This window comes from Photobacterium sp. NCIMB 13483, assembly GCF_003025475.1.
Classification (GTDB): Bacteria; Pseudomonadota; Gammaproteobacteria; order Enterobacterales; family Vibrionaceae; genus Photobacterium; species Photobacterium piscicola.
This window is the reverse complement of record NZ_PYLV01000003.1, coordinates 57,672-115,342: the sequence shown is the minus strand read 5'-3', so window position 1 is coordinate 115,342 and position 57,671 is coordinate 57,672. Positions and strand designations below refer to the sequence as shown.

The following is a 57,671-nucleotide window of genomic DNA, read 5'->3' as shown; positions in this document are numbered from 1 at the left end:
CCCAGAATTTGGTACCGATAGCGGCACTACCATTGATGAAACGACTCAACAAGGGCAACTCATCCATGGCGATGTGCCACTCGATGTTGGTTCTGATGCTATTCAGCACATTGATTTTAATGCCGATCAGCCGAGTTTAAATACAATCACCAGTAATGGTGAGGCAACAACATTTACAGTTTCAGGTAATGTTCTGACTGTTATTGATAGTGATAATAAACCTGTGATGGTGGTGACTATCGCAATAGATGGTTCGTACACCGTTGAAGTCACAGGCCCGATAGATCAATCAGCGAGTGATGTTGTTAATCTGAACTTGGGTGTGACGGCCACTGATAACGATGGTGATACCACTAACGGTCAAGTGGTGATTGATATTACCGATGGCGAAGACGCGGGTGGTAATGAGCACGGTGAAATCACCATTACTGAAGGTGATTTAACCCCACAAGGTAGCGAACAAGGCTATCCAGTCTCGGGTAACACTACGGTTGTGATTGAAGCGGGTGCTGACCGTTTAGATCCAAGTAAAGTAACCATCGATCCAAAACAATTAACCACGTTAATTAGCGAATTAGAATCAGAGTTAACCACGGGCAATAATGAAGCAATTAGCTTTCATTATGATGCTGCAACAGGCGTATTAATTGGTAGCACGGCGGTAGGTGAGCTGGTTGTAACGGTATCATTGGATGCGGTACAAGCAGCTAATGGTCACGATATCGATGTAAAAGTGACTATCACTCAAGAAAAACCATTAAATCATACCGACAGTGGTGTGGATGGTTTAGTCGATAGCATTAACGATCAGATCACCATTGATGTGCCGATTCAGGCGCAAGACACTGATGGTGATTGGTTACAAAAGCCTGCCAATGTTGATATCACGATTAAAGACGGTGCAAACCCAGAATTTGGTACCGATAGCGGCACCACCATTGATGAAACGACTCAACAAGGGCAACTCATCCATGGCGATGTGCCGCTTGATATTGGCTCTGATGCTATTCACCACATTGATTTCAATGCCGACCAACCGAGTGTAAATACAATCACCAGTAACGGTGAAACAACAACATTTACGGTTTCAGGTAATGTTCTTACTGTTGTTGATAGTGATAATAAGCCAGTAATGGTGGTGACTATCGCAACGGATGGTTCGTACACCGTTGAAGTCACAGGCCCGATTGATCAATCAGCGAATGATGTTGTTAATCTGAACTTGGGTGTGACGGCCACTGATAACGATGGCGATACCACTAACGGTCAAGTGGTGATTGATATTACCGATGGCGCAGACGCGGGTGGTAATGAGCACGGTGAAATCGCCATTACTGAAGGTGATTTAACCCCACAAGGTAGCGAACAAGGCTATCCGGTTTCAGGTGATACGACGGTTGTGATTGAGGCGGGTGCAGACCGTCTTGATCCAAGTAAAGTGACTATCGATCCAAAACAATTAACCACGTTAATTAGCGAATTAGAATCAGAGTTAACCACGGGCAATAATGAAGCGATCAGCTTCCATTATGATGCTGCAACAGGCGTATTAATTGGCAGTACCGCAAGGGGTGAGCCAGTTGTGACGGTGTCATTGGATGCGGTACAAGCAGCTAATGGTCACGATATCGATGTAAAAGTGACCATCATTCAAGAAAAACCATTAAATCACACCGACAGTGGTGTGGATGGTTTAGTCGATAGCATTAACGATCAGATCACCATTGATGTGCCGATTCAGGCGCAAGACACTGATGGTGATTGGTTACAAAAGCCTGCCAATGTTGATATCACGATTAAAGACGGTGCAAACCCAGAATTTGGTACCGATAGCGGCATCACCATTGATGAAACTACTCAACAAGGGCAAGTTATTCATGGCGATGTGCCGCTTGATGTTGGCTCTGATGCTATTCACCACATTGATTTTAATGCCGATCAGCCGAGTTTAAATATAATCACCAGTAATGGTGAGGTAACAACATTTACAGTTTCAGGTAATGTTCTGACTGTTGTTGATAGTGATAATAAACCTGTGATGGTGGTGACTATCGCAATAGATGGTTCGTACACCGTTGAAGTCACAGGCCCGATAGATCAATCAGCGAGTGATGTTGTTAATCTGAACTTGGGTGTGACAGCCACTGATAACGATGGTGATACCACCAACGGTCAAGTGGTGATTGATATTACCGATGGCGCAGACGCGGGTGGTAATGAGCACGGTGAAATCACCATTACTGAAGGTGATTTAACCCCACAAGGTAGCGAACAAGGCTATCCTGTTTCGGGGAACACGACGGTTGTGATTGAGGCGGGTGCAGACCGTCTTGACCCAAGTAAAGTGACCATCGATCCAAAACAATTAACCACGTTAATTAGCGAATTAGAATTAGAGTTAACCACGGGCAATAATGAAGCAATTAGCTTTCATTATGATGCTGCAACAGGCGTATTAATTGGTAGTACCGCAACGGGTGAGCCAGTTGTGACGGTGTCATTGGATGCGGTACAAGCAGCTAATGGTCACGATATCGATGTAAAAGTGACCCTCACTCAAGAAAAACCGTTGAACCATGTAGATAATGGCAACCAAGGTTTAGTTGATAGCGTTAATGATCAGATCACCATTGATGTACCTATTCAGGCGCAAGACACTGATGGCGATTGGTTACAAAAGCCTGCCAATGTTGATATCACTATCAAGGATGGCGCTAACCCCGAATTTGGTACTGATACGGGTACCCGCATTGATGAAACCACCCAAAATGGTCAGGTTATTACAGGTGATGTGCCACTTGATGTTGGCTCCGATGCTATTCACCACATTGATTTCAATGCCGACCAACCAAGTCTTCAAGGTATTACTAGTAACGGTGAGGTGACAAGCTTTAGCGTGAATGGCAACGTATTAATGGTTGTTGATAGTGATAATAAACCGGTGATGGTGGTGACTATCGCAATAGATGGTTCGTACACCGTTGAAGTCACAGGCCCGATAGATCAATCAGCGAGTGATGTTGTTAATCTGAACTTGGGTGTGACGGCCACTGATAACGATGGTGATACCACTAACGGTCAAGTGGTGATTGATATTACCGATGGCGAAGACGCTGGTGGTAATGAGCACGGTGAAATCACCATTACTGAAGGTGATTTAACCCCACAAGGTAGCGAACAAGGCTATCCAGTCTCGGGTAACACTACGGTTGTGATTGAAGCGGGTGCTGACCGTTTAGATCCAAGTAAAGTAACCATCGATCCAAAACAATTAACCACGTTAATTAGCGAATTAGAATCAGAGTTAACCACGGGCAATAATGAAGCAATTACCTTTCATTATGATGCTGCAACAGGCGTATTAATTGGTAGCACGGCGGTAGGTGAGCTGGTTGTAACGGTATCATTGGATGCGGTACAAGCAGCTAATGGTCACGATATCGATGTAAAAGTGACTATCACTCAAGAAAAACCATTAAATCATACCGACAGTGGTGTGGATGGTTTAGTCGATAGCATTAACGATCAGATCACCATTGATGTGCCGATTCAGGCGCAAGACACTGATGGTGATTGGTTACAAAAGCCTGCCAATGTTGATATCACGATTAAAGACGGTGCAAACCCAGAATTTGGTACCGATAGCGGCATCACCATTGATGAAACTACTCAACAAGGGCAAGTTATTCATGGCGATGTGCCGCTTGATGTTGGCTCTGATGCTATTCACCACATTGATTTTAATGCCGATCAGCCGAGTTTAAATATAATCACCAGTAATGGTGAGGTAACAACATTTACAGTTTCAGGTAATGTTCTGACTGTTGTTGATAGTGATAATAAGCCAGTGATGGTGGTGACTATCGCAACGGATGGTTCGTACACCGTTGAAGTCACAGGCCCGATTGATCAATCAGCGAGTGATGTTGTTAATCTGAACTTGGGTGTGACGGCCACTGATAACGATGGCGATACCACCAACAGTCAAGTGGTGATTGATATCACCGATGGCGCAGATGCGGGGGGTAATGAGCACGGTGACATCACCATTACTGAAGGCGATTTAACCCCTCAAACTGGTGAGCAAGGCTATCCTGTTTCAGGCTCTACGACAGTAGTAATTGAAGCCGGGGCTGACCGTTTAGATCCCACCAAGGTCACTATCGATCCAAAACAATTAACCACATTAATTAGCGAATTAGAATCCGAGTTAACCACGGGTAATAATGAAGCGATCAGCTTCCATTATGATGCTGCAACAGGCGTATTAATCGGTAGCACTGCCGCAGGAGAGCCAGTTGTGACGGTATCATTGGATGCGGTACAAGCGGCTAATGGTCATGATATCGATGTCAAAGTGACCATCACTCAAGAAAAACCATTAAATCATACCGACAGTGGTGTGGATGGTTTAGTCGATAGCACCAACGATCAGATCACCATTGATGTGCCGATTCAGGCGCAAGATACTGATGGCGACTGGTTACAAAATCCTGCCAATGTTGATATCACTATCAAGGATGGCGCCAACCCAGAATTTGGTACCGATAGCGGCACCACTATTGATGAAACGACTCAGCAAGGGCAAGTCATCCATGGCGATGTGCCGCTTGATGTTGGCTCTGATGCTATTCAACACATTGATTTCAATGCCGACCAACCAAGTCTTCAAGGTATGACTAGTAACGGTGAGGCGACGAGCTTCAGCGTGAATGGCAACGTACTAACGGTTGTTGATAGTAATAATAAGCCAGTGATGGTGGTGACTATCGCAACGGATGGTTCGTACACCGTTGAAGTCACTGGCCCGATTGATCAATCAACGAGTGATGTTGTTAATCTGAACTTGGGTGTGACGGCCACCGATAACGACGGCGATACCACTAACGGTCAAGTGGTGATTGATATTACCGATGGCGCAGACGCGGGGGGTAATGAACACGGTGACATCACCATCACTGAAGGTGATTTAACCCCACAAGGCAGCGAACAAGGCTATCCGGTTTCAGGCTCTACGACAGTAGTGATTGAAGCGGGGGCTGACCGTCTTGATCCAAGTAAAGTGACCATCGATCCAAAACAATTAACCACGTTAATTAGCGAATTAGAGTCAGAGTTAACCACGGGTAATAATGAAGCGATCAGCTTCCATTATGACGCTGCAACAGGTGTATTAATCGGTAGCACTGCGGCAGATGAGCCAGTTGTGACGGTGTCATTGGATGCGGTGCAAGCGGTGAATGGTCATGATATCGATGTAAAAGTGACCATCACTCAAGAAAAATCATTAAATCACACCGACAGTGGTGTGGATGGTTTAGTGGATAGCATTAACGATCAGATCACCATTGATGTACCTATTCAAGCGCAAGACACTGATGGCGATTGGTTACAAAAGCCTGCCAATGTTGATATCACTATCAAGGATGGTGCTAACCCAGAATTTGGTACCGATAGTGGCACCACCATTGATGAAACGACTCAACAAGGGCAAGTCATCCATGGCGATGTGCCGCTTGATGTTGGCTCTGATGCTATCCATCACATTGATTTTAATGCTGACCAACCGAGTTTAAATACAATCACCAGTAACGGTGAAGCAACAACATTTACGGTTTCAGGTAATGTTCTGACTGTTATTGATAGTGATAATAAGCCAGTGATGGTGGTGACTATCGGAACGGATGGTTCGTACACCGTTGAAGTCACAGGCCCGATTGATCAAAACGATGCTGATATTGCCAACATTAACCTAGGCGTGACGGCGACCGATAACGATGGTGATACCACCAACGATCAAGTGGTGATTGATATTACCGATGGCGCTGACGCGGGGGGTAATGAGCACGGTGACATCACCATTACTGAAGGCGATTTAACCCCTCAAACTGGTGAGCAAGGCTATCCTGTTTCGGGGAACACGACGGTTGTGATTGAGGCGGGGGTAGATCGTCTTGACCCAAGTAAAGTGACCATCGATCCAAAACAATTAACCACGTTAATTAGCGAATTAGAATCCGAGTTAACCACGGACAATCATGAAGCGATCAGCTTCCATTATGATGCTGCAACGGGCGTATTAATCGGTAACACGGTGACAGGTGAGCCGGTTGTGACGGTGTCGTTGGATGCGGTACAAGCAGCGAATGGTCACGATATCGATGTGAAAGTGACCATCATTCAAGAAAAACCATTAAATCATGTAGATAATGGCAACCAAGGTTTAGTTGATAGCATCAACGATCAGATCACCATTGATGTGCCGATTCAGGCGCAAGACACTGATGGCGACTGGTTACAAAAGCCTGCCAATGTTGATATCACTATCAAGGATGGCGCTAACCCAGAATTTGGTACCGATAGCGGCACCACCATTGATGAAACGACTCAACAAGGGCAACTCATCCATGGCGATGTGCCGCTTGATATTGGCTCTGATGCTATTCACCACATTGATTTCAATGCCGACCAACCGAGTGTAAATACAATCACCAGTAACGGTGAAGCAACAACATTTACGGTTTCAGGTAATGTTCTTACTGTTGTTGATAGTGATAATAAGCCAGTAATTGTGGTGACTATCGCAACGGATGGTTCGTACACCGTTGAAGTCACAGGCCCGATTGATCAATCAGCGAATGATGTTGTTAATCTGAACTTGGGTGTGACGGCCACTGATAACGATGGTGATACCACTAACGGTCAAGTGGTGATTGATATTACCGATGGCGCAGACGCGGGAGGTAATGAGTACGGTGACATCACCATTACTGAAGGTGATTTAACCCCACAAGGTAGCGAACAAGGCTATCCAGTCTCGGGTAACACGACGATTGTGATTGAAGCGGGTGCTGACCGTTTAGATCCAAGTAAAGTAACCATCGATCCAAAACAATTAACCACGTTAATTAGCGAATTAGAATCAGAGTTAACCACGGGCAATAATGAAGCAATAAGTTTCCATTATGACGCTGCAACGGGCGTATTAATCGGTAACACGGCGGCAGGTGAGCCTGTTGTGACGGTGTCATTGGATGCGGTACAAGCGGCGAATGGTCACGATATCGATGTAAAAGTGACTATCACTCAAGAAAAACCGTTGAACCATGTAGATAATGACAACCAAGGTTTAGTTGATAGTATCAACGATCAGATCACCATTGATGTGCCGATTCAGGCGCAAGACACTGATGGCGACTGGTTACAAAAGCCTGCCAATGTTGATATCACGATTAAAGACGGCGCTAACCCAGAATTTGGTACCGATAGCGGCACCACCATTGATGAAACGACTCAACAAGGGCAACTCATCCATGGCGATGTGCCGCTTGATATTGGCTCTGATGCTATCCATCACATTGATTTCAATGCCGACCAACCGAGTGTAAATACAATCACTAGTAACGGTGAAGCAACAATATTTACGGTTTCAGGTAATGTTCTTACTGTTGTTGATAGTGATAATAAGCCAGTAATGGTGGTGACTATCGCAACGGATGGTTCGTACACCGTTGAAGTCACAGGCCCGATTGATCAATCAGCGAATGATGTTGTTAATCTGAACTTGGGTGTGACGGCCACTGATAACGATGGCGATACCACTAACGGTCAAGTGGTGATTGATATTACCGATGGCGCAGACGCGGGTGGTAATGAGCACGGTGACATCGCCATTACTGAAGGTGATTTAACCCCACAAGGTAGCGAACAAGGCTATCCAGTCTCGGGTAACACGACGATTGTGATTGAAGCGGGTGCTGACCGTTTAGATCCAAGTAAAGTAACCATCGATCCAAAACAATTAACCACGTTAATTGGCGAATTAGAATCAGAGTTAACCACGGGCAATAATGAAGCGATCAGCTTCCATTATGATGCTGCAACAGGCGTATTAATTGGTAGCACTGCCGCAGGTGAGTCAGTTATGACGGTGTCATTGGATGCGGTACAAGCGGCGAATGGTCACGATATCGATGTAAAAGTGACTATCACTCAAGAAAAACCGTTGAATCATGTAGATAATGGCAACCAAGGTTTAGTTGATAGCATCAACGATCAGATCACCATTGATGTACCTATTCAGGCGCAAGATACTGATGGCGACTGGTTACAAAAGCCTGCCAATGTTGATATCACGATTAAAGACGGTGCAAACCCAGAATTTGGTATTGATAGCGGTACCACTATTGTCGAAACCGAAACAGGGACAACAGCCAATGGTAAAATAGCGCTTGATGTTGGCTCTGATAATATCGCTCATATTGATTTTCAGATATCTCAACCATCACTAGATGGCATTCTATCGAATAATCAGGCCACTCGTTATGTTGTTGATGGTAACGAAATTCATGTCGTCATTGATGGTGGTACTAATGATGGTGAAGCGGTACTGACTATTACTATTGGTAATGATGGCCATTATATCGTTGAACAACATCAACCTATTGAACAAAATAATGCAGCAGGTGACAGTGTCAATATTGAGCTTAGTGTTGTTGCAACTGATGATGATGGTGATATTAGCAATACGGGTCAATTAGCGATCCATATTAAGGATGGTCTAAACCCAACAGGTGAAGGCGTTCAAGCCAATATTACTATTACAGAAGGGGATTTAGAAAACCCTCGCCCAGGAAAAGATTACCCTGTTGTTGGCTCCGGACAATTCACTGTTGATGCAACTGATGATGCCTTAGTCGCTAATTCGTTAACAATTACTGATAGTGTTAAGTCGACATTGTTAACCGAATTAAATGGCCTTACATCAGATGGTGAAACGTTAAGTTTTAATGTTGAGATTGGAGCGAATGGCGTCATTACCATAACGGGTGTAACCGCAACAGGTGGGCATGAGGCGGTATTGATTACGATGACACCATCATCATTAGCAAATGGTGATGTCAGTGTTGATACGACCATTCAACAATCATTACCGTTAGATCACTTACTCGCGAATGGTACATTTGTTGATGTTAGAGGCGGTAAGATTACTATTAATGTGCCTGTTCAAATGCAGGATACTGATGGTGATGCGTTAGAAAAACCTGTTGATGTAAACATTACAATTAAAGATGGTCAAAAACCGTCATTTGGACAAGATACTTCAGCAACCTTAGATGAAGGTACATCAGGTCAGGCAACAGGCTCTGGCTCAATTAATGTTGATACTGGAAGCGACCAAATAGAAAAAGTTTATTTTGGAAGTGAACAAGTATCATTAAATGGTTTAACCAGTAATGGTCATGTCACGATTTATCATGTAAGTGCTGACGGTACAAGTGTGATTGTTGTACTGCAAAGTGATCCGTCTCAGATTGTGATGGAAGTGAGTATTGATATTGACGGCCACTATACGGTTACCCAACAACAACCGATAGATCAAGTTGATGACGCGGTTGCTGACAATGAAATCATCAAGCTAGACGTCTATGCGCAAGATCATGATGGTGATGTTAGTAAGCCAGGCCAAATCACGATCAATATTCATGATGGTGAAAATGCTACAGGTGGTGAGACTGGCTCAATTACTATTACTGAAGGTGATTTAACGCCAACTGCTGATCAGCAAGGGTACCCAGTTTCAGGTGATGTTGATATTGTCGTAACGGCAGGGGTTGACCGACTTGATCCAACAACAGCAACCATAGATAACAGTAAACTTACATCATTGATTAATGAACTACAGTCAGAGCTAACGGCAGATAGTGCGCCAGTAAGCTTTGTTTATGATCATGCTAGCGGTGTTTTAACAGGTACTGCTAATGGTCAAATTGTGCTTACCGTTACAGTGACTGCGATACAAGCGGCAAACGGTCATGATGCTGATATTAAGGTATCTATTACTCAACATTCTCCGCTTGATCATAATGGTAGTGATAATGGTGGGTGGGTAAATGTTGATGGTGATAAGATCGTTATCGATGTTCCAGTTCAAGTTAAAGATACTGATGGTGACCTACTTACTCATGATGTTAATGCTCAAATTACTATTGAAGATGGCGCTGGCCCAGAGATCACTGCCGCACCTGCATTAACGGTTGAGGAAAGTGATTTAGCTTCTGGTTCGACCCCTTCGGGTGATGGTGAGTCTGCTTTTGGCGATATTATTGTTGATTCAGGCAGTGACTATATTTCAACTTATAAAGTTGATGTTAACTCTTTTAATCAACAAAATGACATAACCTCAAATGGAAATAAGATAACGTTATCACAATCAAGTGAAGGTACTTATCAAGGTATTGCTAATGGTAATGTTGTGTTTACTTATTACTTGCTACCAACAGGCCGTTATATCTTCCAGTTGCATGGCACCATCGATCACCCAACCCAAGGTGAAGATCAATTAACCATTGAAATACCTGTTTATGTTATTGATAACGATGGTGACCTGAGCGCGAGTGTTAATATTGATGTCACAATTAAAGATGATATTCCGACTGTTGAAAATGTAGTTTTAATTGCAGTAGAAAGTACGGCAGATCATATCAGTGACACCAATTATGGTTATGTTATTGATCAAACTGGCGCAGATGGAGCCCAAGTTACTTCTGTCACTATTAATGGTGACAAAATTGCGTTGAGTGATGATAACTTGAGTCATGACGGATACCATGAATTTGATGTTTATGATGGTAATCAATTACTAGGCCAGTTATTTATAAAGCCTGACGGTCAAACAATCTTTAGATCAAGTGCTGATCTTACTCATAGCCAAGAAGAAATTATTAAACAAATTGGCTTTGAAGTGACAGATGGAGATGGTGATACAGCTCAAGGTACCATCACTATCGAATTATCAGATCAAGATACTATTCTTCATACTGAGAATAGCATCGGTGAAGAAGACGATGGGCGTCACTCTACAGATCCAACCGATAATGTTGATCCAAGCCGGAGTGGTATTGCAATCAATATGACCATTGATGGTGGAGATAACGATCGTGGTGAACATGTTGGTACGGTAACTATTCAACCGCAAGCACAAGCACATGGTGTGTTTATGTATAACGGACAACCACTTACTGTTAATAGTGATGGTAGCGTTACCTTACCACCTAATGCCTTTACGGTTGATGATACCAACCCACCAGATGTGAAGTTTACCTTACAAGGTGTAACTTTTGTTCCTGATGCTGACTATTCAACTTCTGCCGCTGGAATAAAATTTGATGTAACAGCACAAATTAATACTACTGATGGTGGCAATCATCCGGTAATGAATGGCGAATTTTCTATTAACGTTCAAGGGATTGCTGATACACCTGTTTGGAATGCAAGTTCGGTTGATCATTATGTAACCACTGAAGATCAGAATAACGTTCTGCTTGATGTTGTGGCTGATTTACAAGACATGGATGGTTCAGAAAAGCTATTTTATTTCATTACCGTTCCTGTTGAATATCAAGATAAATGTACCTTAGAAATAGGAGGACAGTTATTAACAGAGACTTCACCAGGCTCTGGTATCTATAAAGTAACTGTAAATCAGATGGCTGCGGTTGAAGTAAATCCAGTCGATAACTTTAGTGGTGATATTAAGTTAACTATTCAAGCGCAAAGTAAAGAAAAGAGTAACTTTGTTGATGGACATCAATTTGCTGATTCGGCTGAAAAAACAGTTGTTATTAATGTTAATCCTGATGCTGATGATGGTGTGCTTAAAGTAACGCGAGTAGAAGCCAATGAAGATCAACGGATTGACTTATCAAGCCATATTAGTTTGGTCTCACTTGACGATAATACTGATAATTCTGAGCATTTATTCTTACAGATATCAGCTTTACCAGAAGGCGCTGTGCTGTATGTTAACGATCAGCTATTGACGCCAAATGCTGATGGGGTATATGAAATTGCATATCAAGATTTGAATGGCTTATCACTTCAGCCACCGTTAGATAGTAATGTTGATTTCAGTATTACTGTTAATGGGGTAGTACGTGATGTCGCACAAGTCACAGATGAAAATGGCAATATAACAACTGAAACCAGTGAAAAAGTGATTGGCCCTCAAACAATTGATGTTGCGTTGACTGGGGTGGTTGATCAGCCTGAAATTGTATCTGAAAACCCAGACTGGACGCCATTGGATGATGGTCGTGATGGTTTACAAACTACAATTAAAGAAGATGGCGAAGCTAAATTTGATTTTAAAGTCGTTTCTGGTGAGCATACTAATGCTGATGGTAATACCGATGGATCTGAAACGCTTAGTGTAATTATTTCAGGCATTCCAGAAGGGACTGAAATTTTTGATGCTGAGGGTAATCTACAGACATTGGTTTATGCTGGAGAGGATATTAACGGCCAGCCAATTTATCAAGTAAACCTCGATTCTTTAACTAATATTGTGATTAAGCCACCACAGAACAGTACTGAAGATATCAGCTTAGATGTCCGTACTGTTGTGACTGAAAATGATGGTGCGAGTGCTGAGTTTAACAGTGAATTGGTTATTCATATCACCCCTGAAATTGATGCTGCTGATTATACAACTGTATCTAAAGGGCTAGAAGATGAAGCAACAAACGTTAACTGGCAGCCTTCTCTTTCTGATACTCAAGAGCATATTACAGGGTTAGTTTTAAGCGGTTTACCTGCTGGTTATCAACTATTTATTGATGGAACACTATTAGCGAATGGTGGAACAGGTAATGTTGAACTTACGCCGCAACAATTACAAACATTACTGGATGGCGGTAAGCTTACGGTAACTGCACCTCATAATTCAGATCAAGATATTCAATTAACCTCGATGGTTACCGTATCTCAAACTGATGTTGATGGCGATAAAGAAACGGTGACAAAACAAGTTACTGGTACGTTAGATATTGATATAAAAGCAGTTGTTGAGCCTGATGGTAATATTGCTGTTGATGACAATGGTACATTTGTTACAACAATTGCGTCTGGTACAAATGGTGTTATTGATTTATCAGACGATGCGGATTCTGACGGTAAGATTGCGTGGGAAAATAATGATACTTCAAGTTCTGAAGTGATCACTCAAATCGTATTAGATCCTATTCCTGAAGGATTTGTGATCATTGGTGGTATTAATAATGGTGATGGTAGCTGGACTGTGCCGCAATCAGCTTTAAGTGGGTTGAAAATTATTGCACCAGAAGGTTATAACGATAAATTAGTCTTGAATATCAATGCGCTTGTTCAAGATATGAGTGATGACGGTGATGTCAGTAGTAAAGTTGACGAGAAAGGTACAATCACACTTGATTTTAGTGCTAATACTGAAAATCATGATGAAAAAGCAGCGGATATTATTGTTGATGAAAACTATATCGTAACGGGTGATGAAGATCATTCTATCGACCTCGGCCAGCAAATGATGGATCACATCGTTAAGGTGAGCACGGCAGATGGTGATCAGGTACATGATGAATTTACATTAGTGATTAATGCTAATGATTTACCTGCGGGGGCATCAATTTCTGGCGCTGAATTTAACCATGTTACTGGTGAGTATGTATTAAAAGTAGCGGTAGGTGCTGATGGTTCAGTTGATTTATCAAGTATCAAATTAAATTTACCAACAGACTATGCTGGTGATTTTAAGTTTAATGTTAAATATGTCACAACAGATACCGATAGTGGCGATTACATAACCAAGAATGACACTATTGCTGTGCAAGTTGCACCACAAGTTGATGGTCCTAAAGATGTAGCAATTACAGTTGTAGAAACTGATGGCTTAAACGCCGATAAGCAGCCGATCTCGACATCAGATGATAAGCAAGAGCAGGTATACGATAATATTGCTTACGAAGATGGCGATATTAAACTCGATCTTTCGATGAGTTTAAAAGATACCGATACATCTGAAACTGACGGTAAAGAAACGATACAGTCAGTAACACTGACATTAGCAAATACTGGTGATGGCGTGTTTATTGATGCTGATGGTAACGTGTTGGGCACATCAATTACGGTAGATCAAAGTCAGCTTGATAATATTCATTTTAAGCCAGCATTAGATCTTAGCGGTAAAGTTGATATTAATGTTAGTACGACTGTAATTGATACGGCTATTTATGATCAAACAACCGGTGCAACAGTAACTGATACGAAATCATTTGATAGTACGGTCAGTTTTGATGTTATTGCTGTGAATGATGAAATTAAATGGCAGGGTATTGATACACCGATTGTTGGTGATGAAGATACCGCTATTTCACTTGCAGGAATTAGTGGTTCTTTAGAAGATGTCGATGGATCAGAGCATATTGTTTCGATGAAATTAGAAAATGTGCCTGATGGCTTCATTATTGAAGGTGCCGTAAATAATGGTGGTGGTGTATGGACAATTACAGCATCAGGTGAAAGTTTTGATTTAAGTGATATTAAAGTACGACCACCACATGATTTCAGCGGTAAAGTTGATATTGATATTGTGGTCTATTCACAAGAGGCTTCATTAGATAAACCCGCGGAAAATCGTGAAACGATCACAATTGAGGTTAATCCAGTCGCCGATAAAGTGGATACTGATGTTGATCCAAATGCAAGCGGTGACGAAAATAGTCCAATTACGCTTGATTTGGGCATTAAAGCTTACGACGATCAAAAAACAATTAATAACCCAGAGGCAAATGTACATGAAAATGGTGCCGAATCATTACAAATCACTATTACTAATGTGCCAGATTCAAGTTCATTTACTCTTCCTGATGGCGTTGCTGGTAGTGCTGAAAAGCAACCAGATGGCTCATGGATTATTAAAGTAACGGGATCTGATCTTGATACCTTAATTTTCCATCCAGGCGACGCCAATAATCAAACAGTTATTGATGGCAATATTTGGAATGGCGACTTAAATCTAGATATCCGTGCGGTGGATAATGGCGTTGTTGGTACGGATAGTGTTGCTGTTGATAAAATTATTCATGTAGAAGTTACGCCAGATAATGATGCTCCAGTAAACCATCTGCCATCAGAACCATTAACGGTTGATGAAGATGCAACTTTAGTCATTAAAGACCTTCAAATTACTGATGTTGATAGTAATGATCATGGTGCCATTATGGACATGACCGTTACGTTAAGTGTTGAACATGGACAACTTGCTATTGCTGCAGGAGTTGATACATCTGGCCTAACGATTACTGATACTGGCGACGGTAAGTTGGTTATTAATGGTGATTTAACTTTAATTAACCAGCTATTAGATCAAGGTATTAACTATACTGGTGACAAAGATTTTAATGGTACTGATAGTCTTACCATGACGACTAACGATAATGGTAATTCAGGCGCAGGTGGTGCATTAACAGACACCGATAGTATTGATATCACAGTAACACCAGTTAACGACGCCCCAATTAACACTGTACCAGCACCATTTGATGTTAATGAAGATGACAACCATATTATTACTGGATTAAGCATTGCCGATGTAGATGCTAAAGAGAGTGGCACTTCAGGCCAAATGACGGTTGAACTCAATGTCGAGCATGGGCAGTTGTCAATCATTGCTGCAGATACTCAAGGGTTAATCATTACCGATAATGGTGATGGCAAGCTCGTGATAAGTGGTGATATTGATAAGATTAATACCTTGTTGGATGGCGGTGTTAAATACACTGGCGATGAAAATTTCAATGGTAGCGATCAGTTAACTATGACAACGTCGGATAACGGTAACGTGGGTAGCGGCGGTACATTAACAGATGTGAGTACTGTTGATATCACAGTAACACCTGTTAACGATGCACCAATAAATACCGTACCTGCACCATTTGATGTAAATGAAGATAGTAGCCATATTATTACTGGATTAAGCATTGCCGATGTTGATGCTAAAGAGAGTGGCACTTCAGGTCAGATGACGGTTGAACTCAATGTTGAGCATGGGCAGTTGTCAATCATTGCTGCAGATACTCAAGGGTTAACAATTACTGATAATGGTGATGGCAAACTCGTGATAAGTGGTGATATTGATAAGATTAATACCTTGTTAAACAGTGGTATTGAATACAGTGGTGATGAAAACTTTAATGGCAGCGATCAGCTAACAATGACAACGTCGGATAACGGTAATGTTGGCAGTGGTGGTACATTAACGGATGTGAGTACAGTTGATATTACTGTTGCAGCGGTAAACGATGCACCAGTTAATGAAGTACCAACGACTATCATGGCGAGTGAAGATACTGCGACGGTTGTAGATGGGCTTAAAGTGACAGATACAGACTTTAATGAGCTTGCCGGCAATAAAGCAATGTCAGTTACTTTAGCTGTGAATCATGGATCATTATCGATTTCTTTACCAGCAGGAAATGGCGTTGAAGTTATTGATGATGGTAGCGGTAATGTAGTACTAAAAGGCTCAATGGCGGACATTAATGTTGTGCTTGACAGCGGTGTAAGTTATACCGCCACTGAAAACTTTAGTGGTAATGATGAACTGACTATTACGACAGCAGACGGTGGTAATACTGGAACTGGTGGTAGTTTATCCACCACAAATAAAGTGAATATTACGGTAACGCCCAAAGCAGATACGCCATCATTAAGTTTAAGTGTTGATCATATTCAAACAGCAGCCATTCAAAGCTCATTAGGGACAATGTTGCCTTTGATTGGTTTAATTGCTGCAGCGGCAGCTGATGCTTCTGAAACACTGACTATCAAACTTAGTGATTTAGGCTCAGCTCAGGTTGTTGATAAAGCTGGCAATGTTATTGGTACCAATTTAGGCAATGGTGATTGGCAAATTACTGCGCAAGATCTGAATGATGTTTATATTAAAGATCTTACCCAAGGCACACACACTATCAGTATTGCTGCAGTATCGACTGAATCTGATGGTTCTCAAGCAATATCACCAGCAGTTAATATTGATGTCGTGGTTGATGACCTAAGTGCAACCAATAATATCATTGGTCAGAATAGTGCGTCGAATCAAGCTAACTTAGTGATTGATAGCACAGCACAAGCCACGCTGTTTGGTGGTGACGGCAATGATATTCTTGTGGGTGGTTTAGCGTCTGATATTTTAGTTGGCGGCCGAGGTGATGATATTCTGTGGGGAGGCGATCTTGATGGCCATGGCGATGGTGTTAAAGATACTTTCTTATGGTCTGAAGCTGATTTTGGTACAGTTAATGCGCCAGTAACTGACACTGTAATGGATTTTGAAGTCGGTATTGATACGATTAACCTTGGTGATGCGCTCGATAGTCAAAATATTCAATCTTTGGATGATCTCAATAATCGGTTGAATATTATTGAGCAACAGGGCAATACTGAAATTCAGATTTTTGATGACCAACATCAAGTAGTGCAAAACATCATATTGAATGGTATTAGCCATAATGATCTCTTTGGTAACAATGCAACTAGTATGTCTAATGAAGATAAATTAGGTTCGTTACTTAATAGCGGCAATCTTGAATTGAGCGATAATTTTGGTAATCAACAGGCCAATACCTTAACTGCTGATAATCAAGGTGAATCATTATTTGGTTTTGATGGTAATGATATTCTAGTTGCAGGGCAAGGTAACGATATTTTAACGGGTGGACATGGTGATGATGTATTTACATGGCATGAAACGTCGCTTTCTACTGTAGCAAATACTGATACCATTGCTGATTTTGAATTAGATAAAGATCAAATCAATATTCATGATTTACTGACTGATGATGAAAATGCTAGTTTAAAGATGGATGATCTATTAAGTCATGTGAGTGCTGATGTAGACAATAAAGGCAATGTTAATCTTGAAGTAAGTAGCCTTGACGGTAAATCACAACACATAGTGTTAGAAAATATTAACCCACAGAATGACTTAGGTTTAGCTGATGGTGCATCTTCTGCTGATATTGTGTCATCCTTATTTAACCATAATGCGTTTCATGTCGATAATAATAATTAACGACTAATTAACTTGAAAAAGCAGCTTTAATTAGCTGCTTTTTTATAAATAAAGAGAAAATAGTGATGAAAAAAGGGCTAATTGGCGGTTTACTATTATTAAGTTCAGGAACTGTATATGCACAGAGCTGTCCTGTTGATGTGCCTAACCCTATTCATATTGATAAAGGCAGTGTCTCTGTTTATGAAGCAGGAAAACCTAAATTATTGATTGATGATAACAATAATTTATTTATTAATGGTCAACAGGTTGATCTTAATGCGATGCAACAAAAAGCATTAACAGTATACAGTGATGATATGCAGACCTATTTACCACAAATGGCAGCATTGGCCCAACAAGGAACCGGGTTAGCTTTAGCTGTATTGAAAGATGTATCAAATAGCTTTGATTCACAAACAGCATTTGCAAAAGTGCAAGCACTCGTTAATCAATTAAGTGAACAAGCACAGCATAAATTTTATAATCAGCAAGGTGAATTTGTGATGCCTGCTGATGTATTTACTAGTATGGATACGACGTGGAAAACTGAATTTGAAAATGCAATGCAACAAGTAACCGTTGAATCGATATCAAGTGTATTAGCAGCACTGGCTGATGAAATGAAAAATGGCGATGTAGATTTTAGCCAGATGCAGACAAAATTTTCACAGTTAAAGACTCAGATCACCGATACTGTGGCTCAGCATAGTGGTGAAATGAAAGTTAAAGCCAATGATTTGTGTGGTTCAATTGAAGGGTTAGCAAAGCAAGAACAACAACTTCAGCAAATAATTCCACAGTTGCAAAATATACCTATGTTTAAAATGTAATTGCGACCAAAGCTTAACCATAATAAAAATAGCACTTAAGGGTGCTATTTTTATTGGGATAAGCACCTACACTTTATAGATAAGATCAAAAAGTAATAGCTGTAAATCATTATTGTATCAATGTATATAAAAGTGTCAGTTCAAGCTAAAGGAGTGCAAAATGTTCAAGTTATTGGTTATTTTTGGATTACTAGCTTTCGCGTATTGGGTTATTCGGTATCTATCTAAATCGCAGCAAAACCAGATAGTAACGGGATTAGTGGCCGTATTAGGCTCTGCTGCGATCATTTTTATTGGATTTGAATTATTTCGTTAGAGCACATCCGTTAATGCAACACCGATACCTAACCGTTGTTGTTTATGATTATAATCAATTAGGTTCTCACCATACCCCGTCGAATATTTAGTATACCCTCGTAACTTACCCCATAGAGGGAAAGTTAGACCAAATTCACCATAACCTTTATGAGTTGCAAAGTTTTGACGTCCAGTAAAACTAAATTCGTAATCCTGCCATTTGTAGACAGCATTGAGTTCATAGTGCCCCATATAATCACTGATATCTGGGTTATCGTCACCTTTAGGCGATAAAGGATCTTCTTTTTTATCTTCAGGTATACGCCACCAAGGACGCAGTGAGAAGACAAAATTTCCTTTTTCAACAATTAAATCGGTGTAAATACGGTTCCAACTACGAGATAACCCTTGAGTTCGACCATTGGATTGGTGTTCGATGCCTAATGTTACCCATGTGCTTGCTTCAAAAGGTGTCCAAGGTGTTGGTGCGAGGTAAAATAATTCAGGGCGATAGTTGGTTTCTCTAAATGGACGTGAAATATCTTCGGCATACACTTGCCAATATGATTTCAATGTAAAAGCGGCAAATAAACCATCATTATGAATAAGTAAGTCATCATAACTTAACGGTGTTTTAAAACTTATTTGAAATTCGGCTTCTGCATTTTTCATTTTCCCCGCCCATTCACTGTTTTTATATGCAGCGTTATTAATGTTGTCTGTCATTACAATAGGAAGAAAATAATTCATACGGTGTGGCGTAATAACAAAACGATTTAAAGCAGTATCTCGCTCATCTTGTAATCGTTGAGCCATAAGAGATGGTGATGATTGTGAAGGGGCTGTAATCGTGACAGGCGCGGCTTTAGCTATATTGTCAGAGCAATGAGAGCGAATGTCACTCAATGTTAGTGTGCCATTTTGTGTTTTCACGGCATTTAGCAGGCAAGCATCATAATCTGGAGATGTACTAGCAATAGCTGTACTTGCTATGAATAATGAAGAAGTAAAGCAAACGGTATAAATGCATCTCACAATGATGGGTTATCCCTAAAAAATGGAAAATAAGACGTTACTAATTCTGTGTGTTTTTTTTGTTTCCATTAGTGTACCTAATAAATCTTCCAAAGGAATAACATTAAGTTAGAAATTTGTAAAACAAAAACGCCGTCTTAAAAAAGACGGCGTTTATTATTAAATCATTAGCGTTTTATATTCAGTGTAAATTAGGCACCTGTACGACTACGTGTTGGCTTTCCATTTGGTCGTTGACCACTAGGTTTGCCATTACGATTTGCTGGGCGGCCACTTGCTTGAGCTGGTTTACCATTGCGATTATTACTCGTATTGGTCGTGTTATTATTGCTGCCACCACGGTTACTGTTAGTGCCTGCTTTAGCCGTACTACCATTACGAGAGCTGTTCGCCTGTGGTTTTCCATTATTAACGGGCTTACCATTACGATTACTCTGAGGGCGTTTACCATCAGTGCGAATATCAGGTTGATTCGGGTTCTTGGTTGCAAAACGTTTAGAACCGTGACGACCTGAACCACGACGTTCAGCTGGTGTCATTTCTGCTTCACTGCCAGCGTCTGGGACTAAACAGTTAGGACGATTACCGATCAGATATTTTTTACCCATGGTAATTAACGCATCACGGATAAGAGGCCAGTTGAGTGGATCGTGGTAACGTAATAGCGCTTTATGAAGGCGGCGTTGACGTTCACCTTTAGCGACAAATAAATCTTCACGGCCTTTGTATTTCACTTTCTTCAACGGGTTTGTTTCTGAGTGGTACATTGCCGTTGCATTACACATTGGTGATGGGTAGAAGTTTTGGACCTGATCACACTGATAATCGTTTTGTTTAAGCCATAACGCTAAGTTCAACATGTCTTCATCAGTTGAACCTGGGTGCGCTGAAATAAAGTAAGGAATAAGGTATTGTTTTTTCCCTGCTTCTTGGCTGTACTGCTCAAACATCGATTTGAAGCGATCATAGGTGCCCATACCAGGCTTCATCATCAGATCAAGTGTACCTTTCTCTGTATGTTCTGGTGCAATTTTAAGGTAGCCACCCACATGGTGAGTTACAAGTTCACGTACATATTCTGGTGATTCTACCGCTAAATCATAACGGACACCTGAAGCTATCATGATCTTTTTAATGCCTTTAACATTGCGAGCATTACGATATAAATCAATTAAATGTTTATGATCAGTGTTTAGTTTTTCACAGATTTTAGGGAAAATACATGATGGTCGGCGACAGTTAGCTTCAGCTTTAGGATCTGAACAACCAAGACGATACATGTTCGCCGTTGGGCCACCTAGATCAGAAATAGTACCAGTAAAGCCAGGGACTTTATCGCGAATTTCTTCTAGTTCATTAAGAATTGATTCTTGAGAACGGTTTTGAATAATACGGCCTTCGTGTTCGGTAATTGAACAGAATGAACAGCCACCAAAGCAGCCGCGCATGATATTAACCGAGGTTTTGATCATGTCATAAGCAGGAATTTTTGCTTTGCCGTAACTTGGATGAGGTACACGAGCGAAAGGTAATCCAAATACAAAGTCCATTTCTTCAGTCGACAATGGAATCGGTGCGCGGTTGATCCATAATTCACGATCAGCGTGTTTTTGAATTAATGCACGTCCAGAGTAGGGGTTAGTTTCTAGGTGCATTACTCGACTAGCATGTGCATATAAAATACGGTCATTTGCTAATTTTTCATATGATGGCAACCGTACTACTGTATTTTCAGCGTCATGGCGTGATGGGCGAACATGAATAACTTGTGGCTGTTTTTCTTTTTCTTCTTTATTAGACGCACATGTTTCTTCGGTAGCGTATGGATTTTGCATTACCATCGGACGGCCAGGTTTTTCAATGCGTGATGAATCAATTTCCTGATAGCGTTCAGGAATATCTTTGATCATTACCGCAGTGCCTGCAATATCAGTTAATGACTTAATATCTTCGCCATTGGCAATACGGTGCGATACTTCAACTAGCGCACGTTCAGCGTTACCAAATAATAAAATATCCGCTTTAGCATCCATTAATACTGAACGACGAACTTTGTCTGACCAGTAATCATAGTGAGCAAGACGACGTAAGCTAGCTTCAATGCCGCCTAAAACGATAGGTGATTCTTTATAAGCTTCACGACAACGTTGAGAATAAACTAATACTGCACGATCGGGACGTTTACCGCCTTCATTATTAGGCGTGTAAGCATCATCTTTACGTAGTTTACGATCAGCGGTATAACGGTTGATCATTGAATCCATGTTGCCAGAGGTTATACCAAAATAAAGATTGGGTTTACCCAGCGCCATAAAGTCATCTTTATTGTCCCATTTAGGTTGGGCAATAATACCAACACGAAAACCTTGAGATTCAAGTAGGCGACCAATCACGGCCATACCAAAGCTAGGATGGTCAACATAGGCATCACCAGTAACAATGATAATGTCACAGCTGTCCCAGCCAAGAGCATCCATCTCTTTTCTAGATGTTGGCAAGAATGGAGCTGTGCCATAGCATTCAGCCCAATACTTAGGATAGCTATCAATAGGTGTTACTTTCGTGTGCATGTTTTGACCTCTATATTTTGAGGCGGGAATTATAGCGGCTCATAAAAAGGCTGGCTAGTGATTATAAATCTTGATGTTAAACAAAGTTTTTAATAAATCTCTATTCTGACGCTTAACTATAGCGGTTTATTGTGTGATAGGTGTCGTTAAAAAATGATTTTATTTGTTATAAATGACGTATTGACGTTAAGGGATATAGTCGTTCAATACGTCATAAATGATGCATTACGCTGATGTTATCGGCGATAGTAAACTACGTACATCTGAGCCGTCAGGGCTTTGATAAACCGCGAGATTAAATTGAGGTAAAATAGCTAATACGTGATCAAAAATATCGGATTGAACCGCTTCATAAAAAGCCCAACGTGTATCATTAACAAAAACATAAATTTGAACGGGTAACCCTTGAGCACTTGGCTCTAATTCGCGTACGAGAAAAGTCATATCTTGGCGAATTTTATTATTTTGTTTTAAGTAAGCTTCTAAATAAGCTCGAAAGACAGTGATGTTGGTTAATTGAAGTGCATGAGCATCACCTGTCACAATTTCTGCGTTTCTTTTTGCGATAAAATCCGCCACATAAGGGATAGTTGATAATTGTTGCTGTTGCTGCTCATCAATGAATTTAATGGTTTCGATATCAATTAAAATTGAACGCTTAATGCGACGTCCACCAGATTCTTGCATCTGACGCCAGTTAATAAATGAATCTTGTACGAGGGCATAAGCAGGAATATTGGTTACGGTATTATCCCAGTTTTTTACTTTAACGGTTGTTAAAGAAACCTCATCAATACTGCCATTTGCACCATATTTATCCATTTGAATCCAATCACCGACCTTGACCATTTGGTTGGCTGATAGCTGAATACCTGCAACAAAACCTAAAATAGTATCGCGGAAGACTAATAACACTAAACCTGTCGCAACACCAAGGCCACTTAAAAAGTAAATTGGTGAGCGATTAGTCAGCACTGAAATCGCAATAATAAACCCGATAAAAAAGATAATGAGTTTTGATAGTTGCACAAAGCTTTTTACCGGTAAATTTCGACTTATTTGATTAATATCTGCCATATCATTAGTGGCATCAAGGAAGGCATAAGTACTTCTTACTAATACAATAATAAGCCATAGACTTAATGTTCTGTCAATAAAACTACTCAGGATCGCATGTTTATCTAAGACCAGCGGTATAACCAGATTGAGCACCATTGCAGGGATGGTTAATGATAGCTTTTCAAAGACTTTGTGCCGCACCATAACGTGCCCCCATGTCGCTTGGGAACGTTTAATAGCGGAACGTAATATCGCGAGTAATCCCCAGCGAACAAAGACATAAGCTAAAAAGGCAACCACACAACAAAGCACCATGAAGATGGCTGTTGAAATGCTGTCTTGTGGTTGAACATTAATCCCAAGCTGTGACATGCCATTGGCAATGTCCAAGCGTATTTTATGACTCAAAATGGAACTCCAAACTCACCTGTGAATAAAAATATACATGGCTCGATATCGTCATTGGTTTGGGAACACAATCGACGGTGAATACGAGTACTTTTTTATAGTGATGTTTATCTTAGCATAATCAGAAAGGTACATTAGTGGTAGAATCTTAGAATACCAAGTCTGTATGTTCGCTTGAACAAGCAGTACGATATTAAAGAGAGTGTGGAGAAAATGGTGGCCAAAAAATATTATGTTGTTTGGAGCGGTCGTGAACCAGGAATTTACAGTGATTGGGTAAGTTGTAAGCAACAAGTGGATAAATTTGCAGGGGCACGATATAAATCATTTCCAACCCAAGCTGAAGCAGTCGCGGCTTTTGGAAAACCTGCACAGATCTCTGGTTCATCACCACAAGTTAAAAAAACATCAGCAAAACGCACCACCGTAAGTAAAGGGTCATTAACCAGTGAACAAGTTCATGCATTAACCGCGGAAATTAAAATTTTCACAGATGGTGGTTGTGATCCTAATCCTGGTAAAGCGGGATCAGGATTGGCGTTATACCGTAATAATCAACTAAGTGAGTTATGGTATGGCCTATATGAGCCAATGGGAACTAATAATACTGCTGAGTTAAATGCACTTAATCAAGCTCTGATTTTAGCCGAACAAGCTTTGACACAAGGGTCTACAATAGCGATTTTTTGTGATTCAAAATATTCGATTCAATGTATTACTCAATGGGCGATAACATGGAAAAAAAATGGTTGGAAAAAAGCGGGAGGGGAAATCAAAAACTTAGCATTAATTCAACAAATGTTTGCCCGTTACCAAGCACTAAAATCACAGCTTGTGATCCACCATGTTAATGGTCATGTTGGTATTGAAGGCAATGAACTTGCAGATCGAATGTCAATTTTAGCCGTCGATACTAAAGTTATTGATTTTTGTTTATATCAACCACCTTATGATTTACCTGCTTTACTTGCACTTCGTGCAGGTTAATTAAGCGTTGGAATATTTATTGCTCAGTTATAAATTAATCTTAGTGTTAACGGAATAATTTGTAATTGAGTTATTTTTATTAACGTAGATAACTATTTAATATTTAATATTTAATATTTAATTGGTTGTTTAGTTCTCTTTGTAGAAAATCATTTAATAACGTTAGTCGAGACGTTTGTCGTAATGACGGCTTATAAAGCATAAACAACTCAATTTTTGGCAATTGATAATCTGTTAACACTTGTACTAATTCCCCTGAATCTAACGCAGCTTGAACTTGAAAGTAGGGCTGTATTGTAATTCCTGTACCTTCCATTGCCGCCGCTAGCATCGCTTGTCCACTATTGATCGTAAATCGAGATGAAATACGTGGTGAAAAATAATCACCAGCTGCGTTTTTAAAGCACCAACGATGGGCATGATAAGCCGTTGTGTGTCTTAAACATTGGTGATGCTCTAATGCTTTGGGTTCTAGTGGTATGCCATGTTGCTGTAAATATTCAGGTGTCGCACATGCGACCATATCGTAGCTACAAATTTGGTGGCCGACTAAAAATTCATATCCCTCAATTCGATCATGGAAAATAAGATCATAACCATCACGATAAATATCTGGTGGATTATTATCTAATGTTAAATCAATCTCTAATTGCGGATATTGTTGAATAAATTTACCTAATAAAGGGGAGAGTAGGCTAATACCTAAATTGACACCGCAATATATTTTTAGTTTACCCATCGGTTCATTGAGATCTAGATAGATGTCTTCTTGAGCTGCTTTTAGCTCCGATAGAATATTAATACACCGTAGGTGAAATTGTTCGCCAGCAGTGGTTAATGCTTGAAAACGTGTTGATTTAGCGAGTAATTTAACACCTAATGATGTTTCTAATCCGTGAATGTGCTTGCCTACCATTTGTGCGCTGATATCACGTTCTTCTGCGACTGCCGCAAATGAACCTAATTCAACCGCTCTTACAAAAATTTCAATGCTTGTTATACGATCCATTTTGGCAATTCCTAACAAAAAATTGTGATAATTTCTATCATTAGAAACTCACAGTTGTGATTGTATTCCATATTCGTATCTTTATTTAAGTCAATAATATGACTATGATTACACTTTATTGTAAATAAATTTTTTATTACTTATATAAACTCACAGTAGCGGACAACAACCATGCTAAATCTCGTACCTAAAGAGATTGCTATCGGAGAAATTTACTTTCCGCCTCTTCTGATTTCAGGTTTTATCGCAATTATTTGTACCTCTTTAACTGTCCGTCTTTTTAATACGGTTAAATGGTATCGATATGTATCAAACCCACCGTTAGTTGAGTTATCGATTGCAGTTATTTATACCGTGCTCATTAGTACGTTTATTTTTCCGTCATAATGATTTCAAACTATGTTAAGAGATCGTTCTAATACTCTGTAGTAATTTGAATATAATAGAGATAACCATGTTTAAACGCTTATTTATTACTAGTAGTTTTGTCATTATTGCGCTTGCTGCAATTGGCTGGAAATACCAACAATATATTATTAATCCTTGGACGCGAGATGGTTTAGTTCGCGCCCAAATTGTCCAAATTACGCCACGGGTTACTGGGCCTATTATTGCATTGAATATAAAAAATAATAGTGAAGTAAAAACAGGCCAAGTTCTTTTTGTTGTTGATCCTCGACCTTATGAAATAGCAGTAGAAAAAGCGAAGGGAAATCGAGATCAAGCAAAAGCACAATTGCAGCGAGCACAAGATGAAGCAACACGAGAGCGTGAATTAATACACCGCCAACCTGGTGCTATTTCTCAAATGACATTAGTGCAGCAAAAAATATCAGTGAGATTAGCTCAAGCGGGCGTTGAAGCGGCTCAAGCGGTATATGATCAAAGTAAATTAGATTTAAGTTTTACTAAAGTGACCGCTCCTGTTGATGGTTATATTACTAACTTAAATGTAAATATCGGCACTCAAGTTGTCGCTAATCAACCCGTAGTTGCTCTTATTGATAAGCATAGTTTTTGGATTGAAGGATTTTTTAAAGAAACAGATATTAAAGATGTGGCTTCAGGTGATAAAGCGACGGTGACCTTAATGGCGTATGGCGATCAACCATTACAAGGCTCTGTTGAGAGTATTGGTTATGGTATTTCCCATAAAAATGGCAGTACAGGACTTTCTTTATTGCCAAATGTGAATCCAACATTTCAGTGGATCCGTTTAGCTCAACGTATTCCCGTTCAAATTCGTTTAGATAATATTCCTGATGGTATTCAATTTCGTATTGGTTCTTCTGCTTCTATTGTTATTCATAAAAACCAACAAAATCAGAGCTTAATCGAAATGGTTAAGGGAATACTATGAGTACAAGACGCTGGGTAATGCCATTAAAAGTTGCTACAGCTTTAACGCTATCCATCGTCATTGCTTTAGCTTTGGGGTGGAATAAGCCTTATTGGGCTGCTTTTGCTGTGATTGTAATGGCTGCAACAGAAACTAATGGTCATTCTTTAAAAAAAGGTCGTCATCGAATCATTGGTACGTTTGCTGGTGTTATTATTGCTTTCGTTTTAATTGATTTATTTGGTCAACAACCTTTAGCTTTTCTGTTGGTTTATTCTTTGATTATTGCTGTGTGCATCTATCAACAGACAAATCCTAAAAATGGTTATGCGTGGACTATCGGGTTGATGGTGTCATGCGTCATTATTGTGATGGGGAATTTATCAGCAGAACAAACCTTTGCTATTGCTGCACTTAGATTACAAGAAACCATTCTTGGCGTTATTTGTTTTAGCTTTGTTTTTAGTGTTTTTAGCCCTGTATCTAGTCGTATTGTGTTACTTAATACGTTACTAAGTAACGCTAAAACTAAGCAAGAAAAGATAGAACAAGCGATTATTGATATTCAATCGAATGAAATGTTAAGCCGTAATGTTTCATGGAGCGATAGTTTAAAATATTTAGCCCGTATCGATGATTTACTGCAAGCAGCGAAAACAGATAGTTATCAAATCAACAGTGAGTTTCCCATTTGGGAGACAATAAGAAATGAGCAAAACCAATGGGTTCTACTGGGTGGACATTTGTCTGAAGCCATTAATCTTATTGACGAAAAGTTTACGACGGAACAAAAACAAGCGTTAATCGCGGTATTAACAGCGCTCAAAAATAGATATATAAATTCAATCACCTTATTGAGTTATGTCGTTGAAAATCCACAGGCGACGAATCACTGCATTCGTCAGCATATGGTTGATAACACTTTATTTGTGGCTCCATTTTCATTGGATTCATTACTTAATTGTAAAGAATTACATCATGGTGCTTTAATGATGTTGGCACAAAACTTAGCCAAGATGGATGCGTTGCAGGCGTCGATATACCAACATTTGACTCAAGCGATTTTGAGTGAAAGTCCATCAGAGATAACGCTAAAAAAGAAATCATCATCTGCTTTGTTTAATATATCTTTAGATTCCGAACGACTTATTAATGTTTTTAAGACCTTAGTGATTTTTTGGATCAGCGTTGGCTTGTGGCTTTTTATTCCCATGCAAGGGGGAGTAATGATCGTGCTGTTAAGCCTTGTCTTTGGTAGTGTTGCTTTATCGTTACCCTTTGTAAGCCCGCGTTATATATTAATGCATATGATCGTTTGGTCTGTATTAGCACTATTCCAATATATTTTTATTCTGCCTCACTTAAGTCAACTTTGGCAATTAGGGTTATTTTATTTTATTAATGTCTTTGTACTGTGGTTTTATTTTAATCAACCGCAACAGGTATTTCATCGCTTATTGGGTTGTCAGAATTTGATGTTAATGACAACCAGTGCGATTCAATTAACACCGACCTATAGCGTAGGTACGTCACTGTTAACGATTACGCTGCTATCTATCAGTTTGTTGGTTATTTTCTGGGTTTATAATGGCATTTATTCAAGTCAGCCTGAATATGTGTTTTTACGTCAGCTTAGTCAATTTCGAATTCGATTACATTTCGGATTAAAAAAACTGGTTAATGAAAATGCGAATAAATTCCTTTCATTGAGTATTTCAACACCAGTACAAGCGGTATCACTTGCAGAAATGGCGAGTACAAAAATTAGCTGGGCGAACTATGAGCAGATCGATCAAACGCAAGTAACAACATTACTTAACTTAGGTTATCGATCTTGTTTTTATTACCGTTCATTTACCGATAACTATGAACAATGGCAAGCAACGCAATACAATCAAAGCATTAATACGTTTATTATTGGGTGTGTTCAGGAGCTTATTGCGATCACTGGGGTTACGATGATCTGTGAAAATGTTGCTACAACACATGCTTCTAAGTTAGTCGTATTACAGAATAAGTTAACAGACTACAAAGATAAATTACCCTCATTTTATGGTCAACTTACTCCAGATGAAATGGATAAAATTTACCAATTAATCACATCTCTTTTACTCTTAATGGGGTCTCTTGAGAATGTTACTGAACAAGTGATGAAACAGTCTTTATATCAATTAAAGTTTACGCCATTTGGATTATAAACAACCTTTATCAGCTAAGGCGTGTAATAAACGATAAGTCATATAATAAGGTGTTTTAGTCGTTGTGATCGTTAGCGTAGATCGTGAGTGATGCCATAAAAAAGCCCACTGAGAATATATTATCAGTGGGCTTAACTCGTTAAATTATGGCTTAATAATAATTAAGCGTACATAGGTACTAATACCATCGTACCGATAATGACGGTAACTAAACCACAAAGCACCGGAACCACAGTACGTTTAACGACTTCAAATGGACTGATTTGTGCCATACCCGATGTTGCAACAATAACACCTGATACAGGTGAAATAGTACGACCTAGGTTTGACGCTTGTAGCATTGGAATAATCAAGAATGCAGGGCTTAAACCAAGCTTAACCGCCAACTGTGGTGCTAACTCAACAAAAGCATAGAAAGGTGCATTACCTGAACCTGTTGCAATTGCAGCAGCAACAGTTAATGCTGTTAGTAATAGCATGAGTGCCACGCCGCCAGCACCTGCTTTGTCAGCAAGAGCGAGTAGGTTATCAATTGCCCCAATTGACATTAAGCCTTGCGCAAATACACCTGCTGCGACCAATAACATCACAACGCCTTTAAAAGCATCGCCCATACCAGCGTAACAAGCTTCAAGATTTTCAAGGGTTTCTTTACCATTGAAACGATTAGTAAAGAAATCAACCACGGCACCAATGACAATAGAAAGTACTACAATAGTATAAATATCAAGAGTTAGACCTGGAATGGTTTCACCGTTAAATAGGAAAACACCAAAAATAGGTAAGAAAGGTAAAATCGCATAATAAGCAGGTGCTTTGACTTCTATTTCAGAAATATCTAGCTTTTCCATTGGCGTATTATTTTTCTTATCAAGGTATTTGTTCCAGAAAAATGCAGCGACTGACATCACGATAATGGCACAGATAGAAACGGGTAATACAGTTTCTACTGCGAAAACATGTAAAGGTAAGCCTGATTTTTCTGCGGCCACAATTACATCACCAGAGGTTGGTGAAAGAATGATTGCGGCAGGTGAGGCACATACAGCAGCGGCTGCTGGACGAGAAATACCCATTGCGGTCATCATTGGGAATAAGGTTGCCATTAATAGCACCCCAAGACCCGTTGCAGAGCTTACTGCTAATGACATTAGACAGGCAACAATATAAGCCGCAACTAATAAAACATAAGGTGACTTAATAAAAGAAAGAGGTTTTGAAAATTGTTTTACAACAACATTGTTAGCACCAATATGGGTCATATATGTTGCGAAACCACATAACAACATAATTTGTAAGCCAAGACCACCGTTGCGGTATTGGAGCATATATTTAACATACTCAAGTGAGTCTGTTAGTAAATTCCCTGTTGATGTGATGCCTTTTGGCAAGACCGTGTGTCCTAAAAATCCAGCTAGAATTAATAGAAGAATACCCGCAACAAGAAGTACACCTGCTGCTTTATATCCTTTTACTATGTAATAGCCAACAGCAATGGTGATCACCAAACCAATTAACAATTCCGTCATGGAAACTCCTCTCCTTAAAACTAAAAAAATATGTATTTATGATGTTTTTTTGCATATTTTTCATAAATTACGTGAGTAATGTAGCGAAAAAAAAGCTTATGAACGACTGTTAAGCAATCAATATATGATCTCATCCATATTTTTATTGGTAATGTTAATTTTTTGGTTTTATTTTTAAGGTTGAATTGACGGATAACTGTTTTTTATCTGTTAAATTTAGCAAGGTAGAATGCGGTTTTACATTAATTGGCTATTGTTGGCATTGTTGTTTTACGTATTCAATGAAAGCTTTATTGGCCAGTGATAAATAGCCTTGTTTACGCCATGCCATTGCAAGGTCTAGTTGGATCGGATCTGAAAAAGGGATGGGGATCAGATGTGGCTCATGATCGGTGACTAATTCAAGCAGTGCTGTAATGGCAAAATCATGACGAACAATTTGTAAAATCATTGGTAATAGATTAGTTTCAAATGAAATTTTAGGCGTTAAGTTATGTTGTTCACAGACATGATCTAACATTTCACGATGGAAATAACCTGACTTAAATGCAACTAACTCTTGTCCAAAAAAATCATCAAAACTTAGGCTTTTTTTTGTAGAAAAGTCGTGTTGTTCACTGACTACAGCGACCATCTGTGAACGTAAAAGATGTTCGATATGTAACGTCGAGGGAACGTTATGATTAATAATAACGCCTAAATCTAGTTCACCATCAATAAGCATTTGCCGAATAGATTGCGTTCCCGCTTCGACAATGGTCAATTTTAAATTAGGATAGTGGCTTTTAAACCCCATTAATATCTGAGGGAAAAAATACGATCCCAACATGCTAGGTACACCTAGTCTTACTTCTCCTTTTTCTAAGCCGCGCAACTCTTTCATTGCGAGTGTCGCATCATCTATTTTTTGTAGAATTTGTTTCGCATGTACCAGTAATACTTCACCTTCTTGAGTCAGTGTGACTTTACGCTCATTTCGATAAAATAATGTTAGATCTAATTGTTGCTCTAATTTTTTTATAGCAACGCTTAGAGCAGGCTGCGCAATATGTAATTGTTCAGCGGCACGAGTAAAGTTTTTAGTCGCCGCTAATTGCGTAAAATAAGTCAGTAAACGAGTATCCATAGCTATAGTCTTTAGTTATTACCGTGATATTAATTATATATTTTCTTTATTATGCTGCTGTTGTTATCGTTTTGTCACGTTATGTTTAGTCTTATCAAATGCAACATTGTGCGCTTAATAATGTGCACACTAAACATGGATCTTTTTTAGTGGTGAAATCATGATAGAAACAAATACATTAGCTTATAAGAAAACCAGTTTTGCATTGGCATTAGGCTCTTTTATCGTTTTTTGTAATTTGTATTTGTTCCAGCCGTTGTTGCCATTAATGGCGACGGAATTTGCAGTGTCTGCTACTCAGATTAATTGGGTATTGGCGGCAACAACATTAATGTTAGCGGTATGTCTTATTCCGTGGGCAATTGCATCAGAAATTGTTGGACGACGCATTATTATGGTGATCAGTTTATTGCTGATGCCCATCGTTGGTATTGCAATGATGTTTACTCATGATTTGTTTGCACTGACCTTAGCTCGTGCGGTAATGGGAATATCAGTCGCTGGTTATGTTGCTGTTGCTGTTGCTTATATGGCAGAAGAATTTAGTCCTAAAGCATTAATGCTCGCGGTTGGTGGTTATATCAGCGCTAATTCATTAGGTGGAATAGCAGGACGATTATATGGCGGTATTATAGGGGAACAATTAGGTTGGCATTGGGCTGTGTTGGGTATGGCTGTAATGAGTCTCATTGGGGCGCTTATTGTGATTAAATTACTACCGCCACAACAACACTTTATTCATCATCATCACCGTCTTAGTATTCATGCTTATCAAGTGGTTGCGCATATTAAACAACCGATATTATGGTTAGCAATGTTGATTGGTGGGGTTAATTTTGCTTTATTTGTTAACCTTTATTCAGTGACAGGATTTAGATTGGTTGCTGCACCGTTTAATTTACCTTTAAGTTGGGCGTCATTAATCTTCCTTTGTTACCTCACTGGTACCATAACATCGCGTTTGAGTGGGCGTTGGGCGAGTAAATATAGCCCATTATCAGGCATGATTTTAGGGGGTGTTTTAAGTTTAGTTGGAATGTGGCTAGGGTTAGTTGAATCGCGTATTACAATATTTATTAGCTTATTATTGTTAAGCTCTGGCGCATTTTTTACTCATTCATTAGCGTATGCTTGGGTAAGTCAGCATGCTAAAGTTGCGAAGGCAACCGCCACTGCGTTGTATTTAGTCCACTATTACATTGGTGGCAGTTTAGGCGGTTTCTTCTTGATATATTGTTGGCTACATGGTGGTTGGGATACCGTTGTTATTGGTGGCACATTGTTATATATGCTGATGTTTGTTTGTTGTGGACTATTAATTAAAGCGAAACAGCAGTCTGTTTTAGAATTGCAGCCGAATTAATAACGATCAATCAATACTGATAATCAATTTATAATGGCTGCTTTCGCCTCGACGAGCAAAGGCACGGTATTGACCAATACGAACACTGTATTTACCGCTATAAGGTAATACATAATCACCTTTATCATTTAGATCTGCTGAAAATGGAGTTAAATCGGCAAGTCTCTCAAGTTTTTCGTCTAAGAGCACGACCCATAATTTTGTGCTTTTAGTATCAAGAGTAACGTTTAAATGCTGGCCTTTTTGGGCATAAAAAACATAGTTATTGACATCATAGCCCGCTGTTGTTGCGACATATTCACCGCTGGTGGCCCCTGTTTTAAAGTGGATCGTTTCATGGCTATCTGCAGCAATGGCCATAAACGAGCAACTACTTAAAATGAGGGTGACAAAGAGCAAACCTAATTGTTTGATGTATAACATAATATGACTTCTTATATCTTTGATGAACCGATCTCGTGTTAGCTATTGCACGAGTTAAAAGAACGCAGTATTTAATCGGGGGGAAATACTGCGTATATGATGAGTATTATCAAAAATAGAAGATTGGTAAAGTCATGTTTAATCAGCGAGTGCCATTGCGAGTAAACTGATTGGGTGGATCGTGGTTAAATTTGCATTTTCTTCAATTTGCCATTTGCAGGTTTCACAATCAGTTATCGCATAATCAGCGTTAGCACTGCGTATTTTTTGGAATAAATCTTCACCAATTCTCATTGAAGTATCGTAGTTTTCAGTTTTAAAACCATAAGTACCCGCTAGGCCACAGCATTGACTGTCTAAAACTTCAAGCTCTAGCCCTGGAATCATTTTAAGTAGTTCAATGGTATATAAACTACCGCCAGTACGTTCAAGGTGACAAGGTGTGTGATAAACCACTTTTTTATTAACGGGTTTTAGTTTAGGAGTCTTGCCGTTCATAAATGCTTTGAGTAAAAAACGGGTGACATATTCAATTCGATCGGCAACTTTTGCATTATCAATTTTTAATACATGCGGATATTCTTCACGTAAAGTAAAGGCACAGGTTGAAGAGGTTGAAACAATGGTTGAATTATATTTTTCAATAACCGCTTCAAAACTTTGCGTGTTAAGTAATGCATTTTTCTTTGCTTTATCAAAGAAGCCATTGGCAATTAATGGTACGCCGCAGCATTTTTCTTTATCCAATAACTGTACCCCAATATTCATTGCATTCATGACTTTTACAAAATCTTGGCCTAACAGTGGATTATTATAATTGACATAACAACCGTGAAAGTAATGTACTTGTTGTGGATAGTGGGTTTGATTCGAACAGTGCTTTTTATACCATTGGCGGAATGTGCCATGAGAATACTTAGGTAATGTTTTATGATCATGAACGCCGATGGTTTTATGCATGATCTTTTTAACGGGTTTCATGCTTGTAATCGCATTAACAATAGGCGCAAAAGGGGTTGCCACAGAACCCATTAAATCAGTATGACTTAACACGAAATCTCGAATTGTTTTAATATTGAGGTCATGTTTAGCGTGTTTACTACGTGCAACGACAATCATGTCACCGATCTTTACTCCTGAAGGGCAAGCGGTTTCACAGCGTTTACAGTTAGTGCAAAGCTTAAGCATATCATCATAAAACTCAGCACTTTTAATCCGTAATCGTTCACCATCTGGACCACATTGTTTAGGGCCGGGGTAATTAGGGTTTGCTTTAGCAACAGGGCAATAAACGGTACATACGGTGCATTTAATGCATTGGTCAAAACTGGTATCTTGCTTGAGCATTAGATATTGCCCTCTGCTAATGATGGAAAAATTGCTGTGGATGTGTGTTTGTCGTGTAACGCGATCATTGATTGTGCAGCATGAAACCCTGTGCTGATAGCAACACCACTGCCACTACCTTCAAAAACAGGGTTGTAATGGGCTAAAATAGCACCAGCACAATAAAGGTTAGTAATCACATTGCCATTAAGGCTTGGTTGTAATTGTTGATTCGTTTCAACACCCATTCCTAGAAATTGATGTGGTTGATCACTGAAAAATTGTGGTTGATACCAGTGCTGGTGGTTCGTTGATGCTAATGGCGCAGTGTCTAATCCAAAAATAGCTTCTTCAATATGATGACGTTCAGCGTGTAAACCTCGACTAAAGAAGCTACCACTGGCTAATAAATAATGATTAGCAATTAACGGCATATCACCATGATGACGCGTAAAAATACGTTGGAGTTGGTTATTTTCAAATTCGCCATGAGTGACTTCATCACCCGCCAGAATAAGTCCACCTAATGATTTATAATAACCTTTCATTGCATCTTCCAAACGTATACCCAGTAATGATGGCGGCATCGTTGGAATTTCACATAATGTGTAGCCTGTTAATTGTTCCAGTTTGCTAATAACTTTAAGACCAGTCCCATTACCAAACACGGCAGGAAGAACGACTAAATCAGCCTCACCAATAGTATTTTTCATGGCTAAGGCAAAACGTTGTATTTTATTGTCATCAGCTAAAACACGAGAAATATCAATTGAACGATATTCACACGGATTACGTTGCATTAATTCCGCTTCAGGCAATGCAATAGCGGCAGTGGTAATGTCCACGTTAGCAAAGTGGGGCAGTAGACGTAAATTATCGGCTGCTAATTGGGGTTGAAAATCACGGAAACCATCAATTGTAACTAATGCTAATTTACGTAATGATTTAGCGGGTTCAAACATCGGAAAAGGGTGCACCGTTGCTTGTGATAACCACGTTGCTTTAAATGTCCCCATTGGTGTAATGCGTAAATGGTTACAATCATCTGCTTGATGGTGCAGTTTAATACCAATATTTGCAATTGTTTGTTGATACCAATCAATTGCTTGACGAGTAACATCAAGTCCTAACTTACTGTAAGGATGCAGTGGTGATTGATGAGATAAAGTATCAAATTCATCAAAAGGGTAATGTGTTGTTGTGCCGTTAGGTAAACGGCTTAAGACATCAATTGAGCCTGAAGAAAAATGCAGTGCACTTTGACCAGCTGCAATAACGGCTGTTTTGAGTCCAGCTTGAGCACAACGAATAGCGCAGGTTAAGCCAGCAACACCACCACCAATAATTATATTATCAAATTTCATTATTTTTCCTCACAGCTTGGATTGATAGTGTTGGTAGATGTAGATGTAGATGTAGATGTAGATGTAGATGTAGATGCTGGTGGAATATCACTCACACCAAATAAACCCTCATAGATCCAATAAGAGAATTCACCTTCGCGCAGCGCATCACCCCAAAAAACAGGTTTAATACCTTTCCAGCGTTCTTCAAGAAAATCACTGAGAATATGGCTAGCGTGGTTGCCATCAGTATTACCATATTCAGCAAATAAACCTGCGGCACGGTAAGAACATAATTCACCTTGACAAGGCCCCATTCCAACACGGGTACGGCGGCGTAAATCGACTAAATTATGCACATCCAGTTGCTTGATGGCATACTCAACTTCACCACAGGTCACCATTTCACATTCACAAATAATGGCTTGGCTTTTTTTGCTGTCAGTTAAAAATTGCTCAGCACGTTCACCATGACGATAGTAAGCTGACTGATAAACAGGTTTAGCTAAACTAGCGGTATGCTTAATGGTTTTGGGTTGTTCAGAACCGGGTAATGGTTGTTGATGAGTGGTGCAAGGGGTGGTGTTACCCAGCTTTTTAGCGATAAGATCGGTTGTCCATTCAGCCATCATGCGGTAAGTCATTAACTTACCGCCCGTGATAGTAATAAAACCGTCCATGCTATCGCGTTCAGCATGATCTAATAGCACGATCCCGCGGCTGATATTACGCCCACTAGTATCGCCATCTACAGCAACTAATGGACGTACGCCAGCATAAGCTCGTAATACTCGAGTATTAGCCATTATAGGTGCTAGTTTGGCACCTTCTTTTAAGAGAATATCAATTTCTCTGCTAGTGACATGCAAATCATCAATATCTTTATAATCAATACGTTCAGATGTTGTACCAATTAATGAGATGGTATCACCAGGAACTAAAATATCGGCATCAGAAGGTTTACGGCAACGGTTGATCACTAAGTTGTTAATTCGATAATCTAAGATCAATAATGATCCTTTGGCTGGGAACATAGTGATATTAAGATCGCCATACTCACAGATTTGTTGTCCCCAGATCCCGGCGGCATTGATAACTTGTTGAGCTCTAATTTCAAAGTGGGTATTGGTTTTTAAATTTAAACATTTAACCCCTTTAACGACGCCATTGTGTTGAATAAGCGCGGTGACAAAAGTGTGATTAAAAAGTTGTGCACCGTGTTCGATCGCATCAAGCGCGTTGGAAGAAGCAAGGCGAAAAGGGTCAATTGTACCGTCGGGGACCTTTACTGCACCTATAAGCTGTGGATTACAATTAGGCTCTAATCGTAATGCCTGCTGTGGTGTTAATTGTTCAACGTCAATATCAGCACTTTGACAGGAACTGATAAATTGTTGTTGAAATTGCAGATCGTCATCGGGAAGGGAAATAAATAATCCCTGCGTATCTTCCACACAATGGCGGGCAATATTTTTAAGAATACGGTTTTCAATGATGCACTCTTTGGCTGATTCTGGATCAGTAACCGCATAGCGAGCACCAGAATGAAGTAAGCCATGATTACGGCCGGTTGTACCAGAGGCTAAATCGTCTTTTTCAATCAAGATACATTTGATACCGCGCAGGGCGCAGTCACGCATAATTCCTGTTCCTGTTGCGCCACCACCGATGATCACAACCTCTGTTTCTAACCAAGTCGTCATGTTCGTTTCGCTTATCGTTATTGAATATATTATTAGCGTTGATAACGCCCACTATTTTAATAGGGTTAATATGCCACTAAATTACATAACGTTTGGTGAGCCATCGCACACAAATGAGCGAACGAACATTTTATACGTTCCTTTTTGTTCGTTGAAGTGTCGTTTAGATAATATAAAGTCTTGGTTGGTATAAGTTACGAATCAATTCGTGGAGGTTAATTGTTAATAGAAAGCTCTCATTCGCATCTTGCTGTGACTTGAGTATAATTGTGCTCCTTTTATTTTTAATTGATGCTTATTATGATCGGCTATCTCGCATTTTTAATTCCAGCACTGCTTGGTGCGCAATGTATTCTTACGTTAGTACTCACTAAAGGGGAGATTTGCCCTGGCCAACGAGGTCGAGTGCATAAAATGCTGCCAGTACTGCTTATTGGTTGGTTATTGGCTGCCATTAGCCAAGTATGGGCAGTACTGCCTTTATTGAGTTTGTTATTCTTTACTGTCAAAGTGAAAACCAGTAAAACGCGAGATTCAGGACCGTTAAAGGTACTTTATGGATCTAATTTACTAGGTTTTATTAGTTGGATTTTTCTATTTCCTATAATGGATATGCCGGAAGTATTGCTAAGTTTAGTGGCGATGGCTTTATATGGTAGTTTACTTGCTCATGTTTTATTGACGTTCTCACGTACACGTTTACAGGCTTTTCACCGTATATTGCCATTTGTTGGTTTTATCAGTGCGATAGTGTCGGTATTACTCTTAGTTTGGAAAATTATCTTCATGGGTGAGGCAGCAACAGCCCCTTATACTGTTGAAATTGTTGTTGCATTATTGTGTTTAGTTGTAGCAATGCTGGTGTGGTCAGGACATATTTTATTACATAAAACTATCAATAAATGGCAGTTATTAGTGGCGGCTGCGCTACTTACATTTTCTGCGGTAATGCAATTAACGTTATTTTAATACTAAATATTTATCAGTGTTATGAGCCTTTATCTTGGTTGAGATAAGGGCTTTTTTTTATCTGTTATTGATGGAAAGGAGAAACAATAATAAGTCGTCTATGCTTAATAAAACAAAGGTTGGCTGTGATCATTAAGCAGTAAGGGGGAATAATGGAAATCAATAATTTACTTGGTATGGATACCCATATTGTGATTGGTATCGTTAATGAGCGTTTACGATTAGAGTGTCATTCAATGGCAGAATTAGCATCTCGTTATGAATTAAGTGAGACCGAGCTTTCTGAAAAACTGGCTCAACAAGGTTATCACTACGATCCGTTGAATAATCAGTTTAAGTAAATAGCGATGGCATTATACAAGGTGTTAAACCGTTTTAATGCCTTGTAAATGTTGCTGACATTGTTGTTTCGCCGTTGCAAAAAAAGCCTCTAAATAATGATGTTTTTGTTCTGAAGCTCGTACCCCTGCAAATAAACGCCGCCATAATCCCTTACCTAATGGTTTACTAACAATTAATCCTTGATGCACAAAATTATCAACCGCCCAATTCGGTAACGCTGCGACTCCCATTCCTGCTGATACCATCTGAATTAACATTAAACTATTATCTGCTTGTTTCCATGCTAATGGATCAATGCCTGCGGGTTGTAGAAAGTGTTTTACTATATCTAGTCGGTTACGCTGGATGGGATAACTGAGTAGGGTTTGATCTGCAAGATCAGTCGCCACAATATGTGATTTAAAAGCTAATGCTGATTGTGGCGCAACGATTAAACACATTTCAAAATCAAACAATGGCTCATAATGAATTTCATGACGAGGTTGAATATCGGATGTGATGACTAAATCTAATTCACCTTTTGCAAGGGCAGGGATTGGCTCAAAACTAAACCCTGATGAAAAATCAATATCCATATCTGGCCACAAGACTTGGTACTGTTTTAATGCTGGCATTAGCCATTGAAAACAAGAATGGCACTCAATTGCTATCTGTAATCGACCGGCTGTTTGGTGTCTACAGCTAACTAATTCTTGTTCTGCTGCTTGTATTGTAGGTAAAACGTTATCCGCTAAAGCCAATAGTACTTTTCCTTCTGCTGTAAAGCATACTGGGCGTGTTTTGCGTAAAAAAAGCGGATTACCTAAACGTTGTTCCAGATCTTTTAATTGATGAGAGAGCGCTGATTGCGTTAGGCATAAATTATTGGCTGTTGCGGTGAGAGAGCCCGTTGTTCTTAATACTGTTAATGTTTTTAGATGTTTAAGTTCAATCATGTTCCATCCTTGGATCTTTGTGACATAAATTGATTGTTTTTTAATCTACGCTGTTAATTTGAGATTGTAAACATCTAGACGTCTAAATGTCCACTTTAATGGTTGATTAGATGAATTACCAGTATTCAAATGTGAAATAAATTCATGATCATTATGAGATAAATTACCTTGTTGTCAGTGTTGTTGTCCGTCACTGTGTTAATCAATCGATGTCATCTTAGCCATTGTTTTTATATGGTTTTATGGTTGATAAAATATTGAATTATAGGGATGTAACAATGACAATAGCATTAAATGAAACGACCACAGCAGCAAAAACAGTTACTCATATACTTGGTTATCCACGGGTTGGAAGTCAACGTGAATTAAAGTTTGCTCAAGAGTGTTATTGGCGTGGTGAGAGTGATCAAGTACAACTGAAACAGGTTGGAAAAGACTTACGTCATCGTCATTGGAATGATCAAATTAAAGCCGGACTTGATTATGTTGCGGTTGGGGATTTTGCTTGGTATGACCATGTATTAGGAACCAGCATGTTGCTTGGACATATTCCAACACGTCATCAACAAGGTTTTCCTGATTTAGATACGTTGTTCAGTGTTGCACGTGGCAAAGCACCAACAGGATGCTCCTGTGCTGCCGCTGATATGACGAAATGGTTTAACACTAACTATCATTATATCGTGCCTGAATTTACAGCGGAAGATAGCTTTAATGTCAGTTGGCAACAGTTGTTTGAAGAAGTCGCTGAGGCAAAAAAAGCGGGTCATAATGTCAAACCCGTATTATTAGGCCCTGTGTCTTATTTATGGTTAGGAAAAGAAAAACAACAAGGGTTCGATCGCTTAACATTACTGCCACGATTGTTGACGGCCTATCAGCAAATATTGACTAAATTAGCGGCATTAGGTGTCGAGTGGGTGCAGATTGACGAACCAGCACTCACCCTTGAATTGCCGCATGAATGGGCGGCGAGTTTTAAACTAGCTTATCAAGTGTTACATGGTGGGCCTAAGTTATTATTGACCACGTATTTTGATGATATTAGTCACCAATTAGCTGTAATTTCGCAGCTCAGTGTTGATGGTTTACATATTGATTTATCAGCAGCACCTGCACAATTAACGGCTGTTTCTGAGGCCATCCCTGATCATTGGGTATTATCTGCTGGAGTGATCAATGGGCGTAATGTGTGGCGAGCTGATCTCGTTGAATGGCTAACGTGTTTACAACCAATTAAACAACAATTGGGAGCGAATTTATGGCTGGCAAGCTCTTGCTCGTTATTACATAGCCCGCTAGATGTCGATAGTGAAACAGATCTCGATGCCGATGTTCGTCAATGGCTCGCTTTTGCGAAACAAAAATGTGGTGAAATTACGTTATTAGCCCAAGCGCTTGATGGTGATCAGAATGCGATTGCTGAATGTGCAGCTTATAGCGCTAGTATAAAAGATCGTCTGAGCTGTGAGCGAGTGAATAATCTGCAAGTACAACAACGGACAGCGGCAATTACGCCTCAATGGGCTGAGCGTGATCTTCCTTATTCTGAACGGGCGATTCAACAGCAACACGCGTTACAGTTGCCATTATTACCGACTACGACCATTGGTTCATTTCCGCAAACAACGACGATTCGTAGTCAACGTAGTGATTTTAAAGCAGGGCGTCTCACTGAGTCTGATTATAATCAAGCGCTACAAGTACATATTCAAGAGGCAATTACTCGCCAGCATCGTTTGGGGCTTGATGTTCTCGTTCATGGTGAAGCCGAACGCAATGATATGGTGGAGTATTTTGCAGAGCAACTAGAGGGCTTTGTAGTGACGCAATATGGATGGGTGCAAAGCTATGGCTCGCGTTGTGTAAAACCTGCAATTATTGTGTCGGATATTTATCGCGCCCAGCCAATGACCGTTGAATGGATCCGTTATGCCCAATCATTAACGACTCAACTGGTGAAAGGTATGCTAACTGGTCCTGTAACGATATTAGGTTGGACGTTTGCGCGTGAAGATTTATCACGAGAAGCGATAGCAAATCAAATTGCTTTAGCGTTACGGGATGAAGTTACTGATTTGCAGGCCGCTGGAATTAAAATTATTCAAATTGATGAGCCAGCAATAAGAGAAGGGTTACCGCTAAAACAAAGTCAATGGCAAGAGTATCTCGATTGGGCAGTCAAGGCGTTTAAGATCTCAGCCGCAGGGGCTGCACCACAAACACAAATTCATACTCATATGTGTTATAGCGAGTTTAACCAGATTATTGCGTCTGTTGCAGCATTAGATGCTGATGTGATAACGATTGAAACATCACGATCAGATATGGACCTACTCAAGGCGTTTGAAGTGTTTGCTTACCCTAATGAAATCGGTCCTGGCGTGTATGATATTCATTCACCTAATATTCCAGACGTCGATACGATAACGGCATTAATTGATAAAGCCGCGACATTCATTCCGATTGAGCGTTTATGGATCAATCCTGATTGTGGTTTAAAAACGCGGAATTGGACGGAAACTGAAGCGGCCTTAACCAATATGGTGACTGCGGCACATATTCTGCGTGAAAAATATCACAAGGTTAATGCTGCATAATCTGTGAATAATAAAAAAGCCGTTTACACAGCTTTCTTTGTTATCGAAAGTGTGTAAACAGCTTTTATTGAGAGGCGATTATTTTGCTGTTGCTGCAGCCATGTCACGAGCAAATGTTAATGTATGCTTTGCGTTAGTCATCGTCATTGTGTCGCCTGAAATGCTAACTTTATTCCAATCAGAAAGTGATTGTGTGAATGTTTGTTCAACCTTCATTTCACTATCTGGGCATAACATCATTGTCATTCCCATTTTTTCAATGCGGAACTGACCATCTTTTACTTCAGCTTGACCAAAGTAACGGTTACAACCAGCATGACCATTAGCTGCAAGATCTGCTGCTAGTGTTAGAGTTGGTGCTTGAGCGGCTTCTGGTTGAGCAAGATCCTGATTATCAATCTGCACTAAAGACCAGTTGCCATTAGCAAGATCATTGCTAGTTACTGGTTGTGGTGTTTTGGTAATACCCGTTGTAGAACATGCAGCTAACATCATTGGGAGTACCAGTGCAGATAATAGACGCTTTTTCATTATAGTTATTCCTGAACAGTAATGTGTATGAGTGAGCAAAAGTACAGATATAAAAAAATCTGCTTAACCAAATAATGGACACTTATTTTTAACGCATGTTCGTTAACGTTCATGCTAATTGTGGGAATATTGAATAAAAATTTAGATTAGTTCAATACTTGCTCGTCGTGATTATACCTATTTTTTGACTTAATAACGCCGATTTATTTGTTACTAAAGGTATATTTGTGACTTGTTTAAAAAACAGATAAGTAAATAAAATATTTTTACGAGTTATTAGAAAAAGAAAAGGGCCAGTAAGTACGAGCCCTTCTATTTAATGATGTACTGCTAATGATTATGCAGTTTTTGATTCAATGGCTTTTTCAACCATGTGCAAATGTACATCTTGCTGTGGGAATGGAATTGAAATGCCTTCACGATCAAAGCGCATTTTCACTTCTCGTGTGATATCCCAATATACATCCCAGTAATCATCTGTTTTAACCCAAGGGCGCACAATAAAATCAACCGATGATGAATTTAATGTATGTAACTTAATGTTTGGTTCTGGGCTACGTAAAACAGAAGGATGAGATTCAACAATTTCTTGTAAAACACGTTCTGTTTTTTCAATATCATCGCTGTATCCAATCCCAAAAACCATATCAATACGACGTACTTTTTCATGAGTAACGTTCTTGATAATATCACCCCAAATTTTACTGTTTGGTACGATAATAATTTCGTTACTGAATGTTTTAATGGTGGTATTGACTAAGCTCATGTGGCTTACTTTACCTGTGATACTACCTGCTTCTACTAAATCACCGACATCAAATGGGCGGTAAATTAATAGCATCATACCTGAGGCAAAGTTAGACAATGTATCTTGTAGGGCAAAACCAATAATAATACCTGCCACACCAAAACCAGTTAGAATTGGTGCAAGGTTTAAACCTACTTGTGAAAGCGCAATCAAAATACCGATAGCAAATACAATTTTGCCCGACATTGAAATAAAGAACTCTTGCATAAGCATCGACATTTTTAAGTTCTTTGTCGATACCGCTCGTGTCACCATTTTACGGACAATATTTTTTAATGTTTTAAATGCGAAGATGATAAAAATAAAGATAAATACTTTAAAGATCATCTGTGGCAAGTTTTCAAATAACCATGAGCTAAAATCAGACGTCCATGCAGTAACGATTGACCACATAACTTTACTATTTAGTAAGTCATCGGTCACATTACCTGTTTGTTCAAACAATAATCGCTTATATTCAGCAGTATCAATACCCATATTGTCAGCAAGTTTAACTAAATCTGTTAAGTTTTTAGTATCACTATCAACTTGGCGTTGTGACAAAATTTGAGTAACTTGTAATGTCTTTAGTTCATCACCCGTTGCTGTCTTTATTTGGTTATCGTTTAATTCTAACGCTTGACTACCAAAAGTTAGTGAGGCCGACATAAAGTCTAGGCGATGTTCAATATTTTTCTTAAGTGCTTTAATCGAGTTAGGTTGTGGTTTACCTAAACGATCCATCCACTGATAGTTTTCCCACTCTTCATTAAGCACCAGAATGATAAAATCACGGCTTTCAGTGAGGGCTTTTAATGCAACTAATTTATCCGTATCTTTTGCTTTATCGAGATCTTTTTGATCGCGTTCAACTTTAGTTTGTAAAAATTTTTCAGCTTCGGCTGCAAACTTTATTTGTTGTTCTACTTGTTTTAGTAGTCGTTTTTTATCCGCTTGTTTATCGTCAATTAAATCAGTTAATGTTTGTCTTAATTCTTTGTTTTTATTAAGTAATTGTAAGCGAACCACATCAAGTGATGAACCTGTGGTTGATGTTGCTTCTTTTGCTAATATGCTTAATTCAGCATTAAGTTTTTGAAGCTGTTGATATTCCACATTTTCTTGTTGTGGAGTTTCAGGCTGTGGTTTTGTATTCGCAAAACTTAGCGTTGAAACAAAGAGAAGCATTAGTACCAGTAAGCGCATGTTGCGATAAACTCCTGCTGGTGATATTAAAAATATGGCGTTATCAATAACTGATAACAGGCTATTTATTGTCGTTAAACAAATATGAGCAGATTATAGCTAAATCGGCGCTTACGGCTATAGATATTCAATGTTATATCAAAAAAATGAGACTAAAATAGATGACCTCTAAATGACGATATAGATTTCGAGCTTGTTTATGGAAGATCTTGCTGACTTAAAAAATGGCATTGAGTGAAAGTCCACGTCCAATCTGGCATCCAAGATTCTTGTGTGAGGGCAATAATAATATTGTGTTGTGTATCAGCGGACATGACTTGTCGCAATAGCGGGTAGCTAGATCTATCGACCATAAGAATATTACAGTCACTATTAAGGATCTGTTTGAGCAATTGGTTAGGATCTGCTTCTTTTATTAATTGATATGTTTTAATGTTTAAATGACTAAACTGTTCAATAAATAAATTTTGCACTGGCGAATTATTGATCAATAACGCGACTGATTTTATTGGGATATTGGTTGATGTTAGTACGTTTATCCACGATGTTACTTGTTTTATGGGTAGCTTATAGCACATTCTTACACCTTATAATATACATCACTCTTGAGTGATTGGTCGGTATAGATAAGATTAGCTTATAATTTTTAAGGCACTGTCATTATAGGGTTAATTTCACATTGAAGTGATAACAATTGTAAGCCTGTGCTATTACATCATTATGCTTGAGTTGCACGTTCATTAAGATTATCACGTACAATCTGGCTGTTTTGTTGTGCGTAAAAGCGCACTTGGAACTGGGTATCTTCAGTTAAAAATTCCACTTTATGCAAATATTGTGGTGGACTAATCGCCATATCTCCGGCATTGACAACAATTTCTTGCTCAATATCGCCACGCTGATCTTTAAAACCATAAAATTTCAATTGGCCTTGTAAAACACAGATTTTGCCATAGACACCAGCACGGGTATTATGAAGGTGCAGAAACATTTTGGGGATATTTTCAGGGGTAAAAATAGGTGTAGATTTATAATTAACATAATCACTTGGAATAGTAGTCATGGGAATCTCCTTTGATTAACAGTAGTGATGCTATAAAACATAACTATAAAATACATCTTTAATATTAAGGTTGCAATGGCTTTATTATTGTTGTGACGATCACTTTTATACAATGCGTTTAGTTTTAAATAAAAAAAGCCCCTTCATAAAAAGAAGAGGCAAGTTGTACCATCGCTATTATTATCCGTTACATAGTGCTTTAACCAAAATCACCATTTACATAACCACGAGTACGGTCGTCTGCTGGGTTATTAAAGAGATTTTGTGTTTCATCATGTTCAACTAATTCACCCATTAAGAAAAATGCAGTACGATCTGATATACGACGTGCTTGCTGCATTGAGTGGGTAACAATCACAATTGTGAATTCTTTCTTAAGGGTTTCCATTAAATCTTCAATTTTTTTGGTTGCGATAGGATCAAGCGCTGATGTCGGTTCGTCCATTAATATTACTTCAGGCTTCATCGCAATAGTACGCGCAATACATAATCGCTGTTGTTGACCGCCAGAGAGGCCAAATGCATGTGACTTTAAGCGATCTTTTACTTCATCCCATAAGGCAGCACCACGCAATGATTGTTCAACGATGGTGTCTAAAGTTTTTTTATCTTTGATGCCTTGTGCGCGTAAACCATAAGCAACATTTTCATAAATACTCATCGGAAATGGATTGGGTTTTTGAAATACCATGCCGATTTTAATACGTAACTGAGCAACGTCGATATTGCCATAGACATTTTCATTATCAATAGTCAGTAAGCCTTTAATCGACACACCTTCAATTAAGTCGTTCATACGGTTGAGACAACGTAATAAGGTTGATTTTCCACAGCCAGAAGGCCCAATAAGTGCGGTAACTTGGCGATTAGGAATAGGTAAATTGATTTTTTTCAGTGCTTGGTTTTGACCATAGAAAAGATCAAGATTTTCAATATTAAATTTGTTCATGTTCATATCCTCAGAATTTAGTAAGTCGCAGTGTTAAAACGGCTAGCGATAAGCTTGGTAATCAGGTTGATAACAAGAACAACAATAATGAGTACGGTAGCGGTACCATAAGCTTGGTTCCATTCATGTACGGTGTAGAGCTCTTGCGTTAGCTTGTACAGGTGAACAGTAAGCGTACGTCCTGAGTCAAACACACTTTCAGGGATACGCGCTACCATGCCTGCTGTCATAAATACCGGTGCTGATTCACCAATAACACGACCGACGCTGAGGATAATAGCGGTTACAATTCCTGGCATTGCACTAGGAAGAATAAGTCGCCAAATAGTATAAATTTTAGAGGCACCCAAACCGTATGAGCCTTCACGGTAAGTTTGTGGTACAGCCATTAATGCTTCTTCAGTGGTACGAATAATCACTGGGAGAATTAAGATACTTAATGTTAATGCTCCTGATAAAATGGAATAACCAAATCCAAGAATAACCACAAAAAAGGTCATACCAAAAAGGCCATAAATAATAGAGGGAATACCGGCTAAAGATTCAGTACAAAAACGAATGACTTTAACTAAACGGCTCCCCACTTTGGCATATTCAGTAAGATAAATGGCTGTCATGATTCCTAATGGAGCCGCTACCGAAATAGAGGCAATGACCATATATAGTGTTGAAATGATCATCGGCCAAATACCGGATTCTTTACCTATAGTGGTGTAGTTAGAGCTAATGAAAGACCAATCAACATGAGCGAGGCCATTGCTAAGAATGTACCACATTACCCATAATAAAAAGCCAACAGTAATGCTTGCCGATAACCAGATGATGGCGAGCGACAGACGATCTTTTAGTTTTTGGGCTGCAGGATTAGCATTTTCTAATCGGCAGTGTTGAGATGATAATGAGTGATTATTAGTCATTAGAAATTACCTTGCTCGCTCACGGTTAAGATAAAGGAGGGCACCGTTTAGCGTCATAATAAATACCAGTAATACAATACCTGTTGCGTATAATGCGCTAGCGTGAATTCCTGTTGCGTAAGACATCTCAATGGCAATATTTGCTGTTAACGTTCGTGCAGATTCAAGTAACCCCTCAGGCATAGCAGGGGAATTACCCATTACCATAATAATGGCCATGGTTTCACCAAGTGCACGCGCTACGCCTAAAATAACACCTGTCATAATGCCAGAACGTGCTGCTGGGACGATCAGTTTAAAAATAGTAAACATTGATGAAGCCCCTAGTGCTAAAGAGCCTTCTTTATAAGCACGAGGTACTGCACGAATTGAGGTTTCAGAAATCGTAATCACAGTTGGAAGGATCATCACTGCAAGTACAATAATTCCCGCTAAGATGGTGTTACCCGCTGGCACGTTAAATATTTCTTGAATCAGCGGTACAATAATAACCAGTCCAAAAAAGCCATACACAACAGAGGGGATACCCGCTAAAAGCTCAATCATTGGGCGAATAAAGTTAGCGAGTGATCTTGGGGCGACTTCAGCAATAAAAATTGCGGTTAATACGCCAATAGGCACGCCAATCATCACTGCTCCAGCCGTTGAGACTAATGAAGCAACAATCATCGGTGCGATACCATAGAGAGCTGGAGGTAACCAATCCGTACCCAAGATAATGCCAGTAACGCCTGAATAGGCAAAAGCCGCATAGCCTTCACGGAAAATAAAATAGCCAATGGTTACGAGGGATAAAATACCGATAGCTGCGCTGAGCATAAATAGGTATTTAAAGAACAATTCTCGCCAGTCAATACGTTTCTTCGACTTTAGCAACGGTGTATCCTTGATCGATTTTTCAATATTTGCGATGGTCATAATCTACACTCCAGAAACAAGACCAATAATTGTCTATTTCTGAGAAGTCAAAAACGCTCAACTCAAATGTTGAGCGTTAAAAAAAAATTAGTTAACTGAGATAAAGCCTTTATCTGCAACAATCTTTTGTGCTGCTGGCGATTGTGTCCATGTAAGGAATTGTAATGCTTCAGCTGATGGACGACCTTCTTTATAAACCACAATGAATGGGCGTTGAACGCTATAATCACCGGCTTTAATTGAAGCTACAGAGGGTTTATGGCCATCAATAGTGAGTGCTTTGACTGTGTTATCAACTGAACCTAGTGAAATGTAACCGATAGCAAAAGGATTATTCGCAACCGTTGTTTTTAGCTGACCATTGCCACTTGCCACTTGTGCTTTTTGTGAAATGGCAGAGACTTTGATTCCGTTAATTTTTTTCTTTAGTGACATAATGTCTTCAAATGCACCACGGGTACCTGATGCTGTATCGCGAGTTGCGACAACGATAGGTTTATCTTCACCACCCACTTGTTTCCAGTTAGTGACATTGCCTTTGTAGATCTCAGTGATTTGTTCTTTGGTTAGATCGGTGACCGAGTTACTGTTATTCACCACCACGGCAATACCGTCTCGTGCAATAACAACTTCTTTAAGTTGTGGTGATTCTTCTGATTTTTTCAAGCTACGTGATGACATGCCAAGATCTGCCGAGCCATCGTGAGCAACACGAATACCCGCTGATGATCCTGGTCCTTGAACTTCTACCGTAACATCGTTAGATTTTGCATAAGTCTCACCCAAAACTTCCATGAGGGGAGAAACAGAGCTAGAACCTACAACAGAGATAGTCTCGCCAGCAAACACTGCAGAACTCGTTATAAGTGAACTTGCAACAACAACTGCGCCGATAATCTTTGTTTTCATTTTCCTAATCCTTTCTTGTTGGGCAAAATGCCAATAGGTTTGAATGAACATGACAAAGAGTAGGAAAGTTATGTGACAGTAATGTTTCAGAAGTTTGAACACTCGATGAATGTTGTAATAAAATACGATGAGGTATGTAGCGATGTTCGCTGTTATTACGTGTTATTTTCTATGTATAACAAGTAGGAATTAATATTCAGTTAATAAAGGGCTGACATATACTATCAATGACAACAGAATTACGGATTAAATGAATCTTCCCGTATAGGTGTTATTAGATTTTTTATTTAAAGATAAAGGTTGTAGATGTTAAAAAAAGCACAGCAAATGATTGTTTTTAATGCACTTACTAAACAACAAAGCTTTACTAAAGCAGCACAGTTACTTGATATATCTCGCACTCAAGTGAGTAAACTTATCCAGCAACTAGAACAACGACTTGGAGTACAATTAGTACAACGAACAACGCGCTCTTTTGCATTAACAGAGGCGGGACGTTTGTTTGCTAAGCATTGTGAAAAAGTAGTAGAAGAAATAAATGAAGCTGAAAGTGAATTATTAGGAAATGAAGACAATTCCCAAGGTTTATTACGCGTAGGTATTGCGCAGTCTTTCGCATCTAACCACGTAGCACCCTATATTAATGAGTTCCATGAACAACATCCATTATTAAACTTAGAGTTGAGTTTATTTGATCATCGTGTTGATTTAATTGCAGAGCAGCTCGATCTTTGGATTGGGTTTATGGATTCTCCACCAGAAGGGTTTGTGGCGCGGCATTTGAGTAATTGTGACTTTGTATTGGTGGCAAGTCCTGAATATTTAGCGACTCACGGTGTGCCTTATCACCCTAGTGACTTAATTGAGCATAATTGCATTATTTATTTTAGTCGTGAGCGTAAAGATAATGTCTGGAGCTTTAGTCAACAAAATGATAATCAGGATATTAAAGTGACGGGGAATTACCGTGTTGACTCTGCTGATGCGATTCGTGATGCAACGATTGCCGGTAATGGTATTGGTTATTTAGCCACCTATCTATTAACGGATGAGATTCGAACAGGTAAGTTAATTCGATTAATGCCTGATTGGCAACTTACACAACATATGCCGTTGTATGCAGTTTATCCAAGACATAAATTTTTACCTAACAAGGTAAATCTTTTCATTGAATTTATTCGACGCCATATCGATGTGGGTAATATTTTGTGTAAATGGTAATGATGTAAAAAACAGCGATCAAACGCAAACGGTTGGCTAAAAGTAAGATGATGAGGTTTGAAATTGTCACCATTAGGGGTAATAGTATCCCTCACAGGAACTAATCTAATGATTTTCGTTTGCTTAGCTTAAAAAAAAGGCAAATTAATGGAATTTTGTTAAATTACTGTTGTTTGTTATAACAATTTGATCCTTGTCACAGTTTTTTTTATGAATACACTCTCTCCGCAATCGTTTACTACACCAAACATTGGGGAATGACTTTGCATTATCTTATTGGCATGCTCGGTATTATTACTATTTTTATCGTTGGTTTTTTGTTTTCAGAAAATCGTTCAGCAGTTAATTGGCGCAGTGTCTTAGGGGCTTTTTGTATCCAAGTCGTTTTTGCTGCCTTTATTTTGTATGTGCCTGTCGGCCGTGTGGTGTTAAATAGTGTTTCTGGCGCAGTATCTGGTGTGATTGATTACGGTCATGAAGGTACATCATTCTTATTTGGTCAGTTGGCTCAATTTAAACTGGGCTTTATTTTTGCGGTTAATGTCTTACCTTCTATTGTCTTCTTTTCGGCATTAATTTCCGTATTATATTACGTTGGCATCATGAAATGGGTGATTCGTGGTATTGGTGGTTTGTTACAACGCTTACTAGGTACTACTCGTACTGAGTCAATGTCTGCGACGGCGAATATTTTTGTCGGTTCTGTAGAGGCTCCATTGGTTGTACGTCCATTCCTTGCGCGAATGACACGTTCTGAATTATTTGCAGTAATGGTAGGTGGATTAGCCTCTGTTGCTGGTGGCACCATGGTCGGTTACGCTGGGTTAGGGGTGCAATTAAAGTATCTTATTGCAGCAAGCTTCATGTCAGCTCCCGCAGGATTGATGATGGCAAAACTGATCGTGCCACAAACTGAAGGTGTACACAGCATGGAAGAAGAAGATGACGGTGAAGAAGATGAACCCGTTAACTTAGTCGATGCAGCTTCTCGTGGTGCTTTGAGTGGTTTACAGATTGCAATGGCTGTGGGTGCAAGTTTATTGGCTGTTATCAGCTTAATTGCCATGGTGAATGGTGGTCTTGGTCATATTGGTCATTGGGTTGGTATTGATGATCTAAGTTTAAATCTGATTTTTGGTTACCTGTTTGCACCTGTTGCTTGGTTAATTGGGGTACCTTGGTCAGAAGCGACAACGGCAGCTAGCCTTATTGGTACTAAAATTGCTGTTAATGAGTTTATTGCCTTTGCTGAGCTAATGAAACCGGAAACGATTGCTAAACTGAGTGAGCATTCTCAAGCGATAGTTACTTTTGCATTATGTGGGTTTGCTAACTTAACCTCTATTGCGATGTTAATGGGTGGGTTAGGCGGCATCGTACCGAAACGTCGCCCTGAAATCGCTCGTTTAGGTATGAAGGCTATTTTTGCCGCAACCTTAGCAAATTTAATGAGTGCAACGTTAGCAGGTTTATTTCTTCCTCTTTAAGAGTAATATATTCACGCTAAGCAATTAAAATAAACAGAGAGCCTAGCTCTCTGTTTTTGCATCTAATAAAAGCACCAATAATGGGAGAAGATCAATGAAATCGGAAAGCGATAAGCTCATTGCTAAGCATGAACAATTAATTCATAGTGATGGTTTAACCGTGTCTTCTCATACTCAACGGGATGATGGTGAATGGATACAGCATTCGTTGATGATAGACGGTTATAATGTGCCTTTTAAATTTAAGCGTAAGTCAAAATATAAAACGCTGACTGGTGCAAAAGTCAATATGACTTATTACGCTGACATCATTGTTGTTGCTGGCTTAGAATTTGAAATAATGAAAGTTGTTCGCATTAAGCGTTATTAATATTAACAAGGAAAAAGAATGAATTGGTATTTTTTAGTTCTTAGTAAATATGCTCAATTTCAAGGGCGTTCCCGCAGAAAAGAATTTTGGTTTTTTACCTTAATTAACGCATTGATAAGTATGGCATGCAGTCTCGTTGATACAACATTACAGCTACCAACCTTGATGGAAGGCTATGGGGTGTTAGCCGCGTTATATGCAGTTTTTGCCTTTATTCCGACAGTAGCTGTTACTGTTCGTCGTTTGCATGATCAAGATCGTACCGCTGGTGGGCGTTAATTATGTTAATCCCAATTGTTGGTATTTTGGTTCTGCTTTATTTTATGGTGCAAAACAGTGCCGAAGGCAGTAACCGTTTTGGTAGTAATCCAAAACAGAATGATAATTCAACACTAAGCGTCTAAATTCGTTGATATCTTAATTAAATGAACATGACCCAGTCTTCGGATTGGGTTTTTTTGTTGAATAGAAACAGAAATAGAATCATTCATTCCATTCCTGAACAATGTGCTTTAGTATGATGCTATTAGCTGACCACACTGTTTTGACCGAAACAGCGATTATATTCTGACCGAATATGGCTAATAAACTGAGTTTCATCGTTTAGGAGTACGATAATGACGCAATACCACCAATATGAACCCCCCTTATCATCGATATCGCATATGTCTTCTTTTAATGCGGTATGTACTGTAATGGCCTTTTTTTCTGCCTCTTATTTTAGTTTCCGATTTAGTAACGGTTCTCTGTAACCGCACTTGTTATTGATTAAAAATCACAGGTTATGACTCATGTATCTGATTATAGATATATGGATTGCTATATCTAACAATAAGAAAAGAGAAAAATATGAATACTAAATTATTAGGAAGTTCGCTGATTATTGCGGGCACAGCGCTAGGTGCTGGTATGCTTGCTATACCGATGGTATTAGCACAGTTTGGTTTGTTATCTGGTTCCTTATTAATGTTACTTATATGGAGTGGCACGACTTACGCTGCTTTATTATTATTAGAAGCCAGTATTAAAGTGGGTGGTGGCTTAGGGATGAACACTATTGCCCGAAAAACATTGGGTAAAGGTGGTCAATTAGTCACTAATGGATTGTTGTATGCATTATTAGTTTGTTTATTAATGGCTTACATTATTGGCGCTGGTGATTTAGTTCAAAAGTTAGCGACTGGTTTTGGTTTTGATCTGTCAATGCTACAAAGCCAGATCACTTTTACTGTACTTGCTGGTTTTATTGTTGCCGCAGGAACTGGCGTCGTTGATAAGCTGAATCGTGTTTTATTTTTAATCATGGTTGCAGTATTAATCATTACCTTATGCGCTTTGATTCCCGGTATGAGTTTTAATCATTTTTTTGAAGCGAGTAATAATAGTAATATTGATTTAATTAAGACCAGTGCAGTATTGTTCACTAGTTTTGGTTTCTTTCCCGTTATACCGTCATTAGTGTCATACAATGATAAAGCAAGCCATAAGCAATTAAGAAATATGGTGTTACTAGGATCATTGATTCCTTTAAGTTGCTATTTACTGTGGTTATATGCGGTTGTTGGTAGTTTATCAGCAGAACAACTGGTTAAATTTGATAATGTTTCGGTATTAATTGATGCATTAAGCACGCGATTCTCTGGTATACATATCATTTTATCGGTATTTACTGGCTTAGCCTTACTAACTTCATTTTTAGGTGTGGCAATGTCATTGTTTGATCAGAATGTGGATCTATTCAGACAGAATCGTGCTGTAACCTATGTTTTGACGTTTATTTTGCCGTTACTTGGCGCGATCTTTGCCGCGAATCAATTTTTAGCTGTCTTAAATTATGCAGGGCTGATTCTTGTTTTTATCGCTGTCTTCATACCGATGTTGATGATTCACAATATTCGCCAAGCGACACCAGTAGAGCAAAGCTCTGACTACCAAGTTGCTGGTGGTTCACTGGCAATGTTGATGAGTTTACTCTTTGGTTGTTTTTTAATTGGCGCTCAACTGATTTAGTGAGTGAGCAACAGACATGAAACGCTCATGATGTTATAAATGGGCGTTTTTTATCTTTAAAATAAAAATTGGAGATATGAGGAGAGTAGGGTAATAGATTGACCGATCTGAAATACCCTTTAAAGCACTTTATATGACCAGTATAAAGTTAAATCACTAATTTATATGAACCGCTTGGAGTACGATGTAATATCGTAAACGATGATAGAATTAGCTGCTGCAATCATACAAAGTTTCAGTAATGAGGGCTATCATCAAGACGTTTTTAGCAACGTGGATTTTTTGCTAAAAGTGTAAAGATTAAATTACACAATCTATGTTTGGGATCTAATCTTACTGTTTTTTTATTAGGTGAGTGATTAGGGTTGTTTTATTTTCTAATAAATTAGAATGGTTGCAGGTAGTTGTAGATGTTATGGGATAAAGCTTTAACAGTTGCTAAAGATGCGAGAGAAGCACAAGTATTGCTGCCTATTGCGACCATGAGCTCAGTGGTTTCTGAGCAGGGAATAGATTTTTTTATTAAGATCATGAATGGTAATCTTACTAAAAAAATACAACAAGGACAGACAGGACATAATCCATTTCTGCCGTATGAAGAGCAAATGTTTGTCGATAATGTTGGGCATGAGCATGTGTGCCTCTTGAATAAATACCCAATAGGAGAACCACACTTACTCATTTGTAGTAAGGCGTTTGTTAGTCAATCTTCTCTACTCGATCTTTATGACTTTTCTGCTTGGATACAAGGGGTAACATATCCCAATGTACTGGGTTTTTTTAACTCAGCATCAGAAGCTGGTGCTAGTCAGCGCCATCGACATATGCAGTTAATGAAGACTGCAGTACCGTTAGAAGAGATGATTCTGTCTGGTAAGCTACCATTTAGGCATAAATTATTTACTTTTGATCGTATTAATAGTGAGAAAGCGTATTTTTGTTACCTGGCGGCAATGCATGATTTAGGACTAACGCCCAATAATGTGACTGTGAATATTAATGAGCCGATAGAATGCTTGCCTTATAATATTCTATTAACTGAGCATTGGATGTTAGTGATCCCTCGATTAACGAATCATATTGGTGATATTTTTGCTAATGCACTTAACTACTCTGGATGTTTTTTAGTTAAAGATCAGCAGCAATATGACTGGTTAACTGATTATGGTTGTTTACGGCTATTAACTGAATGTGTAGCGCCATAAAGGCTATTTAGGGAGTATTATTACTCCCTTTTTATGGTTTAGGCATTTGTATCACGGCTAAGAAACGTTTTGGGTAACCGCTATGATAATAACTCGTTTCAGTGACACCAAAGTGCTTTTTAGACGATGAACTATGAATAAATTTAATTAATCCGGGTTTTACTTCTGTAATAATTCCCGCATGACCTGGTTTTCTTATTTTTAAATTAGTGCCAGTAAAAACAATAAGATCGCCTATTTGTGCATTTTTTAAGGGTATCGATTTATTGAATAACTGTGTGTATGCTGCGGTGGTTCTTGGAATTGAAATGTGAGAGTGTTTGTATACATATTGAATGAAGCCTGAACAATCGAACCCTTTGGGTGTCGTTCCCCCCCAAACATAACGAGTACCAATATATTTCTTGGCGAAATTAATCATTTTTTGTTGTTCTATTGTTGTAATAGGTTTCACTTGATTTGTGTTTTTGTTAGGTAATGCACTGATTTCTTTTATAATATGAGGACTTGCTCTTACATTTGACTCGCAAGATAGAGTGAGTAATAACGATAAAGGTAACATGATTTTGAAATATTTATTCATGGTAATTATAGTTTCTATATTTATAAGATTGATGTGTGATTAGTTTGATAATAAAGATTTATTTGTTGCTGACAATAGATATTAAACATTATTATTATTGATTAATATCAAATTAGATTTTAGTGTTAGGTATAATCTATAATCATTATTAACGTACATTGATTGATAATTGTTTAGTATAACTTTTATCTAAGTGAAAGTTATTTACTATGAAATTTTATATGACATATATAAATGTCACAAGATGTGTTT

The 57,671-nt window shown here is 39.1% G+C and carries 36 protein-coding genes and 1 pseudogene (1 of these 37 only partly in view); 17 read left to right on the top strand and 20 right to left on the bottom strand.

From position 1 onward, the window contains the following. The 3 genes from C9I86_RS20010 to C9I86_RS20135 form a co-directional block, all read left to right on the top strand. Positions 1–17,890, top strand: partial view of a retention module-containing protein gene (locus tag C9I86_RS20010; RefSeq protein ID WP_158258915.1) — the 3' portion only. Its footprint begins 5,576 nt before the window's first position; 17,890 of the gene's 23,466 nt are visible here — the last part of the coding sequence; its start codon lies off the left edge, out of view; the stop codon is at positions 17,888–17,890. 65 nt (positions 17,891–17,955) lie between these two features. After that, positions 17,956–18,702 (top strand): DUF2884 family protein, encoded by a 747-nt coding sequence (locus tag C9I86_RS04105; RefSeq protein ID WP_080159150.1) that lies wholly within the window; start codon positions 17,956–17,958, stop codon positions 18,700–18,702. Between the two features lie 160 nt (positions 18,703–18,862). Further along, positions 18,863–19,018 (top strand): hypothetical protein, encoded by a 156-nt coding sequence (locus C9I86_RS20135; protein ID WP_162841613.1) that lies wholly within the window; start codon positions 18,863–18,865, stop codon positions 19,016–19,018. Here the strand turns inward: C9I86_RS20135 and C9I86_RS04100 are convergent. The 3 genes from C9I86_RS04100 to C9I86_RS04090 all read right to left on the bottom strand — a co-directional run bounded on the left by C9I86_RS04100 (position 19,015) and on the right by C9I86_RS04090 (position 24,071). Then, positions 19,015–20,034 carry a phospholipase A gene (locus C9I86_RS04100; protein WP_107275721.1) on the bottom strand — a complete coding sequence of 340 codons (1,020 nt, stop codon included), beginning with the start codon at positions 20,032–20,034 and terminating at the stop codon, positions 19,015–19,017. The two genes, C9I86_RS20135 and C9I86_RS04100, sit on opposite strands and share 4 nt — an antisense overlap. Positions 20,035–20,225: 191 nt before the next feature. Continuing rightward, positions 20,226–22,604, bottom strand: coding sequence for a YgiQ family radical SAM protein (locus C9I86_RS04095; protein ID WP_080159151.1), 2,379 nt, complete (start codon positions 22,602–22,604; stop codon positions 20,226–20,228). 225 nt (positions 22,605–22,829) lie between these two features. Continuing rightward, the gene (locus C9I86_RS04090) at positions 22,830–24,071 is read right to left on the bottom strand and encodes a mechanosensitive ion channel family protein (protein ID WP_080159152.1); all 1,242 of its coding nucleotides are present in this window, start codon (positions 24,069–24,071) and stop codon (positions 22,830–22,832) included. Positions 24,072–24,287: 216 nt separating this feature from the next. Between C9I86_RS04090 and C9I86_RS04085 the strand changes: the two genes are divergently transcribed. Continuing rightward, entirely contained in the window at positions 24,288–25,058 is a 771-nt protein-coding gene (locus C9I86_RS04085; protein WP_107275778.1) for a ribonuclease H family protein, read from the top strand. Between the two features lie 103 nt (positions 25,059–25,161). On the opposite strand, the gene C9I86_RS04080 is transcribed toward C9I86_RS04085, so the two are convergent. Further along, positions 25,162–26,067 (bottom strand): LysR family transcriptional regulator, encoded by a 906-nt coding sequence (locus C9I86_RS04080; protein WP_107275720.1) that lies wholly within the window; start codon positions 26,065–26,067, stop codon positions 25,162–25,164. A 171-nt stretch (positions 26,068–26,238) separates the two neighbouring features. Here C9I86_RS04080 and C9I86_RS04075 point away from each other — a divergent pair, with 171 nt between their 5' ends. The 3 genes from C9I86_RS04075 to C9I86_RS04065 all read left to right on the top strand — a co-directional run bounded on the left by C9I86_RS04075 (position 26,239) and on the right by C9I86_RS04065 (position 29,604). Further along, entirely contained in the window at positions 26,239–26,454 is a 216-nt protein-coding gene (locus tag C9I86_RS04075) for a DUF1656 domain-containing protein (RefSeq protein WP_080159154.1), read from the top strand. Between the two features lie 67 nt (positions 26,455–26,521). Continuing rightward, positions 26,522–27,427, top strand: coding sequence for an HlyD family secretion protein (locus C9I86_RS04070; protein WP_107237884.1), 906 nt, complete (start codon positions 26,522–26,524; stop codon positions 27,425–27,427). Then, entirely contained in the window at positions 27,424–29,604 is a 2,181-nt protein-coding gene (locus C9I86_RS04065) for an FUSC family protein (protein WP_107275719.1), read from the top strand. Before C9I86_RS04070 ends, C9I86_RS04065 begins: the two co-directional genes overlap by 4 nt. Before the next feature lie 161 nt (positions 29,605–29,765). Here C9I86_RS04065 and dcuC read toward each other — a convergent pair whose 3' ends face one another. Both dcuC and C9I86_RS04055 read right to left on the bottom strand, forming a co-directional pair. Then, positions 29,766–31,133 (bottom strand): anaerobic C4-dicarboxylate transporter DcuC, encoded by a 1,368-nt coding sequence (gene dcuC, locus C9I86_RS04060; protein ID WP_045037933.1) that lies wholly within the window; start codon positions 31,131–31,133, stop codon positions 29,766–29,768. A 250-nt stretch (positions 31,134–31,383) separates the two neighbouring features. Beyond that, entirely contained in the window at positions 31,384–32,259 is an 876-nt protein-coding gene (locus C9I86_RS04055) for a LysR family transcriptional regulator (RefSeq protein ID WP_107275718.1), read from the bottom strand. A gap of 160 nt (positions 32,260–32,419) precedes the next feature. Here C9I86_RS04055 and C9I86_RS04050 point away from each other — a divergent pair, with 160 nt between their 5' ends. Next, complete coding sequence (locus C9I86_RS04050) at positions 32,420–33,622, top strand: MFS transporter (RefSeq protein WP_107275717.1); 1,203 nt, start codon at positions 32,420–32,422, stop codon at positions 33,620–33,622. Positions 33,623–33,628: 6 nt separating this feature from the next. On the opposite strand, the gene C9I86_RS04045 is transcribed toward C9I86_RS04050, so the two are convergent. The 4 genes from C9I86_RS04045 to glpA form a co-directional block, all read right to left on the bottom strand. Beyond that, positions 33,629–34,045 carry a hypothetical protein gene (locus C9I86_RS04045; protein WP_080159160.1) on the bottom strand — a complete coding sequence of 139 codons (417 nt, stop codon included), beginning with the start codon at positions 34,043–34,045 and terminating at the stop codon, positions 33,629–33,631. 138 nt (positions 34,046–34,183) lie between these two features. After that, entirely contained in the window at positions 34,184–35,392 is a 1,209-nt protein-coding gene (gene glpC, locus C9I86_RS04040) for an anaerobic glycerol-3-phosphate dehydrogenase subunit GlpC (protein WP_107275716.1), read from the bottom strand. Beyond that, positions 35,392–36,735, bottom strand: coding sequence for a glycerol-3-phosphate dehydrogenase subunit GlpB (glpB, locus tag C9I86_RS04035; RefSeq protein WP_107275715.1), 1,344 nt, complete (start codon positions 36,733–36,735; stop codon positions 35,392–35,394). The genes glpC and glpB overlap by 1 nt, the downstream gene beginning before the upstream one ends. Next, entirely contained in the window at positions 36,735–38,417 is a 1,683-nt protein-coding gene (glpA, locus tag C9I86_RS04030; protein ID WP_107275714.1) for an anaerobic glycerol-3-phosphate dehydrogenase subunit A, read from the bottom strand. Before glpA ends, glpB begins: the two co-directional genes overlap by 1 nt. Before the next feature lie 300 nt (positions 38,418–38,717). Here glpA and C9I86_RS04025 point away from each other — a divergent pair, with 300 nt between their 5' ends. Both C9I86_RS04025 and C9I86_RS04020 read left to right on the top strand, forming a co-directional pair. Further along, the gene (locus C9I86_RS04025) at positions 38,718–39,386 is read left to right on the top strand and encodes a hypothetical protein (RefSeq protein ID WP_107275713.1); all 669 of its coding nucleotides are present in this window, start codon (positions 38,718–38,720) and stop codon (positions 39,384–39,386) included. Between the two features lie 152 nt (positions 39,387–39,538). Next, a complete protein-coding gene (locus C9I86_RS04020) occupies positions 39,539–39,727 on the top strand; it encodes a DUF4250 domain-containing protein (RefSeq protein ID WP_080159165.1) in 189 nt (62 codons plus the stop codon). A gap of 24 nt (positions 39,728–39,751) precedes the next feature. Here the strand turns inward: C9I86_RS04020 and C9I86_RS04015 are convergent, their stop codons facing one another. Next, positions 39,752–40,663 carry a LysR substrate-binding domain-containing protein gene (locus C9I86_RS04015; protein ID WP_107275712.1) on the bottom strand — a complete coding sequence of 304 codons (912 nt, stop codon included), beginning with the start codon at positions 40,661–40,663 and terminating at the stop codon, positions 39,752–39,754. Positions 40,664–40,941: 278 nt separating this feature from the next. Here C9I86_RS04015 and metE point away from each other — a divergent pair, with 278 nt between their 5' ends. After that, positions 40,942–43,263 (top strand): 5-methyltetrahydropteroyltriglutamate--homocysteine S-methyltransferase, encoded by a 2,322-nt coding sequence (metE, locus tag C9I86_RS04010; protein WP_080159167.1) that lies wholly within the window; start codon positions 40,942–40,944, stop codon positions 43,261–43,263. 78 nt (positions 43,264–43,341) lie between these two features. Here the strand turns inward: metE and C9I86_RS04005 are convergent, their stop codons facing one another. The 8 genes from C9I86_RS04005 to C9I86_RS03970 form a co-directional block, all read right to left on the bottom strand. Next, a complete protein-coding gene (locus C9I86_RS04005) occupies positions 43,342–43,794 on the bottom strand; it encodes an META domain-containing protein (protein ID WP_080159168.1) in 453 nt (150 codons plus the stop codon). A 337-nt stretch (positions 43,795–44,131) separates the two neighbouring features. Then, the gene (locus C9I86_RS04000; protein WP_107275711.1) at positions 44,132–45,787 is read right to left on the bottom strand and encodes a mechanosensitive ion channel domain-containing protein; all 1,656 of its coding nucleotides are present in this window, start codon (positions 45,785–45,787) and stop codon (positions 44,132–44,134) included. Between the two features lie 197 nt (positions 45,788–45,984). Continuing rightward, positions 45,985–46,365 (bottom strand): hypothetical protein, encoded by a 381-nt coding sequence (locus C9I86_RS03995; RefSeq protein WP_080159170.1) that lies wholly within the window; start codon positions 46,363–46,365, stop codon positions 45,985–45,987. A 140-nt stretch (positions 46,366–46,505) separates the two neighbouring features. Beyond that, positions 46,506–46,850 carry a DUF1971 domain-containing protein gene (locus C9I86_RS03990; protein ID WP_107275710.1) on the bottom strand — a complete coding sequence of 115 codons (345 nt, stop codon included), beginning with the start codon at positions 46,848–46,850 and terminating at the stop codon, positions 46,506–46,508. A gap of 199 nt (positions 46,851–47,049) precedes the next feature. Continuing rightward, positions 47,050–47,799 (bottom strand): phosphate ABC transporter ATP-binding protein PstB, encoded by a 750-nt coding sequence (gene pstB, locus C9I86_RS03985; protein WP_107275709.1) that lies wholly within the window; start codon positions 47,797–47,799, stop codon positions 47,050–47,052. 17 nt (positions 47,800–47,816) lie between these two features. Next, positions 47,817–48,716 (bottom strand): phosphate ABC transporter permease PstA, encoded by a 900-nt coding sequence (pstA, locus tag C9I86_RS03980; protein ID WP_080159173.1) that lies wholly within the window; start codon positions 48,714–48,716, stop codon positions 47,817–47,819. Positions 48,717–48,722: 6 nt separating this feature from the next. Next, a complete protein-coding gene (gene pstC / locus C9I86_RS03975) occupies positions 48,723–49,634 on the bottom strand; it encodes a phosphate ABC transporter permease subunit PstC (RefSeq protein ID WP_107275708.1) in 912 nt (303 codons plus the stop codon). Between the two features lie 87 nt (positions 49,635–49,721). After that, complete coding sequence (locus C9I86_RS03970; RefSeq protein WP_080159175.1) at positions 49,722–50,543, bottom strand: phosphate ABC transporter substrate-binding protein; 822 nt, start codon at positions 50,541–50,543, stop codon at positions 49,722–49,724. Between the two features lie 306 nt (positions 50,544–50,849). Here C9I86_RS03970 and C9I86_RS03965 point away from each other — a divergent pair, with 306 nt between their 5' ends. The 6 genes and pseudogenes from C9I86_RS03965 to C9I86_RS03940 all read left to right on the top strand — a co-directional run bounded on the left by C9I86_RS03965 (position 50,850) and on the right by C9I86_RS03940 (position 56,836). Beyond that, complete coding sequence (locus tag C9I86_RS03965) at positions 50,850–51,764, top strand: LysR family transcriptional regulator (RefSeq protein WP_107275707.1); 915 nt, start codon at positions 50,850–50,852, stop codon at positions 51,762–51,764. A 257-nt stretch (positions 51,765–52,021) separates the two neighbouring features. Then, positions 52,022–53,251 (top strand): NupC/NupG family nucleoside CNT transporter, encoded by a 1,230-nt coding sequence (locus tag C9I86_RS03960; RefSeq protein ID WP_369924974.1) that lies wholly within the window; start codon positions 52,022–52,024, stop codon positions 53,249–53,251. Positions 53,252–53,345: 94 nt separating this feature from the next. Next, the gene (locus C9I86_RS03955) at positions 53,346–53,621 is read left to right on the top strand and encodes a hypothetical protein (RefSeq protein WP_080159178.1); all 276 of its coding nucleotides are present in this window, start codon (positions 53,346–53,348) and stop codon (positions 53,619–53,621) included. 18 nt (positions 53,622–53,639) lie between these two features. After that, a pseudogene (locus C9I86_RS03950) lies at positions 53,640–54,025 on the top strand (DUF805 domain-containing protein). Positions 54,026–54,470: 445 nt separating this feature from the next. Beyond that, on the top strand, positions 54,471–55,631 hold the full coding sequence (locus tag C9I86_RS03945) for an amino acid permease (RefSeq protein WP_080159180.1): 1,161 nt from the start codon (positions 54,471–54,473) through the stop codon (positions 55,629–55,631). A 410-nt stretch (positions 55,632–56,041) separates the two neighbouring features. Further along, entirely contained in the window at positions 56,042–56,836 is a 795-nt protein-coding gene (locus C9I86_RS03940; RefSeq protein ID WP_080159181.1) for a phosphorylase, read from the top strand. Positions 56,837–56,867: 31 nt separating this feature from the next. On the opposite strand, the gene C9I86_RS03935 is transcribed toward C9I86_RS03940, so the two are convergent. Next, a complete protein-coding gene (locus tag C9I86_RS03935; protein WP_241956845.1) occupies positions 56,868–57,419 on the bottom strand; it encodes a C40 family peptidase in 552 nt (183 codons plus the stop codon). Positions 57,420–57,671: the final 252 nt, after the last annotated feature.

Bases quoted from the DNA above. Each gene is read 5' to 3' on its own strand.
- C9I86_RS04070 (WP_107237884.1), top strand. From the start codon at position 26,522: ATGTTTAAACGCTTATTTATTACTAGTAGTTTTGTCATTATTGCGCTT.
- C9I86_RS04050 (WP_107275717.1), top strand. From the start codon at position 32,420: ATGATAGAAACAAATACATTAGCTTATAAGAAAACCAGTTTTGCATTG.
- C9I86_RS03935 (WP_241956845.1), bottom strand. From the start codon at position 57,419: ATGAATAAATATTTCAAAATCATGTTACCTTTATCGTTATTACTCACT.
- glpB (WP_107275715.1), bottom strand. From the start codon at position 36,735: ATGAAATTTGATAATATAATTATTGGTGGTGGTGTTGCTGGCTTAACC.
- C9I86_RS20135 (WP_162841613.1), top strand. From the start codon at position 18,863: ATGTTCAAGTTATTGGTTATTTTTGGATTACTAGCTTTCGCGTATTGG.
- C9I86_RS04055 (WP_107275718.1), bottom strand. From the start codon at position 32,259: ATGGATACTCGTTTACTGACTTATTTTACGCAATTAGCGGCGACTAAA.
- C9I86_RS04065 (WP_107275719.1), top strand. From the start codon at position 27,424: ATGAGTACAAGACGCTGGGTAATGCCATTAAAAGTTGCTACAGCTTTA.
- C9I86_RS04000 (WP_107275711.1), bottom strand. From the start codon at position 45,787: ATGCGCTTACTGGTACTAATGCTTCTCTTTGTTTCAACGCTAAGTTTT.
- C9I86_RS04075 (WP_080159154.1), top strand. From the start codon at position 26,239: ATGCTAAATCTCGTACCTAAAGAGATTGCTATCGGAGAAATTTACTTT.
- glpA (WP_107275714.1), bottom strand. From the start codon at position 38,417: ATGACGACTTGGTTAGAAACAGAGGTTGTGATCATCGGTGGTGGCGCA.
- C9I86_RS04105 (WP_080159150.1), top strand. From the start codon at position 17,956: ATGAAAAAAGGGCTAATTGGCGGTTTACTATTATTAAGTTCAGGAACT.
- dcuC (WP_045037933.1), bottom strand. From the start codon at position 31,133: ATGACGGAATTGTTAATTGGTTTGGTGATCACCATTGCTGTTGGCTAT.
- C9I86_RS03955 (WP_080159178.1), top strand. From the start codon at position 53,346: ATGAAATCGGAAAGCGATAAGCTCATTGCTAAGCATGAACAATTAATT.
- C9I86_RS04015 (WP_107275712.1), bottom strand. From the start codon at position 40,663: ATGATTGAACTTAAACATCTAAAAACATTAACAGTATTAAGAACAACG.
- pstB (WP_107275709.1), bottom strand. From the start codon at position 47,799: ATGAACAAATTTAATATTGAAAATCTTGATCTTTTCTATGGTCAAAAC.
- C9I86_RS04045 (WP_080159160.1), bottom strand. From the start codon at position 34,045: ATGTTATACATCAAACAATTAGGTTTGCTCTTTGTCACCCTCATTTTA.
- C9I86_RS03945 (WP_080159180.1), top strand. From the start codon at position 54,471: ATGAATACTAAATTATTAGGAAGTTCGCTGATTATTGCGGGCACAGCG.
- C9I86_RS04080 (WP_107275720.1), bottom strand. From the start codon at position 26,067: ATGGATCGTATAACAAGCATTGAAATTTTTGTAAGAGCGGTTGAATTA.
- C9I86_RS03940 (WP_080159181.1), top strand. From the start codon at position 56,042: ATGTTATGGGATAAAGCTTTAACAGTTGCTAAAGATGCGAGAGAAGCA.
- C9I86_RS03965 (WP_107275707.1), top strand. From the start codon at position 50,850: ATGTTAAAAAAAGCACAGCAAATGATTGTTTTTAATGCACTTACTAAA.
- C9I86_RS04005 (WP_080159168.1), bottom strand. From the start codon at position 43,794: ATGAAAAAGCGTCTATTATCTGCACTGGTACTCCCAATGATGTTAGCT.
- C9I86_RS03960 (WP_369924974.1), top strand. From the start codon at position 52,022: ATGACTTTGCATTATCTTATTGGCATGCTCGGTATTATTACTATTTTT.
- pstA (WP_080159173.1), bottom strand. From the start codon at position 48,716: ATGACTAATAATCACTCATTATCATCTCAACACTGCCGATTAGAAAAT.
- C9I86_RS03970 (WP_080159175.1), bottom strand. From the start codon at position 50,543: ATGAAAACAAAGATTATCGGCGCAGTTGTTGTTGCAAGTTCACTTATA.
- C9I86_RS04025 (WP_107275713.1), top strand. From the start codon at position 38,718: ATGATCGGCTATCTCGCATTTTTAATTCCAGCACTGCTTGGTGCGCAA.
- C9I86_RS04095 (WP_080159151.1), bottom strand. From the start codon at position 22,604: ATGCACACGAAAGTAACACCTATTGATAGCTATCCTAAGTATTGGGCT.
- metE (WP_080159167.1), top strand. From the start codon at position 40,942: ATGACAATAGCATTAAATGAAACGACCACAGCAGCAAAAACAGTTACT.
- pstC (WP_107275708.1), bottom strand. From the start codon at position 49,634: ATGACCATCGCAAATATTGAAAAATCGATCAAGGATACACCGTTGCTA.
- C9I86_RS03995 (WP_080159170.1), bottom strand. From the start codon at position 46,365: ATGTGCTATAAGCTACCCATAAAACAAGTAACATCGTGGATAAACGTA.
- C9I86_RS04020 (WP_080159165.1), top strand. From the start codon at position 39,539: ATGGAAATCAATAATTTACTTGGTATGGATACCCATATTGTGATTGGT.
- glpC (WP_107275716.1), bottom strand. From the start codon at position 35,392: ATGCTCAAGCAAGATACCAGTTTTGACCAATGCATTAAATGCACCGTA.
- C9I86_RS03990 (WP_107275710.1), bottom strand. From the start codon at position 46,850: ATGACTACTATTCCAAGTGATTATGTTAATTATAAATCTACACCTATT.